Origin of the sequence: Citrobacter sp. Igbk 14 (assembly GCF_028069825.1) — a bacterium.
Taxonomy (GTDB): Bacteria; Pseudomonadota; Gammaproteobacteria; order Enterobacterales; family Enterobacteriaceae; genus Citrobacter.
Genome location: NZ_JANEWM010000006.1, coordinates 1 through 57671, shown reverse-complemented (window position 1 = coordinate 57671; position 57671 = coordinate 1). Strand labels below are relative to the sequence as shown.

Annotated in this window: 55 protein-coding genes and 1 riboswitch (1 of these 56 running past the window's edge); of the genes, 25 read left to right on the top strand and 30 right to left on the bottom strand. The window is 50.4% G+C overall.

The window, feature by feature from the left end; translation table 11 throughout:
* Positions 1-930: the 5' portion of a maltose/glucose-specific PTS transporter subunit IIBC gene (gene malX, locus NNN64_RS03980; RefSeq protein ID WP_271440562.1), read on the bottom strand. Its footprint begins 663 nt before the window's first position; 930 of the gene's 1593 nt are visible here — the first part of the coding sequence; its start codon is at positions 928-930; its stop codon lies beyond the left edge, outside the window.
* Between the two features lie 169 nt (positions 931-1099).
* On the opposite strand from malX, the gene NNN64_RS03975 reads away from it, so the two are divergent.
* The gene (locus tag NNN64_RS03975) at positions 1100-2128 is read left to right on the top strand and encodes a Mal regulon transcriptional regulator MalI (RefSeq protein ID WP_137381259.1); all 1029 of its coding nucleotides are present in this window, start codon (positions 1100-1102) and stop codon (positions 2126-2128) included.
* A gap of 57 nt (positions 2129-2185) precedes the next feature.
* On the opposite strand, the gene NNN64_RS03970 is transcribed toward NNN64_RS03975, so the two are convergent.
* Both NNN64_RS03970 and manA read right to left on the bottom strand, forming a co-directional pair.
* Positions 2186-3694 (bottom strand): YdgA family protein, encoded by a 1509-nt coding sequence (locus tag NNN64_RS03970; RefSeq protein WP_271440561.1) that lies wholly within the window; start codon positions 3692-3694, stop codon positions 2186-2188.
* A 107-nt stretch (positions 3695-3801) separates the two neighbouring features.
* Entirely contained in the window at positions 3802-4977 is a 1176-nt protein-coding gene (gene manA, locus NNN64_RS03965; protein WP_005121190.1) for a mannose-6-phosphate isomerase, read from the bottom strand.
* A 263-nt stretch (positions 4978-5240) separates the two neighbouring features.
* Between manA and fumB the strand changes: the two genes are divergently transcribed.
* Entirely contained in the window at positions 5241-6887 is a 1647-nt protein-coding gene (fumB, locus tag NNN64_RS03960; RefSeq protein WP_271440560.1) for a class I fumarate hydratase, read from the top strand.
* Positions 6888-7028: 141 nt separating this feature from the next.
* Positions 7029-8432, top strand: coding sequence for a class II fumarate hydratase (gene fumC, locus NNN64_RS03955; protein ID WP_271440559.1), 1404 nt, complete (start codon positions 7029-7031; stop codon positions 8430-8432).
* Here the strand turns inward: fumC and tus are convergent.
* The 3 genes from tus to NNN64_RS03940 form a co-directional block, all read right to left on the bottom strand.
* Positions 8429-9358 (bottom strand): DNA replication terminus site-binding protein, encoded by a 930-nt coding sequence (gene tus / locus NNN64_RS03950; RefSeq protein WP_271440558.1) that lies wholly within the window; start codon positions 9356-9358, stop codon positions 8429-8431. The genes fumC and tus overlap by 4 nt on opposite strands.
* A 73-nt stretch (positions 9359-9431) precedes the next feature.
* On the bottom strand, positions 9432-10733 hold the full coding sequence (rstB, locus tag NNN64_RS03945; RefSeq protein ID WP_271440557.1) for a two-component system sensor histidine kinase RstB: 1302 nt from the start codon (positions 10731-10733) through the stop codon (positions 9432-9434).
* Between the two features lie 696 nt (positions 10734-11429).
* Entirely contained in the window at positions 11430-12221 is a 792-nt protein-coding gene (locus NNN64_RS03940) for a PhzF family phenazine biosynthesis protein (protein ID WP_271440556.1), read from the bottom strand.
* A gap of 258 nt (positions 12222-12479) precedes the next feature.
* Here NNN64_RS03940 and NNN64_RS03935 point away from each other — a divergent pair, with 258 nt between their 5' ends.
* Entirely contained in the window at positions 12480-12959 is a 480-nt protein-coding gene (locus NNN64_RS03935) for an outer membrane beta-barrel protein (protein ID WP_271440555.1), read from the top strand.
* Positions 12960-12969: 10 nt separating this feature from the next.
* The gene (locus NNN64_RS03930; protein WP_271440554.1) at positions 12970-13215 is read left to right on the top strand and encodes a hypothetical protein; all 246 of its coding nucleotides are present in this window, start codon (positions 12970-12972) and stop codon (positions 13213-13215) included.
* A gap of 170 nt (positions 13216-13385) precedes the next feature.
* Here the strand turns inward: NNN64_RS03930 and NNN64_RS03925 are convergent, their stop codons facing one another.
* A complete protein-coding gene (locus tag NNN64_RS03925) occupies positions 13386-14678 on the bottom strand; it encodes a voltage-gated chloride channel family protein (RefSeq protein ID WP_271440553.1) in 1293 nt (430 codons plus the stop codon).
* 87 nt (positions 14679-14765) lie between these two features.
* A riboswitch (Fluoride riboswitch) is annotated at positions 14766-14827 on the bottom strand.
* Between the two features lie 76 nt (positions 14828-14903).
* Between NNN64_RS03925 and NNN64_RS03920 the strand changes: the two genes are divergently transcribed.
* Both NNN64_RS03920 and NNN64_RS03915 read left to right on the top strand, forming a co-directional pair.
* On the top strand, positions 14904-15734 hold the full coding sequence (locus NNN64_RS03920; RefSeq protein WP_442870697.1) for an aminoglycoside phosphotransferase family protein: 831 nt from the start codon (positions 14904-14906) through the stop codon (positions 15732-15734).
* 121 nt (positions 15735-15855) lie between these two features.
* The gene (locus NNN64_RS03915; protein ID WP_271440551.1) at positions 15856-16884 is read left to right on the top strand and encodes a HoxN/HupN/NixA family nickel/cobalt transporter; all 1029 of its coding nucleotides are present in this window, start codon (positions 15856-15858) and stop codon (positions 16882-16884) included.
* An 83-nt stretch (positions 16885-16967) separates the two neighbouring features.
* On the opposite strand, the gene rstA is transcribed toward NNN64_RS03915, so the two are convergent.
* Positions 16968-17702, bottom strand: coding sequence for a two-component system response regulator RstA (gene rstA / locus NNN64_RS03910; RefSeq protein WP_170974323.1), 735 nt, complete (start codon positions 17700-17702; stop codon positions 16968-16970).
* Between the two features lie 126 nt (positions 17703-17828).
* On the opposite strand from rstA, the gene NNN64_RS03905 reads away from it, so the two are divergent.
* Positions 17829-18164 carry a GlpM family protein gene (locus NNN64_RS03905; RefSeq protein WP_005121178.1) on the top strand — a complete coding sequence of 112 codons (336 nt, stop codon included), beginning with the start codon at positions 17829-17831 and terminating at the stop codon, positions 18162-18164.
* On the opposite strand, the gene folM is transcribed toward NNN64_RS03905, so the two are convergent.
* The 3 genes from folM to ydgH form a co-directional block, all read right to left on the bottom strand.
* The gene (folM, locus tag NNN64_RS03900; RefSeq protein ID WP_271440550.1) at positions 18161-18883 is read right to left on the bottom strand and encodes a dihydromonapterin reductase; all 723 of its coding nucleotides are present in this window, start codon (positions 18881-18883) and stop codon (positions 18161-18163) included. The two genes, NNN64_RS03905 and folM, sit on opposite strands and share 4 nt — an antisense overlap.
* Before the next feature lie 37 nt (positions 18884-18920).
* Entirely contained in the window at positions 18921-20303 is a 1383-nt protein-coding gene (locus NNN64_RS03895) for an amino acid permease (RefSeq protein ID WP_155021031.1), read from the bottom strand.
* Between the two features lie 187 nt (positions 20304-20490).
* A complete protein-coding gene (gene ydgH, locus NNN64_RS03890) occupies positions 20491-21435 on the bottom strand; it encodes a DUF1471 family protein YdgH (RefSeq protein WP_005121175.1) in 945 nt (314 codons plus the stop codon).
* Positions 21436-21960: 525 nt separating this feature from the next.
* On the opposite strand from ydgH, the gene pntA reads away from it, so the two are divergent.
* Both pntA and pntB read left to right on the top strand, forming a co-directional pair.
* On the top strand, positions 21961-23490 hold the full coding sequence (pntA, locus tag NNN64_RS03885; protein WP_271440549.1) for a Re/Si-specific NAD(P)(+) transhydrogenase subunit alpha: 1530 nt from the start codon (positions 21961-21963) through the stop codon (positions 23488-23490).
* Between the two features lie 10 nt (positions 23491-23500).
* Positions 23501-24889, top strand: a complete 1389-nt coding sequence (gene pntB / locus NNN64_RS03880; protein WP_005121173.1) for a Re/Si-specific NAD(P)(+) transhydrogenase subunit beta — start codon at positions 23501-23503, stop codon at positions 24887-24889.
* 46 nt (positions 24890-24935) lie between these two features.
* Here the strand turns inward: pntB and NNN64_RS03875 are convergent, their stop codons facing one another.
* The gene (locus NNN64_RS03875) at positions 24936-25787 is read right to left on the bottom strand and encodes an aldo/keto reductase (RefSeq protein ID WP_271440548.1); all 852 of its coding nucleotides are present in this window, start codon (positions 25785-25787) and stop codon (positions 24936-24938) included.
* A gap of 263 nt (positions 25788-26050) precedes the next feature.
* Between NNN64_RS03875 and NNN64_RS03870 the strand changes: the two genes are divergently transcribed.
* A complete protein-coding gene (locus NNN64_RS03870) occupies positions 26051-27247 on the top strand; it encodes a multidrug effflux MFS transporter (RefSeq protein WP_271440547.1) in 1197 nt (398 codons plus the stop codon).
* A 31-nt stretch (positions 27248-27278) separates the two neighbouring features.
* Here the strand turns inward: NNN64_RS03870 and NNN64_RS03865 are convergent, their stop codons facing one another.
* Positions 27279-28313: an AI-2E family transporter gene (locus NNN64_RS03865; RefSeq protein ID WP_048211724.1), complete on the bottom strand. Its 1035-nt coding sequence runs from the start codon at positions 28311-28313 to the stop codon at positions 27279-27281.
* Between the two features lie 130 nt (positions 28314-28443).
* Here NNN64_RS03865 and NNN64_RS23300 point away from each other — a divergent pair, with 130 nt between their 5' ends.
* From NNN64_RS23300 to mdtI, 3 genes are all read left to right on the top strand, one after another.
* Entirely contained in the window at positions 28444-28614 is a 171-nt protein-coding gene (locus NNN64_RS23300; protein WP_086523670.1) for a protein YdgV, read from the top strand.
* A 107-nt stretch (positions 28615-28721) separates the two neighbouring features.
* The gene (gene mdtJ, locus NNN64_RS03860) at positions 28722-29087 is read left to right on the top strand and encodes a multidrug/spermidine efflux SMR transporter subunit MdtJ (protein ID WP_271440604.1); all 366 of its coding nucleotides are present in this window, start codon (positions 28722-28724) and stop codon (positions 29085-29087) included.
* Entirely contained in the window at positions 29074-29403 is a 330-nt protein-coding gene (gene mdtI, locus NNN64_RS03855) for a multidrug/spermidine efflux SMR transporter subunit MdtI (RefSeq protein ID WP_040233868.1), read from the top strand. The genes mdtJ and mdtI overlap by 14 nt, the downstream gene beginning before the upstream one ends.
* Before the next feature lie 34 nt (positions 29404-29437).
* Here mdtI and NNN64_RS03850 read toward each other — a convergent pair whose 3' ends face one another.
* The 3 genes from NNN64_RS03850 to NNN64_RS03840 all read right to left on the bottom strand — a co-directional run bounded on the left by NNN64_RS03850 (position 29438) and on the right by NNN64_RS03840 (position 32595).
* A complete protein-coding gene (locus tag NNN64_RS03850) occupies positions 29438-30259 on the bottom strand; it encodes a trypsin-like serine peptidase (RefSeq protein WP_271440546.1) in 822 nt (273 codons plus the stop codon).
* Positions 30260-30529: 270 nt separating this feature from the next.
* On the bottom strand, positions 30530-30970 hold the full coding sequence (asr, locus tag NNN64_RS03845) for an acid resistance repetitive basic protein Asr (protein ID WP_271440545.1): 441 nt from the start codon (positions 30968-30970) through the stop codon (positions 30530-30532).
* A gap of 137 nt (positions 30971-31107) precedes the next feature.
* Entirely contained in the window at positions 31108-32595 is a 1488-nt protein-coding gene (locus tag NNN64_RS03840) for a carboxypeptidase M32 (protein WP_271440544.1), read from the bottom strand.
* Positions 32596-32769: 174 nt separating this feature from the next.
* On the opposite strand from NNN64_RS03840, the gene NNN64_RS03835 reads away from it, so the two are divergent.
* On the top strand, positions 32770-33456 hold the full coding sequence (locus NNN64_RS03835; RefSeq protein ID WP_271440543.1) for a CPBP family intramembrane glutamic endopeptidase: 687 nt from the start codon (positions 32770-32772) through the stop codon (positions 33454-33456).
* Between the two features lie 35 nt (positions 33457-33491).
* Here the strand turns inward: NNN64_RS03835 and NNN64_RS03830 are convergent, their stop codons facing one another.
* Positions 33492-34745 carry an MFS transporter gene (locus tag NNN64_RS03830; RefSeq protein WP_271440542.1) on the bottom strand — a complete coding sequence of 418 codons (1254 nt, stop codon included), beginning with the start codon at positions 34743-34745 and terminating at the stop codon, positions 33492-33494.
* A gap of 158 nt (positions 34746-34903) precedes the next feature.
* Between NNN64_RS03830 and NNN64_RS03825 the strand changes: the two genes are divergently transcribed.
* The 3 genes from NNN64_RS03825 (at position 34904) to bioD (ending at position 37972) form a co-directional block, all read left to right on the top strand.
* Positions 34904-35803 carry a LysR family transcriptional regulator gene (locus NNN64_RS03825; RefSeq protein ID WP_137381232.1) on the top strand — a complete coding sequence of 300 codons (900 nt, stop codon included), beginning with the start codon at positions 34904-34906 and terminating at the stop codon, positions 35801-35803.
* 128 nt (positions 35804-35931) lie between these two features.
* Positions 35932-37152 (top strand): sugar metabolism global transcriptional regulator Mlc, encoded by a 1221-nt coding sequence (gene mlc, locus NNN64_RS03820; RefSeq protein WP_137381231.1) that lies wholly within the window; start codon positions 35932-35934, stop codon positions 37150-37152.
* A 124-nt stretch (positions 37153-37276) separates the two neighbouring features.
* A complete protein-coding gene (bioD, locus tag NNN64_RS03815) occupies positions 37277-37972 on the top strand; it encodes a dethiobiotin synthase (protein WP_271440541.1) in 696 nt (231 codons plus the stop codon).
* On the opposite strand, the gene clcB is transcribed toward bioD, so the two are convergent.
* The 6 genes from clcB to NNN64_RS03785 all read right to left on the bottom strand — a co-directional run bounded on the left by clcB (position 37928) and on the right by NNN64_RS03785 (position 44361).
* A complete protein-coding gene (gene clcB, locus NNN64_RS03810) occupies positions 37928-39217 on the bottom strand; it encodes a voltage-gated ClC-type chloride channel ClcB (RefSeq protein ID WP_271440540.1) in 1290 nt (429 codons plus the stop codon). The genes bioD and clcB overlap by 45 nt on opposite strands.
* A gap of 120 nt (positions 39218-39337) precedes the next feature.
* Complete coding sequence (gene dmsD, locus NNN64_RS03805) at positions 39338-39952, bottom strand: Tat proofreading chaperone DmsD (RefSeq protein WP_271440539.1); 615 nt, start codon at positions 39950-39952, stop codon at positions 39338-39340.
* A 42-nt stretch (positions 39953-39994) separates the two neighbouring features.
* The gene (locus tag NNN64_RS03800) at positions 39995-40849 is read right to left on the bottom strand and encodes a dimethyl sulfoxide reductase anchor subunit family protein (RefSeq protein ID WP_271440538.1); all 855 of its coding nucleotides are present in this window, start codon (positions 40847-40849) and stop codon (positions 39995-39997) included.
* Position 40850: 1 nt separating this feature from the next.
* On the bottom strand, positions 40851-41468 hold the full coding sequence (locus NNN64_RS03795; protein WP_271440537.1) for a DMSO/selenate family reductase complex B subunit: 618 nt from the start codon (positions 41466-41468) through the stop codon (positions 40851-40853).
* Between the two features lie 10 nt (positions 41469-41478).
* The gene (ynfF, locus tag NNN64_RS03790; protein ID WP_271440536.1) at positions 41479-43917 is read right to left on the bottom strand and encodes a selenate/tellurate reductase subunit YnfF; all 2439 of its coding nucleotides are present in this window, start codon (positions 43915-43917) and stop codon (positions 41479-41481) included.
* A 138-nt stretch (positions 43918-44055) separates the two neighbouring features.
* The gene (locus NNN64_RS03785) at positions 44056-44361 is read right to left on the bottom strand and encodes a DUF1161 domain-containing protein (protein ID WP_271440535.1); all 306 of its coding nucleotides are present in this window, start codon (positions 44359-44361) and stop codon (positions 44056-44058) included.
* Between the two features lie 106 nt (positions 44362-44467).
* On the opposite strand from NNN64_RS03785, the gene NNN64_RS03780 reads away from it, so the two are divergent.
* The gene (locus NNN64_RS03780) at positions 44468-45178 is read left to right on the top strand and encodes a YnfC family lipoprotein (RefSeq protein WP_271440534.1); all 711 of its coding nucleotides are present in this window, start codon (positions 44468-44470) and stop codon (positions 45176-45178) included.
* Between the two features lie 6 nt (positions 45179-45184).
* Here NNN64_RS03780 and speG read toward each other — a convergent pair whose 3' ends face one another.
* Complete coding sequence (gene speG / locus NNN64_RS03775; protein WP_271440533.1) at positions 45185-45745, bottom strand: spermidine N1-acetyltransferase; 561 nt, start codon at positions 45743-45745, stop codon at positions 45185-45187.
* A 37-nt stretch (positions 45746-45782) separates the two neighbouring features.
* A complete protein-coding gene (locus NNN64_RS03770; RefSeq protein ID WP_137383113.1) occupies positions 45783-46124 on the bottom strand; it encodes a DUF1283 family protein in 342 nt (113 codons plus the stop codon).
* Between the two features lie 154 nt (positions 46125-46278).
* Between NNN64_RS03770 and NNN64_RS03765 the strand changes: the two genes are divergently transcribed.
* The 5 genes from NNN64_RS03765 (at position 46279) to NNN64_RS03745 (ending at position 52034) form a co-directional block, all read left to right on the top strand.
* Positions 46279-46605: a YnfA family protein gene (locus tag NNN64_RS03765; RefSeq protein ID WP_005121149.1), complete on the top strand. Its 327-nt coding sequence runs from the start codon at positions 46279-46281 to the stop codon at positions 46603-46605.
* Between the two features lie 107 nt (positions 46606-46712).
* Complete coding sequence (gene rspA, locus NNN64_RS03760; RefSeq protein WP_005121148.1) at positions 46713-47927, top strand: starvation-sensing protein RspA; 1215 nt, start codon at positions 46713-46715, stop codon at positions 47925-47927.
* Between the two features lie 13 nt (positions 47928-47940).
* Positions 47941-48960, top strand: a complete 1020-nt coding sequence (locus NNN64_RS03755; RefSeq protein ID WP_271440532.1) for a Zn-dependent oxidoreductase — start codon at positions 47941-47943, stop codon at positions 48958-48960.
* A 53-nt stretch (positions 48961-49013) separates the two neighbouring features.
* Positions 49014-50393, top strand: a complete 1380-nt coding sequence (locus NNN64_RS03750; protein WP_271440531.1) for an MFS transporter — start codon at positions 49014-49016, stop codon at positions 50391-50393.
* A gap of 165 nt (positions 50394-50558) precedes the next feature.
* Entirely contained in the window at positions 50559-52034 is a 1476-nt protein-coding gene (locus NNN64_RS03745) for a mannitol dehydrogenase family protein (protein WP_271440530.1), read from the top strand.
* A gap of 66 nt (positions 52035-52100) precedes the next feature.
* Here NNN64_RS03745 and ydfZ read toward each other — a convergent pair whose 3' ends face one another.
* The 3 genes from ydfZ to ydfG all read right to left on the bottom strand — a co-directional run bounded on the left by ydfZ (position 52101) and on the right by ydfG (position 54014).
* Positions 52101-52304, bottom strand: a complete 204-nt coding sequence (ydfZ, locus tag NNN64_RS03740; protein WP_003032393.1) for a putative selenium delivery protein YdfZ — start codon at positions 52302-52304, stop codon at positions 52101-52103.
* Positions 52305-52494: 190 nt separating this feature from the next.
* Positions 52495-53181: a GntR family transcriptional regulator gene (locus tag NNN64_RS03735; protein ID WP_271440529.1), complete on the bottom strand. Its 687-nt coding sequence runs from the start codon at positions 53179-53181 to the stop codon at positions 52495-52497.
* A gap of 86 nt (positions 53182-53267) precedes the next feature.
* Positions 53268-54014 carry a bifunctional NADP-dependent 3-hydroxy acid dehydrogenase/3-hydroxypropionate dehydrogenase YdfG gene (gene ydfG, locus NNN64_RS03730; protein ID WP_137383108.1) on the bottom strand — a complete coding sequence of 249 codons (747 nt, stop codon included), beginning with the start codon at positions 54012-54014 and terminating at the stop codon, positions 53268-53270.
* A gap of 137 nt (positions 54015-54151) precedes the next feature.
* Between ydfG and dcp the strand changes: the two genes are divergently transcribed.
* Positions 54152-56197 carry a peptidyl-dipeptidase Dcp gene (gene dcp, locus NNN64_RS03725; protein ID WP_271440528.1) on the top strand — a complete coding sequence of 682 codons (2046 nt, stop codon included), beginning with the start codon at positions 54152-54154 and terminating at the stop codon, positions 56195-56197.
* A gap of 312 nt (positions 56198-56509) precedes the next feature.
* Here the strand turns inward: dcp and NNN64_RS03720 are convergent, their stop codons facing one another.
* Positions 56510-56998: a LeoA/HP0731 family dynamin-like GTPase gene (locus NNN64_RS03720; RefSeq protein WP_271440603.1), complete on the bottom strand. Its 489-nt coding sequence runs from the start codon at positions 56996-56998 to the stop codon at positions 56510-56512.
* A gap of 35 nt (positions 56999-57033) precedes the next feature.
* Entirely contained in the window at positions 57034-57402 is a 369-nt protein-coding gene (locus NNN64_RS03715; RefSeq protein WP_137383104.1) for a hypothetical protein, read from the bottom strand.
* Positions 57403-57671: the final 269 nt, after the last annotated feature.

Genomic DNA, 57671 nt, shown 5'->3' with positions numbered 1-57671 from the left:
ATACATTGCTAATGCAGCACCTGGCAAACCGCCGAGGAATGCCGGCATTTTGCCCTGAGACAGGAAGCGGGTTGCGCTTTCAGAGAAGCCTTGCGTGGTTGGGCAACTCAGCTGCGCCTGGAAAATAGTGAGTGCGCCACTGACGCTATGACCACACACTTCCTGGGTACCGCCCGCTTCAGTAAAGCGAATGAGAGCCACCAGAATATGATGCAGGCCAAAAGGCAGCAGAAGACGTTCACCGGTACCAAACAGCATCGGACCAAATTCACCTGCGCTGTTGATGATATTGCCAAGCCCGGTAATACCCATCGCAAATACAGGCCAGATCAGAGGGATAACTAACCCAACCAGCCCCATGACCAGTGAAGAGATGATGGGAACAAAACGGGTGCCGCCGAAGAAAGCCAATGCGTCCGGCAGACGGATATTGTGGAAGCGCTCATGCAACATCCAGACAATGATCCCGGCGATGACGGCCCCGAGGATACCGGTGTCGATCGACTGGATACCCAGGATGTTTTGGATATTATTGGCCTTCAGGATTGCCGCATCTGTGGTGGGTAAAATCCCTTTCGCCGTCAACCAGAAGTTAACGGCAAGGTTCATGACCGCGTAGCCAACAAACCCAGCAAATGCCGCCACACCTTTGTTCTCGCGCGCCAGACCGAGAGGAATAGCAATACAGAACATCACGGGTAAGAAACTAAAGGCGAAAGAGCCGACTTTACTCATCCAGGTAAAAAGAGCCTGAAGCACCGGGTTACCCAATGCGGGGATCAGCGTTAAGACATCATGGCTGCTTAACGAACTGCCGATCCCCAACATGATCCCGCAGAAGGAGAGCAGAGCCACGGGCAACATGAAGGTTTTGCCCAACTGCTGGAAAAATTCCCATAACGTTATTTTTGGTGTGGTTCTCGTCGTCATCTAACGACTCCTCGTGAAAGCTCGGTGACTAATGATGGCGAGAAGATAAAACGTTTTACCTAATTTTAGTGCGGTATAAATCACATTATCGAATGATAATAGGGGGTATAACTATAACCGATTGATAAAACGTTTTATCCGTCACGTTATCAGGGAGTTTTCTGTTTTTATGGCTATAGCCAAAAAAATAACCATCCATGATGTTGCGCTGGCTGCGGGAGTTTCGGTCAGTACAGTCTCATTGGTGCTTAGTGGAAAAGGGCGTATCTCATCCGCAACCGGGGAGCGGGTAAACGCTGCCATTGAGCAGTTGGGGTTCGTACGTAATCGTCAGGCATCGGTACTGCGTGGCGGTCAGAGTGGTGTGGTCGGGCTGATTGTACGCGATCTGTCTGCGCCATTTTATGCGGAACTGACGGCAGGTCTGACGGAAGCATTAGAAGCACAGGGTCGGATGGTCTTTCTTTTACACGGCGGTAAAGACGGTGAGCAATTGGCGCAGCGTTTCGCGATGCTACTCAATCAGGGCGTGGATGGTGTAGTCATTGCGGGTGCTGCTGACAGCAGTGATGCACTGCGACAGCTGGCTGAAGAAAAAGGGATTCCGGTCGTATTTGCCTCCCGAGCCAGTTATCTGGATGACGTCGACACGGTCCGACCCGACAACATGCAGGCAGCGCAATTGTTGGTTGAGCATCTTATTCGGCACGGTCACCAGCGAATCGCGTGGCTGGGAGGACAGAGTTCTTCTTTAACCCGCGCAGAGCGTGTCGGCGGCTATTGTGCGACGCTGCTAAAATATGGTTTACCGTTTCATAGTGATTGGGTTCTGGAGTGTTCATCCAGTCAAAAACAGGCAGCCGAAGCCGTTACTGCACTGTTACGCCGCAACCCGACGATCAGCGCCGTTGTGTGTTACAACGAAACCATCGCTGTTGGCGCCTGGTTTGGTCTGATGAGAGCGGGGCGTCAGAGCGGCGAAATTGGCGTCGATCGCTATTTTGAACAGCAAGTTTCACTGGCTGGATTTGCGGATGTGGCGGAAAACGCGCTGGATGACATTCCCATTATCTGGGCCAGTACCCCGGCACGCGAAATGGGTTACACCCTGGCTGAACGTATACTGCAGCGCATTGGTCATGATGACAGCCATTCCCGCAATCTGACGCTTTCCGCCCGACTGGTCACGCAGAAGTAGCTTGCCGAAAAGCAAAAGCCCGATAAGCAGTATTATCGGGCTTGGTTCAGAGCATCATTACTGTTGTGGAACTGCCGGAGCATCCGGTTCGCCAAGGGTCGGCATACCGAACATACCAACAAACTCATCCAGTGGCATCTTCTGCCCGTTGAGTGTTACCTGGCCATTGGTGTACTGCAGGCTGGAACCGATGGTGTTGTCCTGCATCGTGGTAATGCGGAACATCTGCCCCATCGCTGCCAGACCATTGACCTGCTGTTTAGCCAGACCCGCGGCTTGCTCCTGCTGATAGCCTTCAATTTTGGCTATCTGTGTCATGAACTCAGTCGCCATATCCACAGGAATAGTCAGCTTCGCGTCCAGTGATTTGACAGAACGATCCACTTCCTGAGCCAGCGTTTGTGGCTCTTCTTTGGTCGCGGTTGGATCTTTAAGCAGCAGCGACAGGTTAAACGTCGTTTCGCCTTTCGCATTTTTCCAGCTTAACGGCGCAATGGTGATTACGGGTTCACCCTTCATCAGAATGGGCAGCGCATTAAAGAATGCTTCCGTCACTTTCTGCTGATAAAGCTCTGGGTTTTGGACGACATCAATCTGCGACATCAGTGCCTTGGTTTGGGCACTGTACTGCTGGCTGAACTGATGCAGGGCTTCACCGTCAATCTGACCCACTTTCAGCGTCAGCTTACCGCTACCCAAATCCTGGCCCTGTAATTTAAGGCTGTTCAGGGTGTAATCCAACTGACTGTTCACGGTTTTTCCATCGTTAATCAGATCGGATTTACCATCAATTCCCATGCCTTCCAGCACGGCCAGCTCTTTGCCTTCGACCGATATCGACAGTTTATCGAGAGACAGCTTCTGGTCGCCGATGCGTTCACCAAAACTGGCGACGCTGCTGGACCCTTCGGTTGTCAGGTTATTAAAGGTAACTTGCACCTTCTGGTCGTATTCGTTGACTGCATTAACCTGACCGCTTTGCGCAGCGCCCGTCAAGGAAACCGCGTTACCGTCTTTATCTGCGGTGAACTGGAATTCCCCACCGCTGAAGGCCACTTTTTCGTCGCCTTTCTCGTAGTTCAATGGTTTGAGGGAGAGGTCTGAACGGGTGTCACCACTATAGCTAATTCGGGAGTTGATAACGAAAGGAGACTCGCCTTTGGCTATATCAAACAATGGCTTAGTGACATCGTTATTCACCAGTGTTGTTCTCACCGAAGCCATAGCAGGAATGAGGTTCAATGACTTAAGCTGGGTTAACGGGAAAGGGCCGTGATCCACCGTTTCATCCAGAACGATAGTTTGGCCTGCTTTCAGCCATGCGTTTTCCTGTCCGGCGATGGGTTTCACTACCAGTTGCAGTTGGCTATTGAACACGCCGCGCTGGTAGTTTTGATAACTCAGTTCAATTCCTGCCTCAGGTGAGTAGCGTTTGATCTGATCATTTGCCTGCGTCACCATCTCGGCGAGATGCGTTTCCAGTTTCTTTCCGGTGTACCAGGCGCCGCCCGTCCAGACGATACCCAGCGCAACCACCACACCCGCAGCTACCAGCGATTTTTTCATTTCGATATCCATAAAATAAAACCAGGCGTTTGAAGACGCCTGGAGGAGTGACATGTTTTTAACTCTCTACTAGCTTAGCAAGAGTTGTTAAAAATATCAGTATCTTGCTAGAGCTTGTTGTAAACACGCGCTAAACGGCCGACGCCGCTGACACTTATTGGCGATTCATTCGCACTAATAAATGCGGATTCCCCCGGTTTTAGTACCAGACGTTGATCGCCTTTGCTCAGTAGCGCTTCACCTTCTATGCAGAACAAAATCGCCGCGCTGTGCTGGCTAATCACGGCTTCCCCGGCAGACAGTTCATGCAGGGAGAAGGCGAAATCATCAACCGGGATCGGGAAGTCGAGTTCACCACCGGTTTTGACCGGAGTGGTCAACAGTTGGTTCGCCGGTTTTGCGACAAATTTAACGTTGGCCACCAGCTCCGGAATATCAATATATTTTGGTGTCAGCCCAGCACGCAGCACGTTATCAGAGTTTGCCATGACCTCAAGTGCCACACCTTGCAGATAGGCGTGCGGTGTTTCGGCGAACAGGAACATCGCTTCGCCAGGATTTAGCTTCACCACATTCAGCAGCAGTGGGGAGAAAAGACCGCTGTCGTTCGGGTAGACATCAGCGATAAGGCGAATAGTCTGCCACGGTTCGCCTTGCTGGCTGTTAAGGGCTGATTTCAGTATTGCCAGTGCATGCGATTTTTCCTGGTCCTGCATATTTAACAGGCTGGCGAAAAGGTAGCTCAGGCGCTCGGCACCGGGTTCCTGTAAAAAGTGAGCAATGGCAGGGTGTGCGCCAGCAACTGGTTGTAACAATGCAACGATGTCAGAGAACTCGCGAAACGCATTCATCGCCAGGAATGGCGTCAGGGCAAAAACCAGCTCTGGTTTGTGGTTCGGATCTTTGTAGTTACGCTCAGCGGCATCCATTGGGATCCCGGCTGCGTTTTCTTTGGCAAATCCTATCTCAGAGTTGTGTTTGTTCGGATGGACCTGAATAGAAAGCGGTTGAGCGGCGCAGAGCACTTTAAACAGGAAGGGCAGTTCGCCAAAGCGTTTTGCTACGGCATCGCCTAACAGTGCGGATTTATCGTGCTCGATAACATCGCGCAGAGCAACGGGTTGGCCATCGGCCCCTTGAACCTGAGAGCTGCTTTTCGGATGAGCACCCATCCACAGCTCGGCCATTGGCTGCTGGGTTGGGTTGGCAATGCCATAAAGTTCCGTTAACGCAGTTTTACTTCCCCAGGCGTAGTGTTGCACTGAGTTGATGAGTTTTTGCATTATCAATGCCCTGTTTCAATGTTGAAAAATCTCTGGCTATTAAACCAAGAAACCCCGGACGAAGTAACCTGCACGTGCAAAAAGTCGTACTAGTCTCAGTTTTTGTTAAAAAATTGTGTAGGATATGGTGACTCGCTTTTAATACCCTGAGTAATTCCGGTTGCAGAAAGCCATACCTTCTACAACCCGATCTGCGGCAGGGAAGCAGGGCAATGGAACATCTGCCCAGAGAATAACCAGACCGAGCAGTAAGTGAGAGCACAATGTCAAACAAACCCTTTCATTATCAGCATCCCTTTCCCCTCAAAAAGGATGATACCGAATACTATCTGCTGACCAGCGACCATGTTTCCGTTGCCGAATTTGAAGGGCAGGAGATTGTCAAAGTTGCGCCTGAGGCCTTAACTTTGCTGGCTCGCCAGGCGTTTCATGACGCATCGTTTATGCTGCGCCCTGCACATCAGCAGCAGGTTGCAGACATTCTGCGCGATCCGGATGCCAGCGAAAACGATAAATATGTCGCCCTGCAATTCCTGCGTAACTCTGATATCGCAGCAAAGGGCATTCTGCCGACATGTCAGGACACCGGCACAGCGATCATCGTGGGTAAAAAAGGACAGCGTGTCTGGACCGGCGGCGGTGACGAAGCGGCGCTGGCGCGTGGGGTTTATAACACCTACATCGAAGATAACCTGCGCTATTCACAAAACGCCGCGCTGGATATGTACAAAGAGGTGAACACCGGTACCAATCTGCCAGCACAGATTGACCTGTATACCGTCGACGGCGATGAATACAAATTCCTGTGCATTGCCAAGGGCGGTGGTTCGGCGAACAAAACCTATCTGTACCAGGAAACCAAAGCGCTGCTCACACCAGGCAAATTAAAAAATTACCTGGTGGAGAAGATGCGAACGCTGGGAACAGCAGCTTGCCCGCCGTACCACATCGCGTTTGTGATTGGTGGAACGTCCGCAGAAGCCACGCTGAAAACGGTGAAACTGGCTTCGGCGAAATACTACGATGAGCTGCCGACCGAAGGTAACGAGCACGGCCAGGCATTCCGTGATGTTGAACTGGAAAAAGAACTGCTGATAGAAGCGCAGAACCTTGGTTTAGGTGCCCAGTTTGGCGGGAAATATTTTGCACACGATATCCGTGTGATCCGCTTACCGCGTCACGGCGCGTCGTGCCCGGTTGGCATGGGCGTTTCTTGTTCAGCGGATCGTAATATTAAAGCCAAGATCAACCGTGAAGGGATCTGGATTGAGAAGCTCGAACACAATCCTGGCAAATATATCCCGGAAGAACTGCGTCAGGCAGGCGAAGGCGAAGCCGTGCGTGTCGACCTGAACCGTCCGATGAAAGATATTCTGGCACAGTTGTCGCAATATCCGGTTTCTACTCGCTTGTCGCTGAATGGTACGATCATCGTTGGACGTGACATAGCACATGCGAAACTGAAAGAACGTCTGGATAACGGCGAAAGTTTGCCGCAGTATGTTAAGGATCACCCAATCTATTACGCCGGACCGGCAAAAACGCCGGAAGGTTATGCATCTGGCTCGCTTGGCCCAACCACCGCCGGTCGCATGGATTCCTATGTTGATCAGCTTCAGGCCGCGGGCGGGAGTATGATCATGCTGGCAAAAGGAAACCGCAGTCAGCAGGTTACTGACGCTTGCCATAAGCATGGTGGTTTCTACTTAGGCAGCATTGGTGGGCCAGCGGCTGTGCTGGCCCAGGGCAGTATCAAGAGTCTGGAGTGCGTGGAATATCCCGAACTGGGGATGGAAGCCATCTGGAAAATTGAAGTGGAAGATTTCCCGGCGTTTATCCTGGTGGATGACAAAGGCAACGATTTCTTCCAGCAAATTCAGACGTCGCAGTGCGCACGCTGCGTTAAGTAACGTCAGCCGCCCTACGGGGCGGTTTTTTTTACCGCACGAACCACCAAACGACAGTTTTTTCCTCGTTAATACTCATAAGACCAATGCAAGTGGGCAATGTCGAAACATAACCTAATCAATCGTTAATATAAGGAGCAGGTAATGGTAACGGTACGCCGCGAGAATGATTCTATGGGTGCGATCGATGTTCCGGCCGATAAACTCTGGGGCGCGCAAACTCAACGATCGCTGGAGCATTTTCGCATTTCAACAGAGAAAATGCCGGTCTCGCTGATCCACGCGCTGGCGCTGACTAAGCGGGCCGCTGCGAAGGTTAACCAGGATTTGGGTTTGCTGGCTGCGGAGAAAGCCTCCGCCATCATGCAGGCTGCTGACGAGGTGCTGGCAGATAAGCATCGCGATGAGTTTCCGCTGGCTATCTGGCAGACCGGTTCCGGCACGCAAAGCAATATGAATATGAATGAGGTGCTGGCAAACCGGGCCAGCGAATTGTTGGGCGGCGTGCGGGGAATGGAGCGAAAAATACATCCGAACGATGATGTCAACAAAAGCCAAAGTTCAAATGATGTTTTTCCCACGGCAATGCATGTCGCCGCGCTGCTGGCTTTGCGTGAGCATCTGATCCCTCAGTTGAATGTGTTGACCACCACGTTACGTGAAAAATCGCATGCCTTCGCCGACATTGTCAAAATCGGCAGAACCCATTTACAGGATGCGACGCCACTGACGCTGGGTCAGGAAATCTCTGGTTGGGTGGCAATGCTGGAGCATAACCTGAAGCATATCGAACATAGTCTGCCGCACGTTGCTGAACTGGCGTTGGGCGGTACGGCGGTAGGGACCGGGCTGAACACTCACCCGGAATATGCCGAGCGGGTTGCGGATGAACTGGCTGTGTTGACCTCTGCACCTTTTGTCACCGCGCCGAATAAATTCGAAGCGCTAGCCACCTGTGATGCACTGGTACATGCCCACGGTGCACTCAAAGGCCTGGCCGCATCGCTGATGAAAATCGCCAATGATGTACGCTGGCTGGCATCCGGTCCGCGCTGCGGCATTGGCGAAATTTCTATTCCTGAAAATGAACCGGGCAGTTCCATCATGCCGGGCAAGGTCAACCCGACACAATGTGAAGCCCTGACTATGCTGTGCTGTCAGGTCATGGGTAACGATGTTGCCGTTAATATCGGCGGGGCATCAGGGAATTTTGAACTGAACGTCTATCGCCCGATGGTTATCCATAACTTCCTGCAATCGGTTCGTTTGTTGGCAGATGGTATGGAAAGCTTCAACGAGCACTGTGCGACAGGGATCGAGCCAAATCGTGAACGCATTGATCAGTTGCTCAACGAGTCACTGATGCTGGTAACCGCGCTAAACACCCATATTGGCTACGATAAAGCGGCTGAGATTGCTAAAAAGGCGCATAAAGAAGGACTGACCTTAAAAGCGTCAGCCCTGGCGCTGGGATATTTAACCGAGGCCGAATTCGACAGTTGGGTCCGCCCGGAACTGATGGTCGGTAGCATGCGACCGGGTCGTTAATCCGCTACATACAGGTGCAACCGTGGGATAATCAGTCTTAACGGTTGCGCCTGAGGCTTAAAACGGTGCTGAACATTGTCAGCATCGTAGTTCATTAATCCTCCGATATCCGGCACCGTCATGCCGTTTTCGTTATTTATTAGCGCAATTAATGGCGTCGGGCAGGCATATTGCACCTGTTTTTGCTGCCCTTTGTACCAGACGCGGGCGATGGGTTGTACTTTGACCGGGCGTTTGATCTTCAATTTTGCCTGTTGTGGTAGGGCAGCGATGTCCTGGTATTCGCGCTCAAGCCTGGCCTGCCACTCTTCGCGTGTCCACGGATACACGCTGCGTGGTGACGTCAGGCTCTTTTCCAGTTGTTGCAGTACCTCATCACGCGTCAGGTTCTTAATAATGTGCTTGTTGGCCCAGCCAAATCGCAGGGTAGCCGGCTCTCTGACAACCGTTAGCGTCCGATAGGCGTTCAACGTAATCAGCCCTGGTAAGTGGCGGTGCACCCATTCAAAACGCGCGGCCGATGGCAGACCAGACTCTACGGTGACAATACGCTCAAAGGTGGTTTTAAGCTGATTAATACGTTGTATTTGCTCTTCCAGGATGGCTTGTGTGCCGGTATCCACCTGATAGCAGAGTACCCCCGGCAGGCGGACAGCCGCTTTGCTACTGCGATTCTCGGACTGCTGTTGAATAAACAGGTGGCGATAGTGGCGTAGTGCCAGGGTTTCCGCCTCTTTACCCAAGTGCTGTTTTACGTCGATGGTTTCCAGTGGCGCGTGTTCTGCCTCTTTCACCACTTCCGGCAAAGAGAACACGCGAGCAATCAGTAGTGTCTGCTGTTGCAATTGCGCGGTGAGGTGTGCCAGTTCTTGTTCCATCTGGCGAAAGGTTCCGTTTAAGCGTTCGACGAGATCGTAGCGAGCCATAGATTTACCATTTTAGTTACAACATACTTTTTTATAGCACAAGATACCCAGCCTGACCACCGAGCCGTGTAGGTCAGGCAGCTGAAAATTCAGGTATGTTATGCCAGACAGGCCAACTGAAGGAGAAGCGGGCACCACCCAGTTCACTTTCATCACAGACCACCGTACCGCCCATAGCCAGAGCGATAGAGTGGACGATGGCGAGGCCAAGTCCGCAGCCACCTGTCGCCCGGTCACGGCTGGGGTCCAGACGTACAAACGGTTCAAAAATTTGCTCGCGCGCAGCAGGCTCGATGCCGGGTCCATCATCTTCGACGATCAGCGTTGCCTGACTCCCATTGAGTTGCAGGCTGGCTTGCACAGTCGACTGGCAGTATCGCAGAGCGTTATTTAACAAATTATCCAGCACACGCTCCATCAAGCGCATATCCAGTGCGCCGTAGTCTCCGATCTGAAGATGGCGCAGGCGTACCGCACGATCAGGGTTGACGCTTTGTACATCTTCCAGATGGGTTGTTAGCCACACGGGCAGGTTCGGAACACTGAGTTTTAGCTCATTTTGCGGCCTATCCAGACGAGCATAGGTGAGCAATTCTTCAATTAACGCTTCCAGTTGACCAATATCGCGGTTTAGCGCCTGCGATTCCTGCTCGGTGAGGTTATCGCTCATCTCAAGGCGGTAACGCAATCGCACCAGCGGTGTACGAAGCTCATGGGCAATGCCGTCAATCAGCTGTTTCTTACTGGCTATCAGGGCATTGATATTGTCCGCCATTTGGTTAAACGCCACGCCCAGACGCTCAAAGCTTGAGCCGCTGTCAAAGTGCAACCGCTCATTAAGATGTCCTTCACCAAAACGCTGTGCTGCGGCCTCCAGTCTGAGCATCTCTTGCCAGTGTGGGCGCATCCAGATCAGCACAGGGAAGGCCAATGAAATAGCAATGAAGGCCATCAGCGCGACGTCCAGCAAGCGCATCTGGTGCAGGAAATAGAGATAAGGTACGGGGCCGACAGCCAGTACATAGTGGCTTCGCGGAATTCGTTGAATAAAGGTGTACTGATCGTCGAGCGCAACGATATCGCCTTCCCGTAAGCGCTGCATGGTGGGAGCATCAAGATGGTATTTATTCAACGGTTCTACGCGAAGATCAAAAGACAGATTTAAATCCATCTCTTTCAGGGTTTTCCCCCAGTCTCGCGGTGGGATTTCGCGTAATTCGCTGCGCATCAGATACAACGAACTTTTCATCAAGTCGTCGAGCGACTGTCTACCCGCACGTTCTGCGGTGAATTTGTACACCAGGCCAACCAGCAGGGTCATCACCAGAAAACAGACAAACAACAAGAGATAAAACTGCACAAACAGTTTTTTCATACAAATCACCAAACACTCAATAGGTTAGCTAATGTGCAGTTGCCAGCGGAACAGGTGGGCGGTATCACTGTATCCACTGACGCACAGGGTGAATATCAATCCGACCACCATCAACGCACTTGTCCTGGCAGATTACACGGTATAAACCATTTCTGCATTCTTATGAGCTACCATGCGACTATACAGGATCGCCATTTAATGAGCCTAACGCAACGCAAGACCAACCACTCAATAGGCCTGCATCCGTGAAAAAAGTTCGTTTTATACAACAACGAGATCCTGCGCCGACACAATAGCGAAACCACTTATATGAGTATGTGTATTTTCACCGACAATTAGGTGGCTTATTTTTGAGCGGAACCGATAAGGTTATATATACCTGAAATAGCAACACTGACCTTCTTTAAATAAATTTAAATGTAGAGGTGGTTTTTTTTTGGATTCTGATTGGTTGTGATGAAAATAAACGAATAGCTTGATAAGTGAGGGAGGCCAGAGGCCGTTATTCGAGTGTACCGAATAATGCCTCAAGATCTCCATAGAATGAAACGCTGTCATTCTCCCATCTTCTGTAAACGGCGATACCGGATTTATTCCCCGTTTTTCGGTCATGCCGACCGATACGGCTGTCTACACCCGTCGGCTTGCAGTTGTAAGTTCTTAGGGGGGGCTACACTCATGGAACTTAGCGCGGTACTAGCGCAGAAACACCTTTCCAATCATATAGGTCGTTGCCTGTCCACCTATATAGACACGATCGCCCACGAGCTGGCAGCGTAACTCTCCGCCGCGTTCGAATCCCTGGTGTGCCAGCATCTGCATTTTGTTTAGCTGCCTGGCCCAGTAAGGGATGAGCATCGTGTGCGCTGAGCCGGTGACAGGGTCTTCTGCCACAGCCTCCCCTGGGCAGAAGAAACGGCTGACAAAGTCGTATTCGCCTTCACTTGGCGCGGTTATACAAACCATTTTCCCGAGAGGGATCATGGCATTAATATCCGGTTTAACCGCTTCAACTTGCTGCTGATTCTCCATCACCACCATATAATCACGCGCCATGCGTACTTCTTTGTATTCCGTGATACCTAACGTTTGCAGTAGTAATGCCGGCGGTACAATAGATTCAGTTTCCCATGCAGGAAAATCAAGCGTCAGCCATTTGCCATTGCGACTTACCGTCAGTGCGCCGACAAATCGGGTTTCAAAATGAATAATGGTGTTTGGGTAATTAAGGTGTTCAAAGATGACATGTGCCGCAGCAAGTGTGGCATGGCCACAGAGGTTGATTTCGCCCTGAGTCGTAAACCAGCGTAATTCAAAACCTTTCTGTGTCGGGACGAAAAAAGCGGTTTCCGACTGGTTATGCTGCTTTGACATTTTTAATAGTGTTTCATCAGGCAACCATTCTGTGAGCGGGCATACTGCGGCAGCGTTTCCGCCAAACGTGGTAGTGGTAAAAGCATCTATCATAAAAAAATCAATTTGCTGCATAGCGGAAACCTCTCATCAGTTCTGGCGGAAATCGCACTCTAGCACGCCATATTAATCCGGTATTTAGAATTCTTTATCTATCTGAATTATTTTCTATTTCGCTACCCGCTATGATTTTTATTTAATGTAAAATTTCATTTGAAATACTACTTCTTGATAATTCTGAATGCTGGAAAATTACCCTAATATACTTTTGCGATGTGATTATAAATTCAGTTGATTATTCTGATTTGTTACTTATTGATGATAGGAATGGTAATGGGATTGTTAAATTTCAACAGTGGTTTGTTCATTGTGGTATTGGCATTGTCTGCATCTGTTCTGGCCGGTGAAAATGTGATTACCGGCGGTTATGTTCATACCAAAACAGCAGGAAAAAGCCTGAGTGGTTTTAATGCGAAGTATGGATACACGCCCGATGAAAGTGATTTGGGTGTCATCTCCTCGCTCTCTATTTCCGCTGACAATGAAAACGATATTGACCGTGGATATGGTTCTGCTCTGGTGGGGGCAAGTTATCGCATAAACGATGTCCTCAAACCCTACGTATTGGCGGGTATCGCAAGGGGAGCAATAAAGGCTGATGGTGATACAGATACATCTACTGGCTTTGCATATGGAGCGGGTATTCAGTTAACCCCCATTGCAGGTTTCACTATCGATGCGGGCTATGAAGGTTCTAAGATCTTTGGTTCACAAGCTAATAGTGTGGTTCTGGGTGCGGGCTGGAAATTCTAAGGTATCTATTTTGAAAAAGTTAATGATGACGGTTTTATTCACCTCTGCCATATCCTTATTATCCGGCTGTGTGACTGAACAACAACGAGTAGACAGATGCGTAGCAACAGGCGTAAGTCGTGATACTTGCTACCATGAGGAAAAAGAATACTGGCGTTCGGTGAATGCTAACTACGCGACCGAGCGTGCAGCGGAAACCCAGGCTGATGCTTTCAGAGAAGGCATGGGAAACAATAAACATAAAAAGAAAAGGTAGGGAAGTTAGGTAAGCTATTGGGTTATGGAAACGATGATTAATTATAATGTCAACAGTTCACGGCAGGTGGTATGACGTTGGCATTATTTCTGGGCGCGGCTTTGTCGACTGAGAGATAACGACAAAGCCTGCGCCTTATTGGACAACTCTCATTTTTGTAGCCAAATGATTTAATCCCGTTTGTGGGTATTTTCCGCGAGGAAAGCCGGTATATCCGCCAGTTTAATGTTCTCGGGGACAAAACCGTGTTTCGGGCAGGCAACACGCTGAGAACGATAAATACCGGTATAACCAGATATCAACCAGGCCACCGCACAGGCCAGTGCGGCATAAATTCCCGTGTCGGCTCCAAATAACTCAATGGCCATCAGTGTTGAAGCGACAGGCGTATTTGCGGCCCCGGCAAAGACAGCGACAAACCCCATACCCGCAAGGAAACTGACAGGTAAATGCAGTAGTGGTGCAAGTGCATTACCCAGTGTGGCCCCAATATAAAAAAGTGGGGTGACTTCTCCTCCTTTAAAACCTGTGCCCAGTGAGACCGCGGTAAATACCAGTTTGCCCAGAAAATCCCAGGAGGGGAGCTGTTGCCGGAAAGCATCCACGATCACCGGAATGCCGAGGCCGATATAGCGATCTGCCGCCAAAAAGTACACCGCGACGGCCACGACAAGTCCCCCAATGAACGGCCTAAACGGTGCGTAACGAACGGTTCGCTTCATAACGCTACCAATGGTATGCGTGAGGTTAGCGAAGACCCGCGCGGTAAAACCAAAGCAGCAACCAGCGATAATTACGGCAATCAGTGTCCATGCAGAGAAATCAGGGACCTGAGAGATGACGTAATGTGTATGTTTTACACCCCACAACAAACCTGTCTGATCGGCGACGATAGCAGCAAAAATACAGGGAATAAGTGCATTGTAATTCATGCGGCCGATCGCCAGCACCTCAAGACCAAAGATTGCACCCGCAAGCGGGGTGCCAAATACGGATGAAAACCCCGCGCTGATGCCCGCCATTAGAACAAGACGCCGGGAGTCAGGTGTCAGTCTAAAAATACGCGTAAACTGATCGGCGATGGATGCACCCATTTGTACTGCCGTTCCTTCACGCCCAACTGAGGCACCAAACAGATGAGAAATCACGGTGCTGATAAAAACCAGCGGCGTCATGCGTAGGCGGATGATGCTGTGAGGATGGTGGATTTCATCAAGAACGAGGTTATTGCCACCCTCAACGGCGCTTCCGTACAACAGATAAATCCATCCTACAATGAAACCGGCGACAGGAAGTAACCAGATAAGCCAATGGTGGTTGACTCGGGTCGTAGTGGCCCAATCAAGAGAAAACAGGAATAATGCAGAAGCTGTGCCGGTTAGTACGGCGATGAGCAAAGCAAGGCCAAGCCATTGCCCGAGTGCAGTTATTGAATTATTGAGCAGAAAGTGATTTGAGCGCATTGACGCATCCTCAGATGAGTTATCATCCCGGACACACAGCGCAGCATGGCTAAAAATACGTGCACCTGCTTCTTCCCGGTCCGGGAATATAAAGCAGGCATCATTAGCCACATGGCGGTTCAAGGGGGAATGCCATCCCCTGTGTGCGCTATATTACTATAAGAATCGATTCAGCAAAAGAGCGTAGACTCCTGGCTAACATGAGGGAACACAGTGGAAAAATGCATGTTTCAAACCTGGCTTCGCCACTGGGCGCTCATTCCTGACGGCAATCCGGTTATGACGCGAACATCAGCGCTATTACCCGTTACCACAATCAAAGAGGGCCGGAAAGCCATGCTTAAGCTCACCGATGATGAAAATGAGCGTACTGGTGGTGAGCTTATGGTGTGGTGGAATGGCAGCGGTGCGGCGCAAGTGATCGCTCATGATCATGGCGCGACCCTGCTAGTACGCGCAACAGGAGCGGATTCGTTATCCGCGATGTCCCGAACGGGGGAGGATGCGCAGGCATGCCGTATTCTTTGCAATACCGCCCGACAACTCCATCGACCAGCCAATGCGTCTACACCGGTATTAACACCGCTGCGGCACTGGTTTCGCCATCTTGCCCCTGCGGCGAAAATTTATGGTGGCGTCATGACGCGCTGTGCAGAGATCGCAAACGAATTGTTCTCTTCTCCTCAGGATGAGGTCGTATTGCATGGTGACTTACATCACGGCAATGTCCTCGATTTTGGCCCGGCAGGCTGGCTGGCAATTGATCCCAAGGGGCTGCTGGGTGAGCGAGGGTTTGATTACGCTAATATATTCACGAATCCTGACCTTGCCGATCCCCGCGTTGCTATCGCGACAGACTCAAATATTTTTAAGCAACGCGTGCAACTTGTCTCTGAGATAGCCGGGATTGAACGACAGCGACTGCTGATGTGGATAGCCGCATGGTGTGGTTTATCTTCTGCATGGTTTCTGGAGGATGGGGAAAATGCGGCGATAACCTTGCGCGTCGCGGAATTAGCGATTGCTGAACTGGACGAAGAGAGCAGGCAACTTTGATCTAAGACACTGGGCTGGTAATTCTTAAACGTTATCATTAGGCTGGTAAACGTTTTATTAATCTATCAGTGTACGGCGGTGATGTTGTGTTGTTTATTACAAAACGAGTGGGCCGGAAATAATGACTTCGTTGTTTTCATTAATAAAAAAACGGCCAAACCTCATATTGCTGGTGGTTTTTCTCATCGGATCAAACATAGTCGCCTGGCTCTGGGCATTCACCGCGTTTAGGCATAATACGTCACTTCTGGCATTGAGCCTGATCGCGTGGTGTTATGGTTTGCGTCATGCAGTCGATGCCGATCATATTGCTGCCATAGATAGTGCGACGCGAAAGCTCATGCAGCAAAAGAAACGCGCACTGACGACGGGGGCATGGTTTTCTCTGGGACACTCCACCATCGTCGTGCTGGCAAGCATGGGTATTGCTCTGACCACCAACGTATTTAAACAACATATGGTATGGTTTCAGAATATTGGTGGCATTATCGGCACCACCGTTTCTGCCGCATTTCTGCTTATTCTGGCTACCATCAACCTCATCATTTTCTGTCAGGTCTGGAAGGCGTTCCGTCATCTGAAACATACCGGTATTTATGATCTCTCCACGGAAGATGTCACGGTTTCAGGTCCGCTGAGTTGGCTATTCCGCTCAGCCTTCAGGCTAGTTGGGAAAGACTGGCACATGTATTTTGTTGGTTTCTTATTTGGTCTGGGCTTTGACACTGCGACTGAAATCTCGTTGTTGGGCATATCAGCTTCAAGCGCCTCCAACGGGATGTCTGTCTGGTCCATTTTGGTCTTCCCGGCACTGTTTACCTGCGGTATGGCGCTGATTGATTGTCTCGACAGTATACTGATGGTTGAGGCCTACGGTTGGGCATTCAATAAGCCACAACGTAAGCTGTATTACAATATGACCATTACCGGAACCTCAGTGATTGTGGCGCTGTTTATCGGCGGACTGGAGGGGTTGAGCCTGCTGTCTGATGCGTTTTCGTTACAGGGCGGGCTGTGGGACACGGTCAGTAACTTAAGTGACCACATGGGCAACGTCGGGTTTGCCATTATTGGTGTCTTTATTGCCTGTTGGATTATTTCCGCATTGAACTACCGCTGGAAAAAATATGACGGTCTGACGTTCGGTTGAGGTAGAAAAATCGATTCGCCATCAACGTTACACTGTCACGTTGATGGCATCCACGCGATTGGTTATGTGGTTCATCCGGTGGGCTATTTCTGAGGCTCGTCGTCCCAGGCATGCGGAGCGAACAGATAACCTTTGTTGCGTACCGTTTTGATTCGATAGGGTTCAGTCGCGTTATCAAGCAGTTTTTTGCGCAATCGGGAGATTGCGACATCGACACTGCGGTCCATACCGTCGTAGCTTACGCCGCGCAGGTTTTTCAGCAAGGCATCGCGATCCATAATCTGCCCCGCATGGGTTGCCAGTTCCCAAAGTAACTCAAAATCCGCTGTAGAGAGGGCGACTTGTTCACCGCCGAGCAGCACAGACCGATTCGTTGGGTCAATGGTCAGTGCGCCAAAACGTAGAGTGGTGTGCGGGGTGATGGTGGCAGCCTGAATCCCTTTTGCCTGGGCTGAATGTTCGTTTTGGCGTAAATGCAAGCGCAGGCGAGCCAGCAGTACTGCCGGTGGTGTGGTTTTCAGGATATAGTCGCAGGCACCCATTTCGAGGGCCAGAATATGGTTCATGTCGCTGTCCAGCGAAGTCAGCAGGACAATTGGACCTTGCCAGCGCCCACGCAAATCACGGCAAATAGTCATACCGTCTTTACCTGGAAGCATAATATCTAACAACACCAGATCGGGTTGCACTTGCAGGATTTTCTCTTCGGCCAAATCACCACGAGGTTCGACGATAACCTCAATATCATGCCGGGCCAGATAGGCCGCAATCAGCGAACCTACTTCGGGATCATCTTCAACAAATACGATGGTGTTCATATCATTCATTTTGAATATAAAACGCCAACATACACCGCCATCGTTTTTCCTTCCATTAATCTTTTCTAAACGAGAACGCTTCCGTTATGCTAGGGACTAATGTTATTGATATGTTAAGGCAAAACGATGGGGCTCGTAGTAAAAGCGGCGCTGGGTGCGCTGGTAGTGGTGCTGATTGGTTTACTGGCTAAAACAAAGAATTACTATATTGCGGGATTAATTCCACTGTTCCCAACCTTTGCGCTGATAGCGCACTATATTGTGGCCAGTGAGCGTGGAATAGAGGCATTACGTACAACCATCGTATTCAGCATGTGGTCGATTATTCCCTATTTTGTCTACCTCATTTCACTGTGGTACTTCACCGGTTTTATGCGTTTACCCGTCGCGCTCATTGGCTCGGTAGTGTGCTGGAGCCTGAGCGCGTGGTTGCTGATCTTTTGTTGGATAAAATTGCACTAGCGCAGGTGGCGACCCCCGTCAACGGCAAAGCTGCGGCCGGTGACAAAACAACTGGTAAACAGATAGTCTATTAAATCAATGATTTCTTTTTCGCCGGGTGCTGTTTTCATCAACGACTTATTCAGCGCCTGCTGGCGATATTCTGCATCGTCACCTTCGTTAAACAGGATTAGTGAGGGGGCGATTGCGTTAACTTTCACTTCCGGGGCCAGTTTGCGGGCGAATGAGCGGGTCATATTATCCAGAGCCGCTTTACTGGCAGCATACGCAATATGCTTGTCGCTGCCGCGTTCTACGACGTAATCAGTAAAATGGATAATATCGCTGGCCGCATGCCCATGTCCGCGCAGCAGGCCTTCCAGCGCGTGATTAAGCAGGTAAGGGGTATTCACGTGGATCTGCATCATGCTGGACAGCACGTCAGAAAGCGGCAGCCCCGGTTTTTCGGCAACCCAGGCGCTGGCATTGTGCACAATAGCGCGTAAACCTTCGGTACGGGCTTTCACTTCATTGGCAAAAGCAAGGACCCCTTCGTCGGTCGCGAAGTCAGCCTGAATACACAGTGCCCCCGCCTCTTGCAGGCCTTCAATGGCCGGGTAGTGCGTCCGGTAGCTGACGATCACCGGCTGCTTTTGATTCAGAAAATGCCACGCGATGGCGAGACCGATGCGACGGCCCCCTCCGGTGATAAGTATTGGCAAAGCGGGCTTTTTACCCATCGAGATCTCCATGAGTCGCAAACGATGGGTCAACTATTTAACCCATCAGCATCCAGGTCGCTGGAACAGCTGCTACAAGAAGCAGGCCGATCAAAGCCATTTCCTGGCGTTTTAATACGTTGTCATGCGCGTGAGTTTTGCGGGCATAAAGGAAAACCAGCAAACCTGGAGCATACAGCACCACGGACAACAGCAGGTGCATCGGACCTGACGCGTACAGTAACCATAAGCCATAAATGCATGCACCGACACCAACAGCCTGATGAATTGGACGGGTTGCTATTTTCAGCAAAAATGCGCCGACGAGGAAATAGGGCACCAGAATCATCTCTGAGGCAATAGTCAGCAGCGTATTGTAGTCAGAACCTGTGAGCCAGATCAGCACCAGACAGACCTGTACGCAGATGTTAGTCAACCACAGTGATGCCGATGGCGCGCCTTGCGCATTCTGACGGGCAAAAATACGCGGGAATGCTTTGTGAGTGGATGCCAGAAACGGGACTTCCGCCGCCATAATCGTCCAGCTCAAATAGGCGCCGCAGACAGAGACAATCAAACCTGCGGCGATAATGATTTCGCCCCATGGCCCCATCATTTTAACCATCAGACCAGCCATTGATGGGTTGCGGATTTCAGCCAGTTCCGGGCGTGCGACTACGCCAAGAGAAAGCAGGGTTACCAACAGGTAGACGCCAAGCGCGGCAAGTACTGCCAGCAGCGTCGCGCGTCCGACATCGCGTTTGTTCCTCGCCCGTGCGGAAACCACGACAGCACCTTCGACACCGATAAACACCCACAGGGTGATAAGCATGGTGTTTTTAACTTGCTCCCAAACAGGAACACCCAGTTTCACACCGGTAAAGTCGAGGCTAAAGGTGTCGAGCTTAAATAACATGAATGCCAGCACGATAAACAGGCCGAGCGGCAGTAGCTTCGCCAGCGTCGCCACCAGATTAATGCTGGCGGCTGTCTGTACGCCACGTAACACCAGAAAATGCACGATCCACAGCAGTACCGATGCGCCAACAATAGACTGCCATGTATTCCCGTCGCCAAACAGACGCAACGCAGGTGTATCGGTAAAGAAGCTAAGTGCGGAAAAGACGATAACCAGATAGGAAACGTTAGCGATAACGGCACACAGCCAATATCCCCACGCGGAGCAAAAACCGATCAGTTCGCCGAAGCCTTCGCGCGCGTAGGTAAAGATACCACCGTCCAGTTCCGGGCGGATACGTGTCAGGATAAGCATGGCAAACGCGAGCAGCAGGATCCCCGCACCCGTAATCGCCCAACCAATCAATAACGCTGCCGGGCTGGCTACCGCAGCCATATTTTGTGGCAGGCTGAAAACACCAGCGCCAAGCATTGAGCTTAGAACCAGCGCTGTCAGTGCGCTCAGACCCAATTTTTTTTCCATTTGTATCCAGTTACAAAAACGAGAGTGAGAGAATAATTATTTTGGCAAATCGCATAAAAATGGTGAAAGCGACTCAAGGCGCGGGATTTTACGGAGAGAAGACAGCGCATGCAATGGGGATAGGCAGATTTGTGACTAAAAATGCTAAAGGCGGCATAAAGCCGCCTTTTATTATTACTATTGCCTGTTACTTATACAGGTCGGCGCTGATGGTCATGTTGTTACCACGTTCCGACCACTGGCGGGTGATGTGGTAGTACTTCGCACCTTTTTTCGCTGCACGTTTAGCAACCTGGTAAGAGACTTCGGTCATGTTGCCATAGTTACCGGTGAACTTGATGCTGTCGAATGGCACCATCATCGCGGCGGTAGCTTTGTTCAGCTCTTCAACTTTAGTACCGTCAGGCAGGGTGACAGTGTAACGTCCACCTTTAGTTGATTGAGTTTCGAAGAAACGACCCACTTCGGCACTCGGAGACGCGGTTGTTGCCACGCCAGGAATTTCAACTTTCTTCGCGGCTTCGCCACCGGCTGCTAACGCAGCACGTCCGGCATCAGAATCAGCAGGGATCGCATCAGGGCTTTGGACAACACGTTTTTTCGCATCTTCTTTGTAGATGAATGCGGTAATACGTTGGTTACCACCCTGGTTGGCATCAACCTGGCGTACGATATAGAAAGAGTAAGCCCCTTTTTCTTTCGCCACTTTGGTGATGGCATCATTTACTTCAGGCTGGCTGCGGTAGAAACCCTGAACCGTAACGGTATCGAAAGGTTCAATCAGAACGGCCTGGTCTTTCGGTAATTCCATAACGCCGTTGATGACGCGATTTTTGGTGACTTCTGCTTTTTCAGCGTCGGCTTTATAGATATCGGCGACGACGCGCCAGTTACCGCCACTGCCAAAATCTGAGGTATCAACAACATAAAAGGAGGCTGCACCGTCTTTATCTGCACGACGGGATACGGCGTCTACCGCATCACCGATAGCATTAAAACGACCGGTAACCACAATGCGGTCATAGGGTTTCAGGGCAGCTGCTTGCTCCGGCGTCAATTCTGTCGCTGCATTTACAGAAAAAGCAGTCGCAGAAAGAAGAGCGGACGCCAGGAGAGTGTTCTTAAGCTTCATAAAAATAATCCTTCGCCTTGCGCAAACCAGGTACTGGTATTGTTATTGACTAGAAACGTGGCTGATTATTGCATTTAAATTGTGTCAGTGTCTGCGTGATTTTTCACTCATCGTGCCACCCATGCTAACAACATCGATAACATTTAGTGATATGTCTAAAAATTCGGCGTTTGGCGGCTAAAACTGATAAACCAGTTGAATTTCATAAGTTAATTTAATGTTAATCAATTGTTCTATGGTGGCGCTTAATCATGTTTTGCCGCTTCGCTTGAGCGAATTATCAGCCTTTGCGGGTTATTTAAAGGGCATTATCCCTGCTTGCGAGTGAATTCATTCCTGTTTTGCAAATTTCATAATAAATACTGTTTTTTGGCGCTAGATCACAGGCGTCATTTTCAGTAGGTTATACAGAGTTTGTTACTGTTTTATTTTATTGAGGTAACACTGAGCTCTCTCGGGAGTGTGCGCATGCCTCTTGCGAACATTGATAAACCATCATCAAAAATACAGATGGAAGGGAACATTATGCGAATTGGCATACCAAAAGAACGGTTAACCAATGAAACCCGTGTTGCAGCCACACCGAAAACGGTTGAGCAGCTGCTGAAGCTGGGTTTTAGCGTCGCGGTTGAAAGCGGCGCAGGTCAACTGGCTAGTTTTGACGATAAGGCGTTTGTGCAAGCAGGCGCAGAAATTGTTGACGGGAATGCTGTCTGGCAGTCAGAGATTATCCTGAAGGTCAATGCGCCAGAAGCGTTTGAGATTCCGTTGCTTAATCCGGGTACCACGCTGGTGAGTTTTCTCTGGCCTGCGCAGAACCCTGAGCTACTGCAAAAACTCGCTGAGCGAAATGTAACGGTCATGGCGATGGATTCCGTGCCGCGTATTTCGCGTGCGCAGTCACTGGATGCCTTAAGCTCGATGGCTAACATTGCCGGGTATCGTGCAATTGTAGAAGCTGCACATGAGTTCGGACGGTTCTTTACCGGGCAAATTACCGCGGCGGGTAAAGTTCCACCTGCCAAGGTGATGGTGATCGGTGCTGGTGTGGCGGGATTGGCCGCTATCGGTGCGGCAAACAGCCTCGGGGCGATTGTTCGCGCCTTTGACACACGCCCGGAAGTAAAAGAACAAGTTCAGAGTATGGGCGCTGAGTTCCTCGAACTGGACTTTAAAGAAGAAGCGGGCAGCGGCGATGGCTACGCCAAAGTGATGTCCGAAGCGTTTATTAAAGCGGAGATGGAGCTGTTCGCCGCTCAGGCAAAAGACGTCGACATCATCGTTACCACCGCGCTGATCCCAGGGAAACCTGCGCCGAAACTGATCACGCGAGAGATGGTTGATTCGATGAAGTCCGGCAGCGTGATTGTCGATCTCGCCGCGCAAAATGGGGGTAACTGCGAGTATACCGTTGCCAATCAGGTGACCACCACCGAGAACGGCGTCAAGGTTATTGGCTATACCGATTTGCCGGGTCGTTTACCGACTCAGTCTTCGCAATTGTATGGCACCAACCTTGTCAACCTGCTGAAACTGTTGTGCAAAGAGAAAGACGGCAACATCACCGTTGATTTTGACGATGTGGTGGTGCGCGGTGTGACAGTGGTTCGCGATGGTGAAATTACGTGGCCTGCACCACCCATCCAGGTTTCTGCTCAGCCACAAGCGGTACCTAAAGCTGCACCTGCACCACAGGAAGAGAAAAAACCTGCATCCCCATGGCGCAAATATGCGCTGATGGCGCTGGTGGTGATTCTGTTTGGCTGGCTAGCCGATGTCGCGCCAAAAGAGTTCCTCGGACACTTTACGGTGTTCGCACTTTCCTGCGTGGTGGGTTACTACGTGGTGTGGAATGTCTCGCATGCGTTGCATACCCCGCTGATGTCCGTGACGAACGCTATCTCCGGAATCATCGTCGTGGGGGCATTATTACAAATTGGCCAGGGCGGCTGGGTGAGTTTCCTGAGTTTTATCGCGGTGCTTATTGCCAGCATTAATATTTTCGGTGGCTTCACCGTGACTCAGCGCATGCTGAAAATGTTCCGGAAAAACTAAGGGGTAACATATGTCTGGAGGATTAGTTACAGCTGCATACATTGTTGCCGCAATCCTGTTTATTTTTAGTCTGGCGGGGCTTTCCAAACACGAAACGTCTCAACAGGGTAACAACTACGGCATCGCCGGGATGGCGATTGCGCTGATTGCCACGATTTTTGGCCCGGATACCGGCAACGTCGCCTGGATTCTGGTCGCAATGATCATTGGTGGTGCAATTGGTATTCGTCTGGCGAAAAGAGTCGAGATGACCGAGATGCCGGAACTGGTGGCGATTCTGCACAGCTTCGTCGGTCTGGCAGCCGTACTGGTTGGTTTTAACAGCTATCTGTATCACGATACCGGTCTGGAACCGATCCTGGTGAACATTCACTTGACTGAAGTGTTCCTCGGTATCTTTATCGGTGCAGTAACCTTCACCGGTTCTATCGTGGCGTTTGGTAAACTGCGCGGCAAGATCTCATCTAAGCCGCTGATGCTGCCGAATCGCCATAAGTTGAACCTGGCGGCGCTGGTGGTTTCTTTCCTGTTGTTGGTCGTATTTGTTCGTACCGAGAGCGTGGGCCTGCAGGTCCTGGCGCTGCTGGTGATGACCATTATCGCACTGGCGTTTGGCTGGCACCTGGTCGCATCCATCGGTGGGGCCGATATGCCGGTCGTCGTCTCTATGCTGAACTCCTATTCAGGATGGGCGGCGGCAGCGGCAGGCTTTATGCTGAGCAACGACCTGCTGATCGTTACGGGTGCGCTAGTCGGTTCCTCGGGTGCGATCCTGTCTTACATTATGTGTAAGGCAATGAACCGTTCTTTCATCAGCGTTATTGCAGGGGGATTTGGCACAGACGGCTCCTCAACTGGTGATACCGAAGAAGCAGGCGAACATCGCGAGATCAATGCCGAAGATACCGCTGAAATGCTGAAAAATTCGCATTCCGTGATTATCACCCCAGGCTACGGTATGGCGGTGGCGCAGGCGCAGTATCCGGTGGCGGAAATTACTGAGAAACTGCGCGCCCGTGGTATCAAAGTTCGCTTTGGTATTCACCCGGTAGCAGGGCGCTTGCCTGGTCATATGAACGTGCTGCTGGCGGAAGCCAAAGTGCCGTATGACATCGTGTTGGAAATGGATGAGATCAACGATGATTTCGCCGACACCGATACCGTGCTGGTTATTGGCGCGAATGATACGGTAAACCCGGCAGCGCAAGACGATCCGCGCAGCCCGATTGCCGGAATGCCCGTACTGGAAGTGTGGAAAGCGCAGAATGTTATCGTGTTCAAACGCTCAATGAACACCGGTTATGCAGGCGTGCAGAACCCGCTGTTCTTTAAAGAAAACACCCATATGTTGTTTGGCGATGCCAAAGCCAGCGTGGATGCAATTCTAAAAGCGTTGTAATGCGTGCCTAAAAGTAAAACGGCCTCTGCGGAGGCCGTTTTTTTTGTTAAACATCCAGTTTACGCTGGGTAATCCATTCCACACGAGCCGGATCACGATGCGAGAAAAATGCACTGATCCCGGCGTCCATGGCGGCGATTTGCGTCATTTCTTCAGCCGTTAAGGTAAAATCCAGTATCTGAATATTCTCTGTCATACGCGCTTTACGCACGGTTTTCGCCAGAGAAATAATTCCGCGTTGATAAATCCAACGCAGCACCACCTGGCCGACGCTTTTCCCGTACTTCTCACCAATCGCGGCCAATGTCGGATTTTGAAACAGGTCATTACGCCCCTCGGCGAACGGCGCCCAGGCTTGTGGTTGAATATTGCGGCTCTGCATCCAGGCTACGGCATGCGGTTGCTGGTGGAAGGGATTCACCTCTATCTGATTCACCGCCGGGATGATACGGTTGAAGGCCATCAAATCTGCCAGGCGGTCCGGGTGAAAATTGCTGACGCCAATCGCGCGAATTTTCCCTTCCTCGTAGAGTTCCTCCATAGCACGCCAGGCGCCGTGCACGTCGCCATAGGGCTGGTGGATTAAATACAGGTCAAGGTAATCAAGCTGAAGACGCTGTAACGAACGCGCAAACTGAGCTTTTGCGCCAGCGTAGCTGGTATCTTGTAACCACAGCTTGGTTGTAATGAAGAGTTCATCGCGGGGTACGCCGCTTTGTTTCAGCGCATTGCCGACCTGAGTTTCATTCAGATAGGAGGCGGCGGTATCGATCAGGCGATATCCCGTTTCGATGGCATCCCGCACGGCTTGCTCACACTCGTTTGCTTCGGTCATTTGGTATACGCCAAAACCGAGCAGAGGCATCTCAACACCGTTATTTAAGACTGTTGTATTCATGGAACGCTCCTGAACATCATTTTTTGCATTGGCAGCAGATTAGCAAAAATCTGTTCACACCATTAGTCGGTTAAATCGGCATAGACCTATGAGCTAAATTCATTTTTAGCAGGGAAATATGCGAAGTTTGTCACATATGTCTGGTGCAAAAAGGGCGTTATTCATGATTTACACTCATAAACTTATGCTTCTTTCGCTATCTAATCACTGCCATTCACCCCGTATATACTGCCACCTGACTTTTCCCAAGATAACAGGACGCTATGCGTACACGTGAACAGCGCTCACCGGTTGCGACGGCAAGCCACACCGGTCTCTCTTTTATTCTTATTCTCAGCGGCTTGATGGCCTTTACTTCACTTTCAACCGATATCTATCTCCCGGCGATGCCGACCATGGCGGGGGATTTAAACGGCAATGTGGAGCTTACTGTTACCGGTTTTTTGGTGGGATTTGCTATTGCGCAGTTGATCTGGGGACCGATCAGCGATCATCTGGGCAGGCGTACGCCGCTGTTTATCGGCATGGTGCTGTTTATCATCGGTTCGGCGGGGTGTGCGTTGTCTACAGATATCACGCAAATTGTTTTCTGGCGGGTCTTTCAGGCGCTGGGGGCCTGTACCGGACCGATGCTGGCGCGTGCCATGATTCGTGATCTCTTTGCTCGTACTCGTGCGGCGCAAATGTTGTCAACCCTGGTACTGGTTATGGCGATTGCCCCCATCGCAGGGCCATTGATTGGCGGGCAAATTATTCGACTGAGCACCTGGCACTCTATTTTTTGGTTACTGGTGGTCATTGGCGTGCTGATGTTTATTTCGTTGCTGTGGTTGCCGGAAACACTCCCTGAAGAAAGACGCGTAAAAGCCTCACTGGCAGGCGCATTTCGTCATTACCGCGCGCTATTAACCAATGGCCGATTTATGCGCTACACCCTGAGTCTGACCTTTTATTACGTGGGTGCGTATGCGTTTATTACCGGTTCGCCATTTGTTTACATTCGCTATTACCATGTCGACCCACAGCATTACGGCTGGTTATTTGCGTTAAATATTGTCGGCGTTATGGCGATGAGTGCGGTCAATCGCCGGCTGGTGCAACGGCATGCGTTAGAACAGTTGCTGAAGTACGCGACGATGTTAGCGGCACTGGCTGCTGTTGCATTGGCACTGCTGGTTAAGCTGGAAATAGGGGGGGTTATTGCCATTATCATCACTGTGTTTCTGTTGTTTTCGATGAATGGGATCATTGCAGCGACGTCGACGGCCGCCGCGCTGGATGCGGCCCCCAATATCGCCGGTTCAGCTTCGGCGTTGATTGGTTCATTACAGTATGGCAGTGGCATCATCTCGTCTTTACTGCTGGCGAGATTGAGTGACGGCACCCCATGGACTATGGCATGGATTATTGCGCTATTCACACTGATGAGCGCCGCACTGGTATTCCGTGTCAAACAGTAGTTGAACAGCCCCGCGATAACGGGGCATACATTTATTCTTTGTTAAGATCGCTCAGCAGGACGGCAATACTTTGACCACCATTTGTTTGCTCAAGGGCAATCTTTACGATGATGGTCAGCGGTACTGAAAGCAGCATTCCAACGGGGCCGAGCAGCCAGCCCCAAAAAATCAGCGACAGGAATACCACCAGCGTAGAAAGTCCCAACCCGCGCCCCATGATGCGGGGTTCCAGGATATTGCCGAATACCAGGTTAATCACAAGATAACCTGCCAGCACGAGCAGCGCATCGTAAAAACCACTGAATACCAGGACCTGAGCAATAGGAGGAATCGCTGCCAGCACCGAACCGATGTTAGGAATATAGTTCAGGGCAAAGGCCAGCAGTCCCCAGACAAACGCGAAGCGGACATCCAGTGCGGCAAGCATGCCCCAGGCGACCAGGCCGGTGACGATACTGATGGCGGTTTTTAGCACCAAATAGTGTGAAACACTGTCGATAGCGCGTTGGATCGCGGCCATTCCTTCAAGAGGGCGGCTCATCATTTGTTTAAGTTTGCCGGGGAGTTGTGGTACTTCCAGCAGCATAAAAACCACGGTCAGCAGCAGTAGAAATATCGAGGACATCGCATTAGAGAGTTGCGTCAATAAATTGGTGACCAGCGTCATCGCAGCATTCGGATCGACATATTTCACCAACTCGTCGACGGAAACACCGATCCCTGCACGTTGTAGCCACGGTTCGATATTTTTCAGCGGGATAACCAATGACGAACGATATTGCGGCAGTGTCCGTGCCAGCTCATTTAAGGATGTACCTAAATAAGCCAGAAGCAGCACCATTAGCATGACAATAATAACAACCAGCAATGACACGGCGAATACACGCGGTATACGGAGCTTAACCATGCGCTGTACTACGGGATTGAGCACGACGGCGATAAATAACGCCAGAATAAACGGTACGATGATATCGGCGGCAAATCGGATACCGGTTAAAATGATAACCAACATGCCGAGCATAATAACTATTTTTAGGCCGTTAAGCGTGATGATCGGTTTTGCCATGTGAATCCCTGAGTTTTTTATCAATATAATAATGTGATCTGCATCGAGCCGTTATAACAAAAATCAAACGAGTCGGGTAAAGAAGTGAAAAGATTTTGAGTTCGCATTGAACCTATGATACAAATCATCTGTGTTTAACTACCGAGGACAATTATCATCCGCGATGATGAGAAGCAACACTGCGGATAATTGTAATATTATGGACAATACGTTCAGGATGTTTTTGCGTTTACCTACACTTCTTCGTACCTCTTCCACTTTCTTGCTTGCGGGTGAGCAACACTGGCGCAACGCGCTTTAGTCCCTTCTTCTGCCTGAGCTGGCGTTATGCGCTGAGCTATCTGATTCTATTTTTTGGTTTACTGCATGCAGTAGGCCCAAAGGACTATATTCTCAAGCAGGAGAAGCATCATGTTTTACTGGATATTATTAGGTCTGGCCATTGCGGCTGAAATAACCGGTACGCTGTCAATGAAATGGGCAAGTATAGGCCATGGTAATGCGGGCTTTATTTTAATGCTGGTAATGATCGCCTTATCGTATATTTTTCTCAGTTTTGCCGTTAAAAAAATCGCCCTTGGTGTGGCCTATGCCTTATGGGAAGGTATCGGAATTTTATTTATTACGCTGTTTAGCGTGCTGTTATTCGACGAAACCTTGTCAACGATGAAAGTTGCTGGACTGGTCTCGCTGGTGTTAGGCATTGTGTTGATCAAATCGGGTACACGCAAGCCGGCAAAAGCGAGGAGGGAGGTGACCCATGCAGCAGTTTGAGTGGGTTCACGGCGCCTGGCTTGGAATGGCCATTGTTCTTGAAATCGTTGCTAACGTCTTCTTAAAATTTTCCGATGGTTTCCGCCGTAAGGCTTATGGCGTGTTGTCGCTGGTGGCGGTATTAGCGGCATTTAGTGCGCTGTCCCAGGCGGTAAAAGGGATCGATCTTTCTGTCGCCTACGCGCTGTGGGGAGGATTCGGGATCGCCGCAACGTTAGCCGCAGGATGGGTGCTTTTTGGTCAGCGCCTGAATAACAAAGGCTGGATTGGCGTTGCCTTGCTGCTGGCCGGAATGATCATGATCAAACTTGCCTAATCTTCGTGCTGCCCGCAAATGTGGGCAGCATGTGTTATCCCTTCGCCAGTGCTTCCAGTTTATCGCGAAACCCCGTCACAGAAATGGCGCGATTATCTGCCCGCCAGCGATCTTTTGCTGCTGGAGCGGAGCTTTGCACACCAATCAATTGCCAGCCTGAATCTGTCTTTAACATCAATGGGGAGCCGCTGTCGCCAGGGAGCGTATCGCACTGATGCGACAAGACGGTATTTTGCGCCCAGCCAGTTACCACGCAATCCTGATGCGTGTACAGGTCATCCAGGTGATCTTCCGGATACCCCGACTGAGTCACTTTACGGTCAGCCGCTTTTAGCGCAGCGGTTAACGCGGCTTTATCACCGTCAAATAACGGTAGCGGCGTGATCCCGGAAGGGGGATAACGTAGCACCACCAGGCCAAAATCCCACGGGGCCGCAGAAGGTGGGACAATCCAGCCGTCACCATCTGCTTTTAAACGCTTGCCGAGAGAGGGATCAACCCGTCCTTCAATGCCGTGGATTTCATAGCGCCAGATACCCTTTTTCGACACAAAACGTAGCGCGACGGCTTTATCCGGCTTGCCTTTTGGTGGGGTGAGTAAGCAGTGCCCGGCAGTCAGGGCCAGGTGAGGTGAAATGAGCGTAGCCGTGCACAGGTTACCGCTGGCGGTTTCCAGTTGCCCGATAGCGTCCCACGGTGATTGCGTCGGGTCAGTCACCCTCACACGATCGTCATGACCAAAAAACAGCGTTTTTATGTTATCGGCTTCAGCAGCGGTCGTTGCAGGCTGCTCCGCATGTGCAACGACAGGAAATAGACAAATTGAACCCAGTAATACCGCAATGGTTTTATGCATATCACACTCTGGTGGGGAATTATGATTATTAACAGCAAACCCTCAGTTAATACTATAGACGGGACGGCGGGAAAGTGGGAGTAAAATCAGATAACTACACTCAGGAAAGATAAAAATGCATGGCGATAAGAGCGCAAATTATCAGGGTAATAAGAATGAACTCAAAGCGGTAATGTGACACCATTTTACCCTCCGAAAGGCGGCGCTAAATCAGAGTGATTTAGCGCCGTATGCTATGGCATGGGGGACGCCATGGTTACTACAGATGTTTTATGCAGCCGGTTGAGCAGCTGGTTTAGCGGTTTCGTGTTTTACTGCTTTTTTGGTGTGTTTTTTAGCGGCCTGAGCTTTCTGCTCTGCGGCTGGTTTGGTTGCTGCTTTTTTGGTGTGTTTTTTGGCAGCCTGAGCTTTCTGCTCTGCAGCTGGCTTGGTTGCTGCTTTTTTGGTGTGTTTCTTCGCAGCCTGAGCTTTCTGCTCTGGCGCTTTTTGTTCTACAGCCGGTTTAGCTGCGGATTTTTTAGCGTGCTTTTTGGCAGCCTGTGCTTTCTGCGGCGCTGCTTTGTGTTGTTTTTTATGATGAGTGGTTTTTGCCGGTGCGGCTTTCGTGGTCGCAGCAGCAGTCGGAGCGGTAGTAGCAGTTGTTTCAGCAGCAAATGCAGCAGAAGACAGACCCATAGCAGCGGCAACAACCAGAGCTAATACTTTTTTCATTCTCATACCCTCGATTTGGTTTTTCATTCAACCCCACTGCGGGGCCGTTGAAATAACTATATCGCTGTAATCTCTGGGCTTCCGTGAGTCATTGGTTTCGGCGTGTAACCGTTTGTACAATGACTCACGGTATACGATTACAGATAGCGGGCTTCCAGATGGGCGCGGAAATAGCGGCTGCTCAGCGGCTCTCCGGTTGCCTGAGTAATGAGCTGCTCGGTCGTGAAACGGCTGCCATGTTGCCAGATATTCTGGCGCAACCAGTCAAACAAGGCGCTAAAGTCTCCTTGCGCAATGGCGTGGTTTAAGTCTGGCAATGCACGGTTAGCCGCACTGAAAAGCTGCGCTGCATACATCGCCCCCAATGTGTACGAAGGGAAATAACCAAAACCGCCATCGGTCCAGTGGATATCCTGCATACAGCCGTTACGATAGTTCCCTATCGTAGACAGCCCTAACCAGGCCTGCATTTTTTCATTCCACAAGGCAGGAATATCATCGACCTCAATGTCGCCGTTAATCAATGCACGCTCGATTTCATAACGCAGGATCACGTGAGCAGGATAGCTAACCTCGTCAGCGTCAACGCGGATAAAGCCCGGTTTGACCTGCTGGTTCCAGGCGATGAAATTGCTTTCCTCAAAGGCGGGTTGATCGCCGAAATGTCGGGTTACTGCGGGAATTAACCGTTTCAGAAACGCCGGGCTGCGGCCTAATTGCATTTCAAAGAACAGGCTCTGAGATTCATGGATGGCGGTTGATCGCGCCAGGGCAATAGGTTGCCCTGACCAGTTCTGAGGTAGATTTTGCTCATAACGCGCATGACCTGTCTCATGAATGACGCCAAATAACGCGCTGAGCAGTTCGTTTTCATCATAGCGGGTGGTAATCCGAACATCTTGTGGTACGCCGCCACAGAACGGATGTGCACTAATGTCCAGGCGTCCCGCGGTAAAATCAAAACCTAACTGCGCCATGGTTTCAAGGCCCAGCTCACGCTGAACTGCAGTCGGGAAGGGGCCAACCGGGGCGATAAGCGATTGTTGTGATTGTTTGGCCACCACTTTATTGAGCAATTCGGGTAGCCAACTTTTGATGTCGGCAAAGAGAATATCCAGCCGGGCGCTGGTCATCTCTGGTTCAAAGACATCCAGCAATGCGTCGTAAGGCGAGCATCCTTTCGCTTCCGCACGCAGTCGGGCTTCTTCGCGGCTGTACTTAACTACTTCTTTCAGGTTTTCAGCAAACCCTTCCCAGTCATTGGCCGGGCGTTGGCTGCGCCAGGCATGTTCGCAACGGCTGCCCGCCAGTGATTTCGCTTCTACCAGTGATTCGGGTAGCAAGGACGCTTGATGATGTAGCCGTGACATTTCGCGCAGATTGGCCTGCTCGACATCGTTCAGGTCTTCCTGCTGTGCGGCGGCGATCCACTTTGCCACATTGGCATCGGTTAATAGTTGATGCTCAAGCACGCTCAGTTCAGCCAGTGCTTCACCCCGGGCTTTGCTGCCGCCAGGCGGCATCATGGTAAACATGTCCCAACTGGCAATAGCCGAGAGGTGGGAAAAGCGAGAGAGGCGCTGGAACGTGCGGGTGAGTTGATGGTAATTATCACTGTGACTCATTTTTTGTTCTCGTTCTGTTGGACCAGATTTCAGAGTCTAACGCGATTTCGCAAATTAACCCATTCATCGTAGGTGATGGGAATTTTGGTAGCTTGTAAATGATAATGATACTTTTTATCATAATTGTGCATTATTCAGATAACGAGAACATTTCATTTTATCCAAGGAGCAGGTGTGCAACAGGAAGTCAGTAACGAATATATCGCAAGGACAAAAGCGGTGGCTGGTTGTTTCTCTATGTTTTTGTTGATGTTCGGCCTCACATTTTCCCCATTATTTTTCCCTGCCAGTCAGGACCTGCTCGCCAAAGGATTACTTTTTCCGCTGCTGTTTACACTGGAATTTGTCGTCCTGGTGCCGTTGTATTACGTTTTCTTTAGAAAAAGGGACGGTCTAGGGAAAGGAACATTCAACGCCCGGTGGTTTGCCATATTGTTTGTTGCGCTGCTAATTGTACAGCTAGTCCTGCCCTGGGTATTGGGGATCAGAAAGACCGAAGAGTGGGTGACAAGCCAGGTCTCACTGAACAGCTACGCGCTTTGGTTATCCAGCGTAACGCTGATATTTATCGCACCCGTGTATGAAGAAATCATCTTCAGGGGCTGCCTGTTCAATGCTTTTCAGTACTGGTTCAATAATAAAACAGCATTGTCGTCAGTGGTGGTGTCGGCTATTTTTGCCGTGATGCATACACAGTATGTGGATCTGAGAACGTTATTGATGTTGTTTATCGTGTCTCAGGTTTTGATCCTGGCGAGGCTGAAAAGTCACGGTTTACTGATGCCGATTATGCTACATATTATGATGAACGGTACGGTAATTGCTCTGCAAATTAGCGCCCAGACGTTTATGTTATCGTGAGCTGTTTATGATGCCCGGTTTTCGGGCATCATTGATTATGCGTGCAGACGGTGGTGCAAACGGGCACCAACCAATAGCGCCAGCACCAGCATCAGTGCGATAAACCCGCCCACGCCGTTCCAGCCATAGCTATGCCAGAAAACGCCTCCTAGTGTACCGGCAATGCTTGAGCCCAGGTAATAGCTGAACAGATACAGTGAAGAGGCCTGGCCTTTAGCGCGTTTGGCTCGCGGCCCGATCCAACTACTGGCCACGGAATGCGCCGCAAAAAATCCGGCTGAAAAAAGCAACATACCGGCAAAAATCAGCCATAACGAGGTAAACAGGGTCATTATTAGCCCGAACAACATCACGCCTGTCGAGAACAGCATTACCGGGCCTCGTCCATAACGGGTAGTCATGGAACCGGCTTTGGGTGAGCTCCAGGTGCCGGTAAGATAAGCCACGGACAACAAACCGACGACAGCCTGGCTGAGTTCCCACGGAGACAGCATCAGACGGTAGCCGATGTAGTTAAACAGTGTGACAAACGACCCCATCAGCAAGAACCCTTCTGCGAACAGTAGCGGAAGCCCTCTGTCACGCCAGTGCAAACGGAAGTTGATAAATAACGTTTTAGGCCGTAACGATGTCGGTCTGAAGTGCCGTGATTCCGGTAAGATCTTCCAGAACATGAGCGCGGAGGCGAGGGCAAAGCAGCCAATGGCCGCCAGCGCGATTCGCCAGTTAAAAAAGTCAGTAAATACGCCGCTAATCAAACGACCACTCATACCACCAATCGAGTTTCCGCTGATGTATAAGCCCATTGAAAATGCGACAAAACTCGGGTGAATTTCCTCACTCAAATAGGTCATTCCCACGGCCGCCACGCCGCTGAGTGACAGTCCAATCAGCGCGCGCATGATTAAAATACCGTGCCAACTGGTCATCATTGTAGAAAGCAACGTACAGCAGGAGGCCAGCAGCAACGCGGTGACCATCACCGGTTTACGGCCTATGGCGTCGGAAAGTGGGCCGGTAAACAGTAAGCCGATTGCCAACATGGCCGTTGAGATAGAAAGTGAAATACTACTGCTGGCTGGCGATACGCCAAACTCATGCGACAGCACAGGCAGTATGGGCTGTACGCAATAGAGAAGGGCAAATGTCGCCAGTCCGGCAGAAAAAAGCGCCAGCGTGACGCGCATAAAAGGGGATGTACCGCGTTTAATAAAACCATCCGGCGCAGTGACTCTTTGTTCATCAACATCGCTCGCCGGTGCGGTATCGACAGTAGTTGTACGGCTCACTTAAAATCCTTGCTCAATCATTTGCATCTATACCCTGCGTTTTTCAAGCCACGCAATGCGACGTGAAATCCATTGGGTCTACAGGACCAGCCTTAAGAGTATGAAAATCACAATATTCTGTCTAATATATTAATAATCTCAAATAATATCTTAAAAATATGAATATTGAACTGCGTCACCTACGTTACTTTGTAGCAGTTGCGGAAGAGCTGCATTTTGGTCGTGCAGCGGCACGACTGAATATTTCGCAACCTCCGTTGAGTCAGCAGATCCAGATCCTCGAACAGCAGGTGGGTGCACGGCTACTGGCGCGGACTAACCGCAGCGTGGCGCTTACTGCTGCCGGAAAACAGTTTCTGGCGGACAGTCGGCAGATTCTGGGGCTGGTGAATGAGGCTGCCGCCCGTGCCGAGCGATTACACCTGGGAGAGTCGGGGGAACTGCGTATCGGTTTTACGTCATCAGCCCCGTTTATTAAGGCTGTGTCCGATACACTGTCTCTGTTTCGCCAATGCTATCCAGCAGTGCATATGCAAACCCGTGAAATGAATACGCGCGAGCAAATTGCCCCGCTCAACGAGGGTGCACTGGATTTGGGGCTCTTGCGCAATACGCAACTTCCGGACACATTGGCGCGGGAGGTCATTTTGCATGAACCGCTGATGGCGATGATCCCACGCGCACATCCTCTGGCGCAAAAGCCGGTGGTGACGCTGGCGGAGCTGGCAAATGAGCCGTTTGTCTTTTTTGATCCGCATGTTGGAACGGGGTTGTATGACGATATTCTCGGCCTGATGCGCCGTTACGATCTGAAACCAACCATCACCCAGGAGGTCGGTGAGGCGATGACTATCATTGGACTGGTGGCCGCAGGGTTGGGGGTTTCCATTTTGCCAGCCTCTTTTAAACGGGTGCAATTGTATGAAATGTGTTGGATCCCTATTGCGGAAGACGATGCGGTCTCTGAAATGTGGTTGGTGTGGCCGAAGCATCATGAACAAAGCCACGCAGCGCAACGTTTTCGCCAGCAGCTTTTAGCCGCGGTGCAGCGCGGTTAATTTAGTTTAAAAATGGTCGAAAATGTGCAGTAAATCACAAGGCTAAGTAAAAAGTTGACGGAAACCATTGAAGTGCTTCACCATAGCCCGCAGATTATTTCGGAGCGCGAAAATAAAGGGAGTAAGTGGTGGTTGCTGATAGTCAGCCTGGGCATATCGATCAAATTAAGCAGACCAATGCGGGCGCGGTTTATCGTCTGATTGATCAGCTGGGACCGGTATCGCGTATTGATCTCTCTCGCCTGGCACAATTGGCCCCTGCCAGTATTACCAAAATTGTCCGAGAAATGCTGGAAGCGCATTTGGTGCAGGAGCTGGAAATAAAAGAAGCCGGTAACCGTGGACGTCCGGCTGTAGGGCTGGTGGTTGAAACAGAAGCCTGGCATTACCTTTCTATTCGTATTAGTCGTGGCGAGATTTTCCTGGCGCTGCGCGATCTGAGCAGTAAACTGGTGGTCGAGGATTGTCTTGAAATGGCGCTGGTCAGCGAGACACCGTTACTGGAACGGGTTGTTGCGCAAGTTGATCAGTTTTTTATCCGTCACCAGCAAAAACTCGAGCGCCTGACCTCTATCGCGATTACCTTACCCGGCATTATTGATACAGAAAACGGTATCGTACATCGCATGCCGTTCTATGATGACGTCAAAGAGATGCCGCTCGGCGAAACGCTGGAGCGACATACCGGCGTGCCGGTGTACATTCAGCACGATATCAGCGCCTGGACCATGGCAGAAGCGCTGTTTGGTGCATCACGTGGGGCGCGTGATGTTATTCAGGTGGTCATCGATCACAATGTGGGTGCAGGGGTGATCACTGATGGTCATTTACTGCATGCAGGCAGCAGTAGCCTGGTCGAAATAGGTCATACGCAGGTGGACCCTTACGGCAAACGTTGCTACTGCGGTAACCATGGGTGTCTGGAAACGATCGCCAGCGTCGACAGCGTGCTGGAACTGGCGCAGGTGCGACTGAAGCAGTCAATGAGCTCCTCTCTGCACGGGCAACCGTTGACGGTAGACGCACTGTGTCAGGCGGCCATGCAGGGCGATTTATTGGCGAAAGATATTATTAGCGGCGTTGGAACCCATGTCGGTCGTATCCTGGCTATCATGGTGAATTTGTTCAACCCGCAAAAGATATTGATAGGATCTCCACTCAGTAAAGCCGCTGACATTTTGTTCCCGACCATTGCTGACAGCATTCGTCAACAGGCGCTTCCGGCCTACAGCCAGCACATTGTTGTCGAAAGTACGCAATTCTCTAATCAGGGAACGATGGCGGGGGCTGCCCTCGTTAAGGACGCGATGTATAACGGTTCTTTGTTGATTCGTCTATTACAGGGTTAACATTTTTTAACTGTTGTACGAAAAATTGCGCTATCTCAAGCTGGTTCTGGCCGTCATACCTTAGACTTTCTCCACTGTTTTATTTTCCTGACTTATATTTTCATAGCATACGGTGGAGTTAGTGATGCTGAAGCGTTTCTTTATTACAGGTACAGACACTTCTGTTGGGAAGACCGTGGTTTCCCGCGCATTACTACAAGCGTTAGCGTCAGGGGGTAAAAGTGTGGCGGGTTACAAACCCGTCGCCAAAGGCAGCAAAGAGACACCGGAAGGTATGCGCAATAAAGATGCGCTGGTACTGCAAAGCGTGTCATCCATCGAACTGCCGTACGAGGCGGTTAACCCTATCGCGCTGAGCGAAGACGAAAGTAGTGTGGCGCATAGCGGCCCTGTTAACTACACCCTGTTATCCAATGGACTTGCAAGCCTGAGCGAGAAGGTTGATCACGTTGTTGTTGAAGGCACAGGTGGCTGGCGTAGTCTGATGAACGATCTGCGTCCGTTATCGGAGTGGGTGGTACAGGAGCAACTCCCGGTTCTGATGGTGGTGGGTATTCAGGAAGGCTGTATTAACCATGCCATTCTTACCGCACAGGCGATTGCCAGTGACGGGCTACCGTTGATTGGCTGGGTGGCGAACCGTATTAACCCTGGATTGGCGCATTATGCCGAAATCATCGACGTGCTAAGCAAAAAATTGCCGGCACCGTTGATTGGTGAATTGCCTTATTTGCCACGAGCAGAGCAGCGCGAGCTTTCTCAGTACATTCGTCTGTCAATGCTCGGCAGCGTGTTGTCTGTAGATAGAGTCATGGCGTAACGTTCGCGACAGCACTGACGCCACAACGCATGCAATCAACAGGCCGGGGAGTAGTTGATACTCCCCGGTCATTTCACAGACCATCAATGTCGACATAATGGGGGCATGGGTCGTCGCCGCCAGCAGTGTAGCCATTCCTGTTAAGCCCAACAGTACCGCAATGTCATCCGTCCCCGGAAGCCAGAATCCCCATACCCGACCCAGCAACATACCGACTGACAAACCGACGAACAGCGTGGGTGTAAACACGCCGCCGGGTGCCCCTGACCCGCTACTGGCGAGTACGGCCAGTAACTTGCAGATGAAAATTCCGCTGATGACGGCGAGCAAAGGAGGAGAGAGTAAATACGACTGCACTACGCTGTAGCCGTTGCCCCAGACCGCAGGAGTAAATAGCGACAACAGGCCAACGATCAGCCCGCCCAGGGCTAACTGGCCTGGTGGTGCGAGCTTTAAGCGCAAAAAGCTGTTGTGACTGGTGGTCATAAGCCACATAAAAAGAGGTCCGCAGAGACCGGCTAACAGTCCAGTGCTGATAATCATCACATATTCCAGCACATGCAGTTCCCGAGTCAGATGAACGGTATACAGCAGCGCGTTGCTGTCGCTAAGCGCATTGGTAGTTAACAATGCGACGACGGCGGAGACAACCACCGGCCCTAATGATGCGAGGATCAACGTGCCAAACAGCACTTCGGCAATAAATAAGCTACCCGCCAACGGAGCGTGATACGCACCAGCCATACCCGCAGCCGCCCCGCAGGCAATCCATAATTTCCATTCCGAACGCGGTGTGAAGCGTTGCGCGAAGCACGAAGCCGCCAATGCGGCCAATAAAATCATTGCCCCTTCACGACCAATGGCGCTGCCGCTTGCCACGACGACCAAAGAGGCCAGTGATTTCACCAGACTTGCGCTGACGTCGAACTGTCCGTCAGTCTGCAGGGCTTCCATATAGTCTGTGGGGGCCTGTGGGCGTAAACGATTAAATTTTTGCCAGCCCCAAAGCAAGAGTCCAGCCGCCAGACCACCGAGCGCAGGTGTCAGCATGCGTCTGAACGGCGGTAGATTTGTCGCGGCGTTGACCAGGCTTCCCGTATCGTTACTCAGGAACAGCCACTCAAGCAATTGCATCGCATGACGAAATCCTGCAACGGCCAGGGCTGCAAGGATACCAATCAGCGCGGCGATCAGTAGACGCCGAAACAGAGTGCGCAGGTCAGGATAAGCATGTAAGCGATGCATGGGTTGCCAGACAGGAAAATTCAGACGGCCTATTTTGCGGGTAATTAGCCGCAGAAGCAAAAGCTCAGCGTGCGAAACTCTAGGGTAAATGGGCAGGGAATATCCTGCCCATAGGCGAAATTAACGGAACAATGGTTTATCTGCCACCGGAACTAATAACTGCGACTGCCATTGTGCCAGTGTCAGGCGAGCCAGTTTACCCAACGCCTGGTAGAACGGATGGTCCGCCTTCTCGATAAAAACGTCGAGGAAGCGAGCCGACCACGGCAGTAAATGCCAGGCCAGCAATTGCTCACATTCGGTGTGGCGGCCATTTTCGGCAAGCCAGGCTGTCAGCAGTAACAACGAACCAAAGTGATCTTCTGGCTCATTCTGTTGCAACGCAAACTGAATGCCGTTGTCGCGCATCCATTGACGTAACGCCAGAGTGGATTCACCAAACAACACGTTTTCGCGATCCAGCCAGACCGAACCCCAGGGCGGGGATGGCAATGCGTAGGGGCCGATAAACAAACGTTGCCAGGCTTGCGGGAGCGTTTCATCGCTATCTGTCTGCATCTGTGCAGCCAGTGGCGACAGCGTAGCTTCCGGCAGCGGCCACTGTGCTTGCCAGCCATCCGCTTTTAACGCACTGACCATCGCAGATGCTTCAGCGCTATCTGGTGCATAGTAGAACAACGCGCCCAGAACGCGCGCAGCGGTTGAAAAGTTGTCACATTGTGAAAAATGGGTCATGCAAACAATCCTGAACAGTGCGGGTTGCCCCGCACCCGAGAGTTAACCTGCAACAGCCATTCCGACTGTCATATGCAAACCATAAAACAAACCACGACCAATGATTTCACCGGCCAGGACTAAAATTAAACCTAACGCCAGCCCAGCGGCATGCGGATCTTTACGGCGGATAAGCGGGCATATCCAGCACCCAAGACCTGCGGCCAGCAAAAGGATGCGCCACACCTGTAAGCTGCCGTAGTCAGGTACCAGCGCGTTGGCGAATTGCACTGAACTGTGGATTGTGCCGAGGGAAAGTCCCTGCAGGACAATCACACCCGCACTCACCAGCAACGCCAGCACACTGATCCCCGCGAACACGTTGGCATTAAAAGAAACACCAACAGCACGCAGTAGCAGGGCAGCAAAGAGTGGCCCGCTCAGAAGCAGGGTCATGAAAAAGGCCACCGTAGTGTAACCATTATACCAGGTCGGTACGGTATCTATCTGGTAAACGTTGGTCATCGCCCAGATAAACACCACGCCCAGCAGCATGCTTATCAGCAGCCATATTTTACCTAATGCAGCAGGCATTTTACCGAGAAAAGCGACCAGCCACCATAAACCACCGACGGCAAAAAACAGTGAGCCGCTGGCAATTTCATTACTTAGCGCTGACTCACCGATTCTGTTCAGCGAGTTAAATGCGCGTAACGGAGACCCCAAATGCATAACCGAGGCCAGGAATGCGATGCCCATTACCAGCCAAAGAAAAAACATACTGCGAACAATGCGCTGTCTTACAACATCGTCTTTAGCGGTAAACCAACCCAGCCCACTGACGATTAGCGCGCCTGCCACGCATTGGCCCAGAACCGTGAACAGTACCAGCGGCCATTCGTGCCAGCCACTTCCCATTTTAGACCTCCTTCGGATTAGCCAGATAACCCGTGGTATCCCCGGTCGGGCGGCTATTGGCATTTGGTTTGATGACGATGCTCGGTTTGGTAAAGTGCGCGCCAGGTAATGGCGCAACCGCGGCCAGGGTGCCGTGTTTTTTACGCAGTTCCTCTATCGGGCCGAAGTCCAGCGCACGCAGCGGGCAGGATTCGACACAGATGGGTTTCTTACCCTCAGCAACGCGTTCATGACAGCCATCGCACTTGGTCATGTGCCCTTTGGCGGCATTGTATTGCGGTGCGCCATACGGGCAGGCCATGTGGCAATAGCGGCAGCCAATGCACACGTCTTCATCCACGACCACAAAACCATCTTTACGTTTGTGCATCGCGCCGCTTGGACACACCTTGGTACAGGCCGGGTCTTCACAGTGGTTACACGCAATCGAGAGGTAGTAGGCGAAAACGTTCTGGTGCCAGACACCGTTATCTTCCTGCCAGTCACCGCCGGCGTATTCGTAAATGCGGCGGAAACTGACGTCCGGCGTTAAATTTTTGAAGTCTTTGCAGGCCAGTTCGCAAGTTTTGCAACCGGTGCAACGGGCGGAGTCGATAAAAAATCCGTATTGAGTCGTCATGGGTTACACCTTACGCCTTTTCAACCTGAACGAGATTACTGTGGGATGGATTCCCCTTCGCTAACGGAGAAGGACGATGTGACGTGAGAATGTTGATTGAACCACCGTGATCGATCTGGTCACCAAACATATCAGCATTGAGCCATGCGCCTTGGCCGATGGCTGTCACGCCGGGCAAAATACGCGGAGTGACTTTTGCGGCGATCAGCATCTGACCATTGCTGTTAAACACCCGTACCGTATCGCCGTGATGAATGCCACGTGAACGGGCATCGACGGGGTTAATCCAGATTTCCTGCGGGCACGCCTGTTGTAAAACATCAATGTTGCCGTAGCTTGAGTGAGTTCGCGCCTTATAGTGGAATCCGGTGAGCTGTAGCGGATACGTTTTGCGTTTGGGGTCATCCCAGCCGTCAAAGCCGGGCGCATAAGCCGGTAGCGGATGCACAATCTCGTCTTGCTTGAGTTCCCATGTCTCGGCAATGGTGGCCAGTCTTTCAGAGTAAATCTCAATTTTCCCTGATGGCGTTTTCAACGGGTTTGCAGCAGGATCTTCGCGGAATGAACGGAAGGCGACATAGTGTTCTTCCGGGCATTTTTTCTTGAAAATACCGGTCGTTTTCATCTCTTCGTAATCCGGCATTTCCGGGTTACGTTCTTTGGTTTTGGCATGCAGATATTTCACCCACTCGTGCTGGGTGCGGCCTTCCGTGAATTTTTGATAGACGTCCGGGCCCAGGCGTTTCGCGACTTCACTTAACATCCAGTAAATGGGTTTTCGTTCAAATTTAGGTGAGGTGGCGGGCTGTCCAAGGATCACATAGCCCATATTCCCGGCGGATTCATGTGAAATGAGGTCTTCTTGTTCAGTAGGCATCAGATCCGGCAGCAGGATGTCGCAGTACTTCGCCGATGCGGTCATAAAGTGCTCAATGCCGACAATCATTTCGCACTTACTGTCATCCTGTAAAACGTCATGAGTATGAGCAATATTGCCATGCTGGTTGATGAGCGTATTACTGGCATAGCACCAGATAAACTTGATAGGCACATCCAGTTTATCTTTACCGCGTACACCGTCGCGGGTGGCTGTCATTTCTGCGCCATGATCGATAGCATCTGTCCAGGTGAACACCGATATCTGTGTTTTGACCGGGTTCTCTAACATGGAAAACCATTCAACACCCAGATCCCAGGTCCCTTCACGCATACCGGAGTTACCGCCGTTAATTCCCACGTTTCCTGTCAAAACAGAGAGCATGGTGATCGCTCGGGCTGTCTGTTCACCGTTGGAATGGCGTTGTGGTCCCCAGCCCTGACAGATGTAAGCCGGTTTTGCCGAACCGATTTCACGGGCTAACTGGATGATTTTGTCTGCAGGGATGCTGGTAATCTGAGATGCCCATTGCGGTGTTTTGGCAATTCCGTCCGGGCCGTCACCTAATATATAGGCCTTGTAGTGCGCATTACGCGGTGCGCTGGCGGGGAGAGTGGTTTCATCGTAGCCGACGCAGTATTTATCAAGGAAAGGTTTATCAATCAGATCTTCTGCGATCAGCACCCAGGCGATTGCGGCGGCAAGTGCAGCATCCGTTCCTGGGCGAATAGGCAGCCATTCATCTTCACGACCTGCGGCGGTGTCGTTGTAGCGTGGATCGATAACGATCATTCTGGCATTTGACCGCTCACGTGCCTGCTCGACATACCAGGTTACGCCACCGCCGCTCATACGCGTTTCGGCTGGGTTATTACCAAACATCACAACCAGCTTTGTGTTGGCGATATCGTCGGGACTGTTACCGTCGTTAGCACCGAACATATATCCCATGGCGGCGCTGATTTGTGCGGTGCTGTAACTCCCGTAACGGCTTAAATAGCCGCCACAGGAATTCATCAAACGGTAGGGGACGTTGGAGTTCGTGATATTACCCCCATCCACACCGGTACCGTAAAGAACGTGAACGGCTTCATTACCGTAATCATGCAAAATACGCTTCAGATTTCCGGCAACGGTATCCAGCGCTTCATCCCAACTGATACGCTCAAATTTACCTTCACCGCGTTTACCAACGCGTTTCATCGGGTATTTGAGGCGGTCAGGGTGGTTCATACGACGGCGAATTGAACGACCGCGCAAGCAGGCGCGAACCTGGTGGTTACCGTAGGTATCATCGCCGGTCGTGTCAGATTCAACCCAGTAGACTGCATCATCTTTCACATGCAGACGTAATAGGCAACGGCTGCCGCAGTTAACCGTACAGGAACTCCAGACAGCTTTATCTTCAACAGGCTGCACTGATTGCTGTACGGCAGCAGCAGCGGCACGAATACCAAAGGGTAGTGACAGGCCTCCGGCAGCAAGTGCCAGTGAACCTATAGCCGAGGATTTGACTAACGTCCTGCGGCTAATACCTCCATATTGCTCATCTTCAGACATAACCCACTCCATTGTAATTGTCGTTATATATATTGTTTTATAACGAAATAACTAGCTTGCTAACAATGAAGTTGAGTCTACCTATTTATAGGTAAATCTTATTAATGCATATCAAACAGGAGTGACCCTCCGCGAACGGAGGGTAAAAATTTACTGCGGTTCAGACATGTGGCCGTCTTGAGAAGGGCTACTGTTTGCGGGCGTGTTACCGCTGTGGGTTCGGGTATAGAGGATCTTGTGCGTATCATTGGCACAATGACCGACCACCAGTGAATCAGGCTGATCGGCCTGGTCATTAGGAACAATATTCAGCGTGAAACTGGATTCCGCGACACCATTATTCATAATGCGCTGTTCGATATCACTCTTCACGCGCTCACAGGACGCGGGCGCCGCCAGGACCTGCGGGGAAGCGACCAGTAATAAGCTCGCGGCAATTCCTGTTATGTATTTCATCATCAACTCCTTTCGTGATCGACATAAACTAAGATTAGCATTTCTGGTGTAAATAACTGTATTTGCTAATATGATTGAGAATTATCTACTTATCCCGGTGAAAAATGTGAAGAAACAGACCCTGTTAGGTTTCCTGTGTATCGTGTTGGTTGGGTGTGATAACGCCAAAGGGCTGGTTTCCTTTACGCCGGAAATGGCCAGCTTCTCCAATGAGTTTGATTTTGATCCGCTTCGCGGCCCGGTGAAAGATTTTAGTCAAACACTGCTCAACGACAAAGGCGAAGTGACTAAGCGCGTCACAGGTACGCTCTCGCAGGAAGGCTGTTTTGATACGCTGGAATTGCATGATGTCGAAAATAATACGGGTATGGCATTAGTGCTGGATGCGAACTTCTATCGGGATGCAGAAACGCTGGAAAAACGGATCCGTTTACAGGGGAAATGCCAACTGGCGGAACTGCCTTCTGCGGGCGTAGTGTGGGATACCGACGATAACGGTTTTGTTGTGTCCGCCACGGGAAAAGAGATGAAGGTGCAATACCGGTATGACGCGGAAGGCTACCCGCTCGGCAAAACCACCATCAGTAAGGACAATACGCTGCAGGTTGACGCTAAGCCATCAGCCGATCCATTGAAAAAACTGGATTACACGGCAGTAAGCATGCTGAACGATCGCCCTTTAGGTAACGTCAAACAAACCTGTGAGTATGATTCGTATGCTAATCCGGTCAACTGCCAGCTGGTTATCGTTGACGAAAGCGTAAAGCCGGCAGTTGAGCATCATTACTCGATTGAAAACACCATTGATTACTACTAACCGTTTTTACTGAGCGGTAGGTTGTAACAGGTTGGAACCCGGTGCTTTGTGATCGGCCAGATATTGCTGTTGGAAGATACACATGCGAATGGTGTTACGGTACTGGCCGTTAATAAAGAACTCATGAATCAGTTCACCTTCCACCATAAAGCCAAGTTTGCGGTAGATGTGAATTGCTTTTTCGTTCTCTTTATCAACGATCAGATACAGCTTATATAAGTTAAGCACGGTAAAACCGTAATCCATCGCCAGTTTTGCCGCGCGCGTTGCCAGACCTTTGCCCTGGTAATCCGGGGAAATGATGATCTGAAATTCAGCCCGGCGGTGCACATGGTTTATTTCAACCAGCTCCACCAGCCCGGCTTTCTCACCGTCACACTCGACCACAAAACGGCGTTCACTTTGGTCGTGAATGTGTTTGTCATACAGGTCTGACAGCTCCACAAACGCTTCGTAAGGTTCTTCAAACCAGTAGCGCATGACGCTGGCGTTGTTATCAAGCTGATGGACGAAACGTAAATCTTCACGCTCCAGCGGGCGCAGCTTTACACTGAGGGCGCTTGCCATATCGTATCCTTTCAATATCTTCTAGTGAGCACAATGATTATGGGGCAACGGTGCGGCCAGTGCGACGATCGAGACAACGCAGGGTGTTAGGCTCCCAGTACGCATTCAGGTTCGCGCTTTGTTCGCATTTATCACGGCTATCAAAAGCAGCATCGGCTTTGTCCCACTCTTTCTCTGTACGCTTGTTGACTTTCTGACGCAACTGACGCGTATCGTTCCATTGTTCCTTTTCCATTGCGGCCTGTTGACGACTTTGCGCACTGTCCCCGGACTCTATGACCAGTTTACTGGTTTCAGCAAATGCGGAAGAGGTGTACACAGCCGCCGCCAGCGTCAGCATCGCCGTCAGGCACAGGCGTTTGGTCAGTGTAATTTTCATGGCGAATTCCTTTAATGAGAAAGGGAAAAAAACGATAAAACAGGGCTAAATTCTACACTATTCCTGCGCCAGGGCATACCCACTGGGCGCATATGGATACGTTGGACATATTCTGTCGTATCATGGTTAAACCGAAGGTAACTGAATAACTTCAATGCTTAAGACAACATTACTTTTCTTCGTCACCGCGTTATGCGAAATCATTGGCTGCTTTTTACCCTGGCTCTGGCTTAAGCGTGGGGCGACGGCCTGGCTGCTGGTTCCCGCTGGGGTGTCATTAGCGCTGTTCGTCTGGTTGCTGACGCTACATCCGGCGGCGAGCGGGCGGGTATATGCCGCGTATGGTGGCGTATATGTGGTGACTGCATTGCTCTGGTTACGCATTGTCGATGGCGTAAAATTGAGCCTGTACGACTGGTCCGGTGCGTTAGTGGCACTGTGTGGGATGTTGATCATCGTGGCTGGATGGGGGCGCGCATAGCGCCTTTTTTGTGATCAGTGAGCGCTTTTTTGATCTTTATACTTGTATGGTAGTAGCTCAGTTGGGTAAATTTCCTGCATCACAAGAAGAGATGTAAGGATTAAAAAATGAAGATTGTCGGGGCTGAAGTTTTTGTTACCTGTCCAGGACGTAATTTTGTCACGCTGAAAATCACGACAGACGATGGGATCACCGGATTAGGGGATGCCACGCTCAACGGGCGTGAATTATCCGTGGCGTCCTACCTGAAAGATCATGTGTGTCCACAGCTCATTGGGCGTGATGCGCATCGAATTGAGGATATCTGGCAGTTTTTCTACAAGGGGGCTTACTGGCGTCGCGGCCCGGTAACGATGTCGGCGATTTCTGCGGTAGATATGGCCCTGTGGGATATTAAAGCGAAAGCGGCGAATATGCCGTTGTACCAGTTGCTGGGTGGCGCATCACGCGAAGGCGTCATGGTGTACTGTCACACAACCGGTCATTCCATTGATGATGTGCTGGAGGATTACGCGCGTCATAAAGAGATGGGGTTTAAAGCGATCCGTGTGCAGTGTGGCGTACCGGGGATGAAGACCACCTACGGTATGTCTAAAGGTAAAGGCCTGGCCTACGAACCTGCGACCAAAGGCCAATGGCCGGAAGAGCAGCTGTGGTCGACGGAGAAATATCTCGATTTCACACCGAAATTGTTTGAAGCCGTTCGCAACAAATTTGGTTTTGATGAACATCTTCTGCATGACATGCATCACCGCCTGACGCCAATTGAAGCGGCCCGTTTCGGCAAAAGTATTGAGCAATACCGTCTGTTCTGGATGGAAGACCCAACCCCAGCTGAAAACCAGGCGTGTTTCCGCCTGATCCGCCAGCATACGGTCACGCCGATTGCTGTAGGGGAAGTCTTCAACAGTATCTGGGACTGCAAGCAGCTTATTGAAGAACAGCTGATTGACTATATCCGCACCACTATTACCCACGCAGGCGGTATCACCGGTATGCGTCGTATTGCTGATTTTGCCTCACTTTATCAGGTACGCACGGGTTCCCATGGACCTTCCGATTTGTCGCCAGTCTGCATGGCCGCTGCGCTGCATTTCGATCTGTGGGTACCAAACTTCGGTGTGCAGGAATATATGGGGTACTCAGAACAGATGTTGGAAGTGTTCCCGCATAACTGGACCTTTGATAACGGCTATATGCACCCAGGTGACAAACCAGGGCTCGGTATCGAGTTTGACGAAAAACTTGCAGCGAAATATCCGTACGATCCCGCATATCTGCCGGTCGCCCGCCTTGAAGATGGCACGCTGTGGAACTGGTAAGGAGTGATTTGTTATGAATAGTATTGTGATTGAAAAACCGAATACGCTTGTTATCGCGCAGCGACCAGTACCAGAACCTTCAGCAGGAGAGGTCCGGGTAAAAGTAAAACTGGCGGGGATTTGCGGTTCAGACAGCCATATTTATCGTGGACATAATCCATTTGCGAAATATCCGCGAGTTATTGGCCATGAATTCTTTGGTGTAATAGATGCTGTTGGTGAAGGAGTAGAGCGTTCGCGTATAGGTGAACGTGTGTCCGTTGATCCGGTTATCAGTTGTGGACACTGCTACCCTTGCTCAATTGGTAAACCAAACGTTTGCACATCGCTGGTGGTATTGGGTGTTCATCGTGATGGCGGTTTTAGTGAGTACGCGGTTGTACCCGCGAAAAATGCCTGGTTAATCCCTGACGCAGTGAAAGATGAGCACGCTGTTATGGTGGAACCTTTTACCATCGCGGCGAACGTGACCGGACAAGTTCAACCAACAGAGAACGATATCGCACTGATTTACGGAGCCGGCCCGATGGGGCTCACGACTGTTCAGGCACTTAAACATGTTTACAACGTAAAAACGGTAGTGATTGCAGACAGAATTGACGAACGTCTGACGATGGCAAAACAGTGCGGTGCTGACTGGACAGTCAATAATGGGCAGCAATCATTGCAGGATTTTCTTGCTGAGAAGGCGCTGAAACCTACGATTATCGTGGATGCGGCTTGTCATCCATCCATTTTACAGGAGGCTATCACGCTGGCATCACCGGCTGCGCGAATCGTTTTAATGGGATTCTCCAGCGAGCCTTGCCAGATTGTACAGCAAGGTATTACAGGGAAAGAGCTTTCAATCTATTCTTCAAGATTAAATGCAAATAAATTCCCGGTTGTTATTGATTGGTTGGTCAAAGGACTTATCGACCCTAATAAACTCATTACCCATACTTTTGACTATCACCACGTTACCGACGCAATTGAATTGTTTGAGAAAGATCAGCAGCACTGCTGCAAAGTTTTACTCACATTCACTGAATAATATTAATAATTGCGAGTAAGTGGTACGCATCTTACCTCTTAGAGATAGCCAATATGAATCAAGAAAAACACGAAAGGTCAACGAAAGATCTGGTGAGAGCAGCCGTTTCAGGATGGTTAGGGACAGCTCTCGAATTTATGGATTTCCAATTATATTCATTGGGTGCCGCACTGGTATTTCATGAAATATTTTTCCCGGAACAATCTGCCGCGATGGCACTCATTCTGGCAATGGGTACATACGGGGCAGGGTATATTGCACGAATAGTTGGAGCATTTATTTTCGGTAAAATGGGGGATAGCATTGGTCGAAAAAAAGTGCTGTTTATTACAATAACTATGATGGGGATCTGTACAACATTAATTGGTGTGTTACCGACATATGCGCAAATTGGAATTTTTGCTCCTGTTTTGCTGGTTACGCTGCGTATTGTGCAGGGACTTGGTGCAGGAGCCGAAATCTCTGGTGCTGGTACCATGCTCGCAGAGTACGCACCAAAAGGAAAACGCGGTATCATTTCCTCTCTTGTTGCAATGGGAACTAACTGCGGCACATTAAGTGCTACTGCAATCTGGGCCGTGATGTTCTTTGCCCTTGATCGTGAGGAATTGTTAGCCTGGGGTTGGCGAATTCCGTTCCTGGCGAGTGTAGTGGTTATGATTTTTGCCATCTGGTTGCGAATGAACCTCAAAGAAAGTCCAGTATTTGAGAAAGTTAATGATGAGGAAAATGCACCTGCATTAAATAACCCGTCAGAAAATACGCTGGGTGCAATGTTTACCAGTAAGTCTTTCTGGTTGGCAACCGGCTTACGTTTTGGACAGGCGGGTAACTCAGGTTTAATTCAGACTTTCCTTGCCGGATATTTGGTCCAAACACTGTTGTTTGATAAATCAATACCGACAGATGCCTTAATGATTAGTTCTGTTCTTGGCTTTATTACAATACCTTTATTAGGCTGGTTGTCAGATAAATTTGGTCGCCGTTTGCCATATATAATTCTGAATATATCTGCAATTATTCTTGCTTATCCAATGTTATCGATTGTTGTAGATAAAACGTATAGCCCCGGCGTCATTATGACAGCGCTGATTGTTATTCATAATTTTGCGGTGCTGGGATTGTTCGCACTCGAAAATATTACCATGGCTGAAATGTTCGGTGCGCGTAATCGCTTCACCCGAATGGCAATTTCAAAAGAGGCCGGTGGATTGGTGGCCGTTGGTTTTGGTCCTGTTCTGGCGGGTATTTTCTGTAACATGACAAATTCCTGGTGGCCGATTCTGGTGATGGTTATGGCTTACTCGCTCATTGGTTTGGTTTCAGCACTGCTAATGCCTGAAGTGAAAGACCGTGATTTGAGTGTCCTGGAAGATGCTGCGGAAGTGAGCAAAACCGAGAAGGTTCGTGCCGGAGCCACTCAGGCAGGCTAGTACGGACAGGGTATGGTCAGGTCTGAACTGATGGCCTGACCATGCTATTACACAGCTTTAAATGATGTCATACCAATCATAGAAAGTTTAATGCAAATCAAAACATACAACCATACAGGCGTTACTCTGAGACAGTCCTGATTTCATTGATAAGTAGGTCATACAATGCAAAACAAGCTCTTAGCGGCAAAGGCTGCACTTCCTGGCTACGATCGTACAAAACTGGTTCCGCGTATTGTTCACCTGGGGTTCGGTGCTTTCCACCGCGCACACCAGGGGGTATACGCTGACATCCTGGCAGCAGATCACAATAGTGACTGGGGATACTGCGAAGTAAACCTGATTGGCGGTGAGCAGCAGATTGCTGATTTGAAACAGCAAGATAACTTGTACACCGTTGCGGAGATGTCTGCGGATGCCTGGACAGCAAGAGTTGTTGGCGTGGTTAAAAAGGCGTTGCATGCGCAGGTTGATGGTCTGGAAGCTGTACTGGCTGCACTGTGCGAACCGCAGGTGGCGATCGTTTCCCTGACCATTACTGAGAAGGGGTATTGCCACTCTCCGGCGACCGGGCAATTGATGTTGGATAACCCGATGATTGCCGCCGACCTGCAAAACCCAAAACAGCCGAAGACCGCGCCGGGTGTGGTGGTTGAAGCACTTGCACGCCGTAAAGCCGCAGGTTTAGGTGCGTTTACCGTGATGTCCTGCGACAACATGCCAGAAAACGGTCATGTGATGCGCAATGTTGTGACCGCATATGCACGCGCGGTGGATGCTGAGCTGGCCGCATGGATCGAACAACATGTGACGTTCCCGTCAACAATGGTTGACCGTATTGTCCCGGCGGTAACCGCAGATACGCTGGACAAAATTGAACAACTTACCGGGGTACGCGATCCGGCGGGTGTGGCATGCGAACCGTTCCGTCAGTGGGTCATTGAAGATAATTTTGTCGCTGGGCGCCCAGAGTGGGAAAAAGCCGACGCTGAACTGGTGGCCGATGTTATCCCGTTCGAAGAAATGAAGTTGCGCATGCTTAACGGCAGCCACTCTTTCCTTGCTTACCTCGGCTATCTGGCAGGATATCAACACATCAACGACTGTATGGGGGATGAGAACTATCGTGTCGCCGCTCGCGTGTTGATGCTGCAGGAGCAAGCACCAACATTGAAAGTGAAAGGGGTGGATCTCCAGCATTATGCTGACTTGCTGATTGATCGCTATAGCAACCCGGCGTTGCGCCACCGTACCTGGCAGATTGCCATGGATGGTAGTCAGAAACTGCCGCAACGTATGCTTGACTCTGTGCGTTGGCACATTGTGCACGGTAGTGGTTTTGATCTGCTTGCACTCGGTGTGGCGGGTTGGATGCGCTATGTCGGGGGTGTGGATGAGCAGGGACAAGCAATTGAAATTAGCGATCCGCTGCTGCCTGTGATCCAGAACGCGGTACAGAACAGTCACGAAGGTGAAGAGCGTGTGCAGGCGCTATTGGCTATAGACGCTATTTTTGGTGACGAACTGCCACAGATTGAACTGTTTAAAAAGCGGGTTACAGAAGCGTACCTGACTTTGCTGGCGGAAGGCGCGAAAGCAACGGTTGCGAAATATGCTGCGAAATTACAGTCAGTAAGATAACTCTCTATGTCGCCATCCGGCTTTAACAACAGCCAGATGGCGCATTGTTTTTGGCATTCACACCAATTAGTTCATGCCTAAACGAATCAGTTCGAGGGGGGCATATTTGCCTTCACATCCTTCGATTTCCACTGTTTTACCGCGGCGGATTTGCTCAGCGGTCAGGCCATCGGTGTCAATGGCTGTAATACGGCCGGTGAGTCCGGTGTCACTAATCATGACGCGGCTGCCAGTGGTGATTGCGTTGCGGTTACGATCGTATGTTTTCATGGTGTTTTCTCCTTTCCAACTTACCGTCAAAGCCCGTGGGCTTTTAGTCCCACGTAACGGGCGCAATATAAATACGCTTCTCGTTAATGATTTTTTTTGTTTTCGATCAAAATCACAGCTTTTTTTATGGGGATATGCAGGAGAGGGAATCGTTCGGGGAAACTCACCTCAGTGAGAGGTGAGCTACGTATTAGTCTTCGCTAAACCAGTCGCTATTTTCCTGACGAATAAGCTGAACAGATTCGCTAATTTCCTGTAGATGCAGCTTCATTGCATGCTCGACGGCATCGCTATCATGTTTTACCAGCGCTGCAAAGATATCATGGTGCTGACGAAGTAGCATTTCAGGCGGGGAGACGTGATCCAGACTCATATAGCGTACCCGGTCAATCGTGGCTTTAATATTCTCGACGGTGTCCCAGGCAAGCTGGCAATCAGCGATTAATGCCAGTTTCTGATGAAACTCATCATCAAGCTGGAAGAAATCGTTGAGCTGCTTACGGTCAATGGCAATGCGTTGCTGATGCAGGTTTTGTTCAAGTTGATAGCACTGGTTGTCGGTGATCATCGAGGCGGCGCGGCGGGCCACGGCACACTCAATGGCCTGACGTACAAAACAGCCATTCTGCACCTGCGACAGCGAGATTTTATTCACGTAACTGCCACGTTGTGGACGGATCTGAATCAAACCGTTTTCTGCCAGTTTGATGAATGCTTCTCGTACCGGCTGGCGAGACACGTTAAAGCGTACGGAAACCTCTTTCTCCGACAATGGCGTACCGGGTGCAATCAGACAATGCACGATATCGCTGCGAAGAATACGATAAATCTGTTGATTTACCGGCTGTGTAGGGTTGAGCTGCGTTTCTACGGTCATTCATTCTTACTTATTAGAGAGTTAACCCGGATATTTTATCACTTATCGAGCGCTTTCTATACCCGGCACAAGGCCGGGTATCTCATTTAGCTTCGATGCACGCTGAGCCCGGCAAAAGACTGGGTGACAGGCATCATCTCAAGGGTATTGATGTTGACATGAGCCGGTAACGAAGCAACCCACCATACGGCTTCAGTGACATCTTGCGGAGTCAGTGCAGTGGTATTTTCGTAGGTTTTACCTGCTTTATCATCGTCGCCTTTGAAGCGCACATTAGAGAACTCGGTACCGCCAACCAGTCCGGGTTCAATGTCGGTCACGCGGATCGCTGTGCCGTGTAAGTCTGTACGCAGGTTCAGGCTAAACTGACGAACAAACGCTTTGGTTGCACCATACACGTTCCCGCCAGCATAAGGCCAACTACCGGCGGTAGAGCCGATATTAATAATGTGGCCGCGGTTACGCTCGACCATGCCTGGCAGAACGGCACGCGTCATATAAATCAGGCCTTTGTTGTTGGTATCGATCATGGTTTCCCAGTCATCGACATTCGCTTTGTGGGCTGGCTCAAGACCCAGCGCCAGACCGGCATTGTTGACCAGGATATCGATATTGCGCCATTCGGCGGGCAGGGCGTCCAGCATCTCTTCAATGGATGCGCGATTGCGGACGTCAAGCTGAGCGGTATACAGATTATTACCCAGTTCATCTTTCAGTTCCTGCAGACGTTCCTGGCGGCGTCCGGTGGCAATAACTTTATGCCCATTCTCAATAAAACGACGCGTAATGCACTCACCAAAACCTGCTGTTGCTCCGGTTACTAAAACGATCATCTCACTGTTCCTCAACGCTTTTTATGTAGTACTACCATAGCACGTCATTTCTGCTCAGAGCTATTACTGCTTAACGAGATTGCGGTCGAATCCTGGGAGGCCTACTCTAGTAAACAAATCGTTTTCAGGAGGAAAAGATGTCGTTAACAAATCCTTTTTTGCACCACAGCACATTACCTTACCAGGCACCGCAATTTGATCAGATTGAAGATTGCCATTATCGGCCCGCGTTTGATGAAGGTGTGAAACAAAAACGCGCTGAAATAGCGGCGATTGTGCAAAACCAACAGGCTCCTGATTTCACAAATACATTGCTGGCGCTTGAGCAAAGTGGGGCGTTGTTGGCGCGCGTCACCAGCGTTTTCTTTGCGATGACGGCAGCGCATACCAACGATGAGCTTCAGCGTCTTGACGAGGCGTTCTCCGCTGAACTGGCCGCGCTGGCCAATGATATCTACCTCAATGACGCACTTTTTGCGCGTATAGATGCCGTCTGGCAGCAACGCTCTTCGCTGGATCTGGAAGGTGAGTCATTGCGTCTGTTGGAGGTGGTTCACCAACGCTTTGTGTTGGCAGGGGCACGTCTTAATGACGCCGACAAATCGCGTCTGAAAGCGCTAAATACGGAGTCAGCAACGTTAACCAGTCAGTTCAATCAGCGTTTGCTGGCGGCGAACAAAGCAGGTGCACTGGTCGTGGATGATGTCCATCAACTTGACGGACTCAGTGCAGAGGAAATTGCCGTTGCGGTAGAAGCCGCCAGAAACAAAGGACTTGAGGTTCGCTGGGTTATCCCACTATTGAACACCACACAACAACCGGCACTTGCTGCGTTACGCGATCGACAGACACGAAAAAACCTGTTTACCCAGGCCTGGACACGGGCGGAAAAAGAGGATGCCAACGATACACGCGCCATTATTAAACGGCTGGTGGAGATCCGCCGAGAGCAGGCAACATTGCTGGGTTTTGCGAATTTTGCAGCCTGGAAAATTGCCGATCAGATGGCGAAAACGCCAGAAGCGGCACTTTCTTTTATGCGGGCGATCGTGCCCGCAGCACGTCAACGTGCGCTCAATGAGCAGGCTGAAATTCAGAAAACGATTAATCAGCAACAGGGCGAATTCGAGGTTGAGGCCTGGGACTGGGCATTTTATGCCGAGCAGGTGCGTCGTGAAAAATATGCTCTTGATGAAGCGCTACTTAAACCTTACTTTGCCCTGGATACGGTGCTGAATGAAGGTGTTTTCTGGACAGCAAACCAACTGTTTGGCATTAAATTCATCGAGCGCTTTGATATCCCTGTTTATCATCCGGATGTACGGGTTTGGGAGATTTTCGATCATGATGGCGTAGGACTGGCGCTGTTTTATGGTGATTTCTTTTCCCGTGACTCAAAAAGTGGTGGTGCCTGGATGGGGAATTTTGTTGAGCAATCGCTGCAAAATGAAACCAGACCGGTCATTTACAACGTCTGCAACTATCAGAAACCTGCTCAGGGCCAACCCGCCTTGCTGCTGTGGGATGATGTCATCACGTTGTTCCATGAGTTCGGACACACGTTACACGGTTTGTTTGCCAGCCAACGGTATGCAACGCTGTCAGGCACGAATACCCCGCGTGATTTCGTCGAGTTCCCGTCGCAGATTAACGAACACTGGGCGAGTGATCCGCAGGTTTTCGCGCGTTATGCTCGCCATGTTGAAACGGGTGAAAAAATGCCCCAGCCATTGCTGGAGAAGATGCAACGGGCCAGCTTGTTTAACAAAGGTTATGATATGACGGAGCTTCTCAGCGCTGCATTGCTGGATATGCGCTGGCACAGCCTGGAGCAGAGTGTGTCATCACTGTCAGTCGATGAATTTGAGCAACAGGCCCTGGCTGCGGAAGGATTGGATCTGCAGGCTGTACCGCCGCGTTATCGCAGTAGCTATTTTGCCCATATCTTCGGCGGTGGTTATGCCGCAGGGTATTACGCTTATTTATGGACGCAAATGCTGGCCGATGACGGCTATCAGTGGTTTGTAGAGCAGGGCGGGTTGACTCGTGAAAACGGACAGAAATTCCGCGAAGCGGTTTTGTCCCGTGGTAACAGCACTGATTTAGCAGAGCTTTATCGCCAGTGGAGTGGCCGCGACCCCAAAATGGAGCCAATGCTCAAACACCGTGGTTTGAGCGCTTAAGACATTCTCCGCCAAAAAATTGAACCGGGCGCGATGCCCGGTTTTTAGCCGGATTTTTTCTTCATCAAAATTCCTCCCTAAAATGAATCCTTAAATTCTGCAAAATTTGCAGGGGGGCCTTCCTCCGCTCTGTGCCAGAAGTGAACGTGGTTAGCGACTGCCTCTTGCAAAGGCGAGGGCGAAGGCCAGGATCCATTTAGACATTTAAAAGTTAAAGCAATAAGTCCTGCGCCATCTTCAAGGCATCATTTGAATACGTATCTGGGCCAGGCACATTACAACCCTCCGTGCCCATCCAGGTTTCTTCCAGACTCAGTCGTTCGCACGCGTGTATTCAGCGTCAATCGCTTCCGCATCCGCGCGCCAGCGGGAAAAAAGGGATTGTTGCTCGCGGATCGCCTGCATCGTTGTCTCAAGGTTGGTCATTTCGTCCTGCATCTCTGCGAAGCCGGTAAAATGCTTACGGTCAAAATCACTCTCTTCCAGCGTATTAATCAACCCCTCGCGCTGCTGATTAAAATTTCCCACCATGGATTCAATCATTTTCTTGAACTCTTCTTCACGTTTCGCTTGGTTATAGGTATCCCAGAGTTCAAGCGCAACGCCGACAAACACCAGCGCGCCGTTCATGCCTTTTGCAAATTTTATGGCACCCCAGGGCTTAAATTTCAGAAATTTGCCCAGTTCTAATCCGGCCATTTTGCCAACCGTTGCCACGCCATCACGCGCCGCAATCACGGTTGTACTGTTGATGAAATTGCTCTTAACGATGTAATTGAGCCCTTGCTTAGGTAAGCTGATTTCAGGTATGGGCGGGCAGATTCTTTACCGCGAAGCTACTCCCATTTAAACGATGCGTTATCTTTGTTGAAAATGATGGTGGCCTGATGCCATTCCTTACCATCAAGGATCATTTCCAGACATTGTGTGGGGTAAAGAAAATCAGCAGGTTGAAATTGTTCATATTCGGATTCAGATGTGAGCATGACGTCATGATTGACGTTGACTATCGAACCCTCAGGATTTTTAGGGTCAGGGGATTTTATGCACAATAGCCGGGCCTGATAAAAATCATCGGGAAGCCCTTCCAGCATGCAGCCTGTAGCCCATTGAATGAGTTGCTCGTTCGAGTATTGATCGTTCGACTCTTCTGTCTTTTGTTGTGTGGTGATGAGACGGTGAAGGGTTTTGAGAAAAGAAAACATATCATCTCCTGATTGCAGCTCACGCCAACATAGCACCAAATAAACTGAACCGTCAGCAGACGAGAACACAATGTAGCGAATGAAGCAACTATTTTGGGAACATTCCTGGAACCGATGCTGATTAATTGGAAACCATAGCAGTAATTTCTCTCTAACACCGTTAAGGTAATGGTTGATTCTTAATCACATTTCATGCGGTTAATATTATCGTCTTTTTTTGCGATTTAACTCAGAAGTGTTTTGTTTCATTAAATATAAAACAATAAAAA

What these genes read in the sequence shown, in the direction of transcription:
- NNN64_RS03975 (WP_137381259.1), top strand. Translation starts at nt 1,100, where the DNA reads ATGGCTATAGCCAAAAAAATAACCATCCATGATGTTGCGCTGGCTGCG.
- NNN64_RS03970 (WP_271440561.1), bottom strand. Translation starts at nt 3,694, where the DNA reads ATGAAAAAATCGCTGGTAGCTGCGGGTGTGGTGGTTGCGCTGGGTATC.
- manA (WP_005121190.1), bottom strand. Translation starts at nt 4,977, where the DNA reads ATGCAAAAACTCATCAACTCAGTGCAACACTACGCCTGGGGAAGTAAA.
- fumB (WP_271440560.1), top strand. Translation starts at nt 5,241, where the DNA reads ATGTCAAACAAACCCTTTCATTATCAGCATCCCTTTCCCCTCAAAAAG.
- fumC (WP_271440559.1), top strand. Translation starts at nt 7,029, where the DNA reads ATGGTAACGGTACGCCGCGAGAATGATTCTATGGGTGCGATCGATGTT.
- tus (WP_271440558.1), bottom strand. Translation starts at nt 9,358, where the DNA reads ATGGCTCGCTACGATCTCGTCGAACGCTTAAACGGAACCTTTCGCCAG.
- rstB (WP_271440557.1), bottom strand. Translation starts at nt 10,733, where the DNA reads ATGAAAAAACTGTTTGTGCAGTTTTATCTCTTGTTGTTTGTCTGTTTT.
- NNN64_RS03940 (WP_271440556.1), bottom strand. Translation starts at nt 12,221, where the DNA reads ATGCAGCAAATTGATTTTTTTATGATAGATGCTTTTACCACTACCACG.
- NNN64_RS03935 (WP_271440555.1), top strand. Translation starts at nt 12,480, where the DNA reads ATGGGATTGTTAAATTTCAACAGTGGTTTGTTCATTGTGGTATTGGCA.
- NNN64_RS03925 (WP_271440553.1), bottom strand. Translation starts at nt 14,678, where the DNA reads ATGCGCTCAAATCACTTTCTGCTCAATAATTCAATAACTGCACTCGGG.
- NNN64_RS03920 (WP_442870697.1), top strand. Translation starts at nt 14,904, where the DNA reads ATGTTTCAAACCTGGCTTCGCCACTGGGCGCTCATTCCTGACGGCAAT.
- NNN64_RS03915 (WP_271440551.1), top strand. Translation starts at nt 15,856, where the DNA reads ATGACTTCGTTGTTTTCATTAATAAAAAAACGGCCAAACCTCATATTG.
- rstA (WP_170974323.1), bottom strand. Translation starts at nt 17,702, where the DNA reads ATGAACACCATCGTATTTGTTGAAGATGATCCCGAAGTAGGTTCGCTG.
- NNN64_RS03905 (WP_005121178.1), top strand. Translation starts at nt 17,829, where the DNA reads ATGGGGCTCGTAGTAAAAGCGGCGCTGGGTGCGCTGGTAGTGGTGCTG.
- folM (WP_271440550.1), bottom strand. Translation starts at nt 18,883, where the DNA reads ATGGGTAAAAAGCCCGCTTTGCCAATACTTATCACCGGAGGGGGCCGT.
- NNN64_RS03895 (WP_155021031.1), bottom strand. Translation starts at nt 20,303, where the DNA reads ATGGAAAAAAAATTGGGTCTGAGCGCACTGACAGCGCTGGTTCTAAGC.
- ydgH (WP_005121175.1), bottom strand. Translation starts at nt 21,435, where the DNA reads ATGAAGCTTAAGAACACTCTCCTGGCGTCCGCTCTTCTTTCTGCGACT.
- pntA (WP_271440549.1), top strand. Translation starts at nt 21,961, where the DNA reads ATGCGAATTGGCATACCAAAAGAACGGTTAACCAATGAAACCCGTGTT.
- pntB (WP_005121173.1), top strand. Translation starts at nt 23,501, where the DNA reads ATGTCTGGAGGATTAGTTACAGCTGCATACATTGTTGCCGCAATCCTG.
- NNN64_RS03875 (WP_271440548.1), bottom strand. Translation starts at nt 25,787, where the DNA reads ATGAATACAACAGTCTTAAATAACGGTGTTGAGATGCCTCTGCTCGGT.
- NNN64_RS03870 (WP_271440547.1), top strand. Translation starts at nt 26,051, where the DNA reads ATGCGTACACGTGAACAGCGCTCACCGGTTGCGACGGCAAGCCACACC.
- NNN64_RS03865 (WP_048211724.1), bottom strand. Translation starts at nt 28,313, where the DNA reads ATGGCAAAACCGATCATCACGCTTAACGGCCTAAAAATAGTTATTATG.
- mdtI (WP_040233868.1), top strand. Translation starts at nt 29,074, where the DNA reads ATGCAGCAGTTTGAGTGGGTTCACGGCGCCTGGCTTGGAATGGCCATT.
- NNN64_RS03850 (WP_271440546.1), bottom strand. Translation starts at nt 30,259, where the DNA reads ATGCATAAAACCATTGCGGTATTACTGGGTTCAATTTGTCTATTTCCT.
- asr (WP_271440545.1), bottom strand. Translation starts at nt 30,970, where the DNA reads ATGAAAAAAGTATTAGCTCTGGTTGTTGCCGCTGCTATGGGTCTGTCT.
- NNN64_RS03840 (WP_271440544.1), bottom strand. Translation starts at nt 32,595, where the DNA reads ATGAGTCACAGTGATAATTACCATCAACTCACCCGCACGTTCCAGCGC.
- NNN64_RS03825 (WP_137381232.1), top strand. Translation starts at nt 34,904, where the DNA reads ATGAATATTGAACTGCGTCACCTACGTTACTTTGTAGCAGTTGCGGAA.
- bioD (WP_271440541.1), top strand. Translation starts at nt 37,277, where the DNA reads ATGCTGAAGCGTTTCTTTATTACAGGTACAGACACTTCTGTTGGGAAG.
- clcB (WP_271440540.1), bottom strand. Translation starts at nt 39,217, where the DNA reads ATGCATCGCTTACATGCTTATCCTGACCTGCGCACTCTGTTTCGGCGT.
- dmsD (WP_271440539.1), bottom strand. Translation starts at nt 39,952, where the DNA reads ATGACCCATTTTTCACAATGTGACAACTTTTCAACCGCTGCGCGCGTT.
- NNN64_RS03800 (WP_271440538.1), bottom strand. Translation starts at nt 40,849, where the DNA reads ATGGGAAGTGGCTGGCACGAATGGCCGCTGGTACTGTTCACGGTTCTG.
- NNN64_RS03795 (WP_271440537.1), bottom strand. Translation starts at nt 41,468, where the DNA reads ATGACGACTCAATACGGATTTTTTATCGACTCCGCCCGTTGCACCGGT.
- ynfF (WP_271440536.1), bottom strand. Translation starts at nt 43,917, where the DNA reads ATGGAGTGGGTTATGTCTGAAGATGAGCAATATGGAGGTATTAGCCGC.
- NNN64_RS03785 (WP_271440535.1), bottom strand. Translation starts at nt 44,361, where the DNA reads ATGAAATACATAACAGGAATTGCCGCGAGCTTATTACTGGTCGCTTCC.
- speG (WP_271440533.1), bottom strand. Translation starts at nt 45,745, where the DNA reads ATGGCAAGCGCCCTCAGTGTAAAGCTGCGCCCGCTGGAGCGTGAAGAT.
- NNN64_RS03770 (WP_137383113.1), bottom strand. Translation starts at nt 46,124, where the DNA reads ATGAAAATTACACTGACCAAACGCCTGTGCCTGACGGCGATGCTGACG.
- NNN64_RS03765 (WP_005121149.1), top strand. Translation starts at nt 46,279, where the DNA reads ATGCTTAAGACAACATTACTTTTCTTCGTCACCGCGTTATGCGAAATC.
- rspA (WP_005121148.1), top strand. Translation starts at nt 46,713, where the DNA reads ATGAAGATTGTCGGGGCTGAAGTTTTTGTTACCTGTCCAGGACGTAAT.
- NNN64_RS03755 (WP_271440532.1), top strand. Translation starts at nt 47,941, where the DNA reads ATGAATAGTATTGTGATTGAAAAACCGAATACGCTTGTTATCGCGCAG.
- NNN64_RS03750 (WP_271440531.1), top strand. Translation starts at nt 49,014, where the DNA reads ATGAATCAAGAAAAACACGAAAGGTCAACGAAAGATCTGGTGAGAGCA.
- NNN64_RS03745 (WP_271440530.1), top strand. Translation starts at nt 50,559, where the DNA reads ATGCAAAACAAGCTCTTAGCGGCAAAGGCTGCACTTCCTGGCTACGAT.
- ydfZ (WP_003032393.1), bottom strand. Translation starts at nt 52,304, where the DNA reads ATGAAAACATACGATCGTAACCGCAACGCAATCACCACTGGCAGCCGC.
- NNN64_RS03735 (WP_271440529.1), bottom strand. Translation starts at nt 53,181, where the DNA reads ATGACCGTAGAAACGCAGCTCAACCCTACACAGCCGGTAAATCAACAG.
- ydfG (WP_137383108.1), bottom strand. Translation starts at nt 54,014, where the DNA reads ATGATCGTTTTAGTAACCGGAGCAACAGCAGGTTTTGGTGAGTGCATT.
- dcp (WP_271440528.1), top strand. Translation starts at nt 54,152, where the DNA reads ATGTCGTTAACAAATCCTTTTTTGCACCACAGCACATTACCTTACCAG.
- NNN64_RS03715 (WP_137383104.1), bottom strand. Translation starts at nt 57,402, where the DNA reads ATGTTTTCTTTTCTCAAAACCCTTCACCGTCTCATCACCACACAACAA.